Source organism: Burkholderia sp. BCC1644 (assembly GCF_902833225.1).
Taxonomy (GTDB): Bacteria; Pseudomonadota; Gammaproteobacteria; order Burkholderiales; family Burkholderiaceae; genus Burkholderia.
This window is the reverse complement of record NZ_CADFEI010000021.1, coordinates 56,127-111,704: the sequence shown is the minus strand read 5'-3', so window position 1 is coordinate 111,704 and position 55,578 is coordinate 56,127. Positions and strand designations below refer to the sequence as shown.

Below are 55,578 nucleotides of genomic sequence, written 5' to 3'. Positions count from 1 at the left end.
TGGGCGACGCGCTGCCCGACGCGCAGTTGTTCGAGTTCATCGACGACGCGCGCGACGGGTGCACGCTGGGGCCGAACGCCTGCAGCGTGCGCGACCAGGTTGCGGGAAAGCGGGTGGTGATCTTCGGATTGCCGGGCGCTTTCACACCGACCTGCTCGGCGCAGCATGTGCCGGGCTACGTCGAACACGCCGAGCAATTGCGCGCGGCGGGTATCGACGAGATCTGGTGCGTGTCCGTCAACGACGCATTCGTGATGGGCGCATGGGGACGTGATCTGCACACCGCGGGCAAGGTGCGCATGATGGCGGACGGCAGCGCGGCTTTCACTCATGCGCTGGGGCTGACGCAGGATTTGTCCGCGCGTGGCATGGGGATTCGTTCCCTGCGCTACGCGATGGTGATTGACGGCGGTGTGGTCAAGACGCTGGCCGTCGAGGCGCCGGGCAAATTCGAAGTGAGCGATGCGGCGAGTGTTCTCGCGACGTTGACGTCCTGATCGTGCGGTGCGCCGTTGCCTGCCGGCAACGCTGCTCACCGGCCTCAGGGCAGTTGTAACACGGGCTGATGACCGGAAACGCCTCCGTTCCGGGCATCGGCCCGTCCCGTATCGGCGCGGGTAAACTGTCGAAACAGATTGATACGCAGTTTCAAACAGCGTTGAATAGGGAATTACGCTATAATCCCGTCTATCAAATTTAACTCCTGATTGATGTTTTCAATCACGACGAAGAACACCATGTTGAAGCAGCGCACCATCAAATCCATCGTCAAGACCGTGGGTATCGGTGTCCACTCGGGCCACAAGATCGAGTTGACGCTCCGACCCGCCGCACCGGGCACGGGCATCGTCTTTTCACGTGTCGACCTGCCCACGCCGGTCGACATTCCCGCGTCGGCGATGTCGATCGGCGACACGCGGCTCGCGTCGGTGCTGCAGAAGGATGGCGTGCGCGTGTCGACCGTCGAGCACTTGATGTCCGCGTGTGCTGGCCTCGGCATCGACAACCTGTACGTCGACGTGACGGCCGAGGAAATCCCGATCATGGACGGCAGCGCGGCTACGTTCGTGTTCCTGATCCAGTCCGCCGGCATCGAGGAGCAGAACGCGCCGAAGCGCTTCATCAAGGTGAAGAAGCCGGTCGAAATCCGTGACGGCGACAAGTTCGCGCGTCTCGATCCGTATTTCGGCTTCAAGCTGAAGTTCTCGATCGATTTCCGTCACCCGGCCGTCGACAAGACGGGCCAGGAGCTCGAAGTCGATTTCGCGACCACGTCGTACGTGCGCGAGATCGCGCGTGCGCGCACGTTCGGTTTCGCGCACGAAGCCGAGATGCTGCGTGAGATCGGCCTGGCGCGCGGCGGCAGCATGGACAACGCGATCGTGCTCGACGAGTACCGCATCCTGAACAACGACGGGCTGCGCTACGACGACGAATTCGTGAAGCACAAGATGCTCGACGCGATCGGCGACCTGTACGTGATCGGTCATCCGCTGCTGGCGTCGTACACCGCGTACAAGTCGGGTCACGGCCTGAACAACGCGTTGCTGCGCGAGCTGCTCGCGCACGAAGACGCGTACGAGATCGTGACGTTCGAGGATCCGCAGGCTGCGCCGAAGGGCTTCGCGTTCGACGCGCAGACGGCCTTCGCGTAACCGGTGTTCAGCGCAAGCGATAAAAAAAGCGACCTTCGGGTCGCTTTTTTGTTGGCTGGCCGCTGCCGGAGAGCGGTGCCTTCAACGCGGCTTCGCGCCGTGCCGGGCGGCCATGCGCGCAAGCGCGTCCTGCAGTGGCGACGGTTCGAGGTGAGCGGCGAGATCGCGCAACGCGGCGGCGCCGACCGAGGTCATCCGCGCCTGCTTCACGTGAGGCGGTTCCGGCGCGTCCTTCGGCCGCACGCGTACGCGCAGTGTCGCGACGGCCCAGCCGCGCTTCTGGAGATCGCCGAGGAGCCGCGGCTCGACTTGCCGCAACCGGGCAGCCAGCGCATTGTGCGCGGCAAAGAGGGTCAGGGTGCCGTCCTTGATGAAGCCCGGTTCGACATGATTCGCGAGGTATTCGGGCAGGAGCGCGGCGAGGTCGCGCTGCAGCGATGCGATCTGCTCGACGCCGGCGCGCAGCGCCGTGAACGCGTCGGTGCGGCCGAGCACTTCCGACACGGGTTGCGGACGATAGGCGGCGAGCGGGCCGAAACGCTTGGAAAATCGGTTCATCGAGGCATTCTTCGGGCGCGCACGCGCGCGGAGGTTGCCGTCGATTGTACCCGCGCCGGCCCGTACCCGGGCGGCTTTTGTCCCGCCAGCCCGGCCGTCGGCGTGCAGTACCCGTCCCGCCGAGACACGGGCGCACGCCTCCCCGCGTGCTAAAATTCGACGTTTGAGTCCACTAATTCGCTAAGCCGCCGAGGCTCGGGCGTCGGGGCGCGCAACACGCGCCGGGCGCCGGTGCTGCGACGCAGGATCCGATCCGATGACAACCGGTTTTCTCCAGAAAATTTTTGGCAGCCGCAACCAGCGGCTCGTCAAGCAATACCAAAAGACCGTCACGACGATCAATGCGCTCGAAACGCAGATCGAGAAGCTGACGGACGACCAGTTGCGCGGCAAGACGGACGAATTCCGTCAGCGGGTCGCGGCCGGCGAGTCGCTCGACAAGCTGTTGCCCGAAGCGTTCGCGGTCTGTCGCGAGGCCAGCCGTCGCGTGCTGAAGATGCGGCACTTCGACGTGCAGATGATCGGCGGCATGGTGCTCCACTACGGCAAGATCGCGGAAATGCGCACCGGCGAAGGCAAGACGCTCGTCGCGACGCTGCCCGTGTACCTGAATGCGCTGGCCGGCCGCGGCGTGCACGTCGTGACCGTCAACGACTACCTCGCGCAGCGCGACGCCGAATGGATGGCGCGCCTCTACAACTTCCTCGGTCTGTCGGTCGGCATCAACCTGTCCGGCATGGAGCACGACCAGAAGCAGCAGGCGTATGCCGCGGACATCACGTACGGCACGAACAACGAGTTCGGCTTCGACTACCTGCGCGACAACATGGTCTACGAGACCGACGCGCGCGTGCAGCGGGCCCTGAACTATGCAGTCGTCGACGAAGTGGACTCGATCCTGATCGACGAGGCGCGTACGCCGCTGATCATTTCGGGTCAGGCCGAGGATCACACCGAGCTGTACGTGCGGATGAACGCACTGCCGCCGCTGCTCGAGCGCCAGATCGGCGAAGAGAAGGCCGACGGCACGGGCGTCGAGAAGCCGGGCGACTACACGCTCGACGAAAAGGCGCGCCAGGTGTTCCTGACGGAATCGGGCCACGAGAAGGCCGAGCGCCTGCTCTCCGAATGGGGCCTGATCGGTGAGGGCGAGAGCCTGTACGCGCCGCAGAACATCACGCTGATGCACCACGTGTATGCGGCGCTGCGCGCACACACGCTGTTCCACAAGGATCAGCACTACGTCGTGCAGAACGGCGAAGTGGTCATCGTCGACGAATTCACGGGCCGCCTGATGGCCGGCCGCCGCTGGTCCGACGGCCTGCACCAGGCCGTCGAGGCGAAGGAGCACGTGAAGATCCAGAGCGAGAACCAGACGCTCGCCTCGATCACGTTCCAGAACTACTTCCGGATGTACGCGAAGCTGGCCGGCATGACCGGCACCGCGGACACCGAAGCATACGAATTCAACGAGATCTACGGTCTCGAGACGGTCGTGATCCCGACCAACCGTCCGCCGAAGCGGATCGACAAGCAGGACCAGATCTACAAGACGGCCAAGGAGCGCTACGACGCGGTGATCCGCGACATCCGCGACTGCTACGAGCGCGGCCAGCCGGTGCTGGTCGGCACGACGTCGATCGAGAACTCCGAACTGCTGTCGCACCTGCTGAAGCAGGCCGGGCTGCCGCACGAAGTGCTGAACGCGAAGCAGCACGAGCGTGAAGCGGCGATCGTCGCGGAAGCCGGCCGTCCGAACCGCGTGACGATCGCGACCAACATGGCCGGTCGCGGTACCGACATCGTGCTCGGCGGCAATGCCGAGAAGCAGGCTGCATTCATCGAGGCCGACGACGCGATCCCGGCCGACGAAAAGGCGCGCCGCATCCAGCAGCTGCACGACGAGTGGGAAACGCTGCACGAGCAGGTGAAGGCCGCGGGCGGCCTGCACATCATCGGCACCGAGCGCCACGAATCACGCCGGATCGACAACCAGCTGCGCGGCCGTGCGGGCCGTCAGGGCGATCCGGGCTCGTCGCGCTTCTACCTGTCGCTCGACGATCCGCTGCTGCGCATCTTCGCGGGCGACCGCGTGCGCTCGATCATGGATCGCCTGAAGATGCCGGAAGGCGAGGCGATCGAGGCCGGCATCGTCACGCGGTCGATCGAATCCGCGCAGCGCAAGGTCGAAGCGCGCAACTTCGACATCCGCAAGCAGCTGCTCGAATACGACGACGTGTCGAACGACCAGCGCAAGGTGATCTACCAGCAGCGCAACGAACTGCTCGAAGCGCACGACATCACCGAGACGATCACCGCGATGCGTCACGGCGTGGTCACCGAAGTCGTTCGCCAGTTCGTGCCGGAAGGCAGCATCGAGGAGCAGTGGGACGTGCCCGAGCTCGAGGAAGCGCTGCGCAACGACTGGCAGCTCGACCTCGCGATTCAGGAAATGGTGAACGAGTCGTCGTCGATCACGGCCGAGGAAATTCTCGACGCCGTGATGACGGCCGCCGACGAGCAGTACGAGAGCAAGGTCGCGATGGTCGGCCGCGAATCGTTCAGCGCGTTTGAACGCTCGGTGATGCTGCAAACGGTCGACCGCCTGTGGCGCGAACACCTCGCGGCGCTCGACCACCTGCGCCAGGGCATCCACCTGCGCGGCTATGCGCAGAAGAATCCGAAGCAGGAATACAAGCGCGAAGCGTTCGAACTGTTCGCCGCGATGCTCGAGGCGATCAAGCAGGAAGTCACGCGCGTCGTGATGAACGTGCAGATCCAGTCGCCGGAACAGCTCGAGGAAGCCGCCGAGCAGATCGAGGAGCGCGCCGGTCATCTCGAGAATGTCGAGTACCAGCACGCCGACTACGCGGAAGCCGGTGCGCCGGTGGCGAACGTCGCGGCTGCCGCTGCGGCCACGGCAACGGCCGACATGGTCGGCAGCGCGATGACGCACAGCGGCCCCGGCGGCGAAATGCCGAAGGTCGGCCGCAACGACCCGTGCCCGTGCGGCAGCGGCAAGAAGTACAAGCAATGTCACGGGAAGCTGTCATGATCGACGGCGGCGCGCGTCACGCGTGCCGCTTCGTTCCAGCTTCGAGTCACTGATGCGAGTTGCGGCGGCCCGCGCGTGCGGCCGCCGGTTCTTCCAATCGATGCCGGCGCATGCCGGCATTTTCCATCCGGCAGGTGTGCCCCATGGCTGTCAATTTTCCGTCGATCGATCCCGCCCAACTGCATCCCGTCGCCGGCGTCACGCTCGGCTGGGCGGAAGCGAATATCCGCAAGCCGAATCGCAAGGACGTGCTGGTCATCTCCGTCGACGAAAGCGCGACGGTCGCGGGCGTGTTCACCGAAAACCGTTTCTGCGCCGCGCCGGTCACCGTTTGCCGCGAGCATCTGGCGAAGGTGCGCGCGGGCGGCGCGGGCATTCGCGCGCTCGTCGTGAATACGGGCAATGCGAACGCCGGCACCGGCGAGCCGGGCCTCGTGAACGCCCGTGAAACCTGCACGGAACTCGCTCGCCTCGCGGGCATCGAGCCGGCGCAGGTGCTGCCGTTCTCGACCGGCGTGATCCTCGAGCCGCTGCCGATCGATCGCCTGAAGGCCGGCCTGCCGGCCGCGCTCGCGAACCGCAAGGCCGCGAACTGGTTCGACGCCGCGCAGGCGATCATGACGACCGACACGCTGCCGAAGGCCACGTCGCGCCAGGTGGCGATCGACGGCCATACGGTCACGCTGACGGGCATCAGCAAGGGCGCGGGCATGATCAAGCCGAACATGGCGACGATGCTCGGCTTCCTCGCATTCGACGCGAACGTCGCTCAGCCGGTGCTCGACACGCTCGTGAAGGAAGTCGCCGATCGCTCGTTCAACTGCATCACGATCGACGGCGATACGTCGACGAACGACTCGTTCATCCTGATCGCATCGGGCAAGAGCACGCTGCCGGCCATCACGTCGACCGATTCGCCGGCCTATGCGGCGCTGCGCGATGCGGTGACGGAAGTCGCGCAGGTGCTGTCGCAACTGATCGTGCGCAATGGCGAAGGCGCGACGAAATTCATGACGGTGCAGGTCGAAGGCGGCAAGAACGTCGCCGAATGCCGCCAGATCGCCTATGCGATCGGCCATTCGCCGCTCGTGAAGACGGCCTTCTACGCATCCGACCCCAACCTTGGCCGGATTCTCGCGGCGATCGGCTACGCGGGCGTCACGGATCTCGACGTCGGCAAGATCGACCTCTATCTCGACGACGTGCTCGTCGCGAAGGCAGGCGGCCGCAACCCGGCCTACCAGGAAGAGGACGGCCAGCGCGTGATGAAGCAGAGCGAAATCACGATCCGCGTGCTGCTCGGCCGCGGCGACGCGCAGGCCACCATCTGGACGTGCGACCTGTCGCACGATTACGTGAGCATCAACGCGGATTACCGCTCCTGATCGGGACCGTTCGAACGACATGGACAAGCTTGAACAGTTTCTGACGCGCGCCGAAGCGCTGCTCGCCCGTCTCGAGGGGGTGCTGCCGCCCGCGCCGGCGGCCGTCGACTGGAACGCCGCCCACGCATTCCGCTGGCGCAAGCGCCAGGGGCGCGGTTACCTGCAGCCGGTGCCGGCCGTGTCGTCGATCACGCTCGGCGACCTGCACAACATCGATCGCCAGAAAGGGTTGATCGAGCAGAACACGCGGCAGTTCGTGCAGCAGAAGCCAGCCAACAACGTGCTGCTGACCGGCGCACGCGGTACCGGCAAGTCGTCGCTGATCAAGGCGTGCCTGAACGCGTATGCGCAGGACGGGCTGCGCCTGATCGAAGTCGACAAGGACGACCTGCACGATCTCGGCGACATTGTCGACCTGATCTCGCAGCGTCCCGAGCGGTTCATCGTGTTCTGCGACGACCTGTCGTTCGAGGAAGGCGAGTCGGGCTACAAGGCGCTGAAGGTTGCGCTCGACGGCTCGATCGCCGCGCAGTCGGACAACGTGCTGATCTATGCGACGTCGAACCGCCGCCATCTGCTGCCCGAGTACATGAGCGACAACGAGTCGTACAAGCATCTCCCGGATGGCGAGATTCACCCCGGCGAAGTCGTCGAGGAAAAGATCTCGCTGTCGGAGCGCTTCGGCCTGTGGGTCAGCTTCTATCCGTTCAAGCAGGACGATTATCTCGGCATCGTCGCGCACTGGCTGCGCCACTTCGGCTGCCCGGACGCGGAGATCGAGTCCGCGCGTGGTGATGCGCTCGTGTGGGCGCTCGAACGCGGTTCGCGGTCGGGGCGCGTCGCATGGCAGTTCGCGCGTGACTGGTCGGGCCGCAAGGAGCAGGCATGAGCGCGGATCTCGCACAAGGCGCCGTGCGCGCACCGGATGGCCGCAAGGTGACGGAAGTCGCGGTCGGCGTGATGGTCCAGCCGGACGGTAGCTACCTGCTCGCGCAGCGCCTGCAGGGCAAGCCGTATGAAGGTTACTGGGAGTTTCCGGGCGGCAAGCTCGAGGCCGGCGAAAGCGTCGAGGACGCGCTCGCGCGCGAACTCCACGAGGAGCTCGGCATCGAGGTCACGGCCAGCCATCGCTGGCACACGCTCGAGCACGATTATCCGCATGCGTACGTGCGGCTTTATTTCTGCAAGGTGACGGGCTGGACGGGCGAGCCGCACAGCAAGGAAGGGCAGGCGTTCGTGTGGCAGCAACTGCCGGTCGCCGTTGCGCCGCTGTTGCCGGCGGCGCTGCCGGTGCTCGAACTGCTCGAGAAGGAAGCGGCGTCGAACTGACGCCGTGACGGCCTGCAGAAAAGGCGGGCCATATCGCAGGCGGGCTGTGCCGCCCGCCGCTCAGCTGTCGCGACGGCCGTCCGTGCCGTCTTCTTCCGACGAGGGGCCCTCGTCGGAAGCGCCGCCGATCCGGTACTTTTCCGCGGCCCATGCGCCGAGGTCGAGCTGCTTGCAGCGGGCCGAACAGAACGGGCGGAACTGATTTTCAGGTGTCCAGCGCACTTCGGCGCCGCACGATGGGCATTTCACAACGGTAGTCATACGAAAGCGATCCGGCACGCGGCCGTTACAGATTGCACAGTGTCAGATGGAACGGCACGTCGATGTCCACCGCGCGCGGCCGCACATCGCCGTCCTGCATGGTGAACCGTACCCACAGCATGTATTTGTTGGCGCTCGCTTCGGGAATGACGCGCAGCTCCGGCGGCACGCGTACCTGCATCAGCTGGTAGGTGCGGCCCGACAGCATTTGCTGATAGCTGCCCTGCATCGCCATCACCTTCGACGCCTGGCCCGATTCGCGCGCGAGCCGCAGCACGATCGACGCGGCGTCGCGCAGCGGCAGCATCGGCAGGATCCACTTCGCGATGTCCTGGCGCCGCTGTTCGGCGGGCCATTGCTGCCACGCATAGTACGACGGCAGGTCGAACTTGCACGTGCCGCCGGGAATCACCGCACGGCTGCGGATGCTGGCGAGCCATTCGTTGTCGACGAGGTGCTGGCCGGTCTTGCCCTGCATCTGCGCGAGATTGGCCAGCGTCTGCTCGATTTCGCCGAGCACGGCCTCGAGCGCGTTCTGCTCGATGCCCGGATTGCCGCGAAAGGGGGCGAGCGTCTGGCGTTGACGTTCGAGCTCCTTCATCAGATCCGATTTCAGGTCCGCGCGGCCCGTTACCTCGGCGATTTCGAACAGCGTCGTCAGCGCGACGTGGTGTTCACGCGGGTCCTCCTGAGCCAAAAAGAACGCGAAGCGCTCGAAGAGATCTTCGAGGCGCAACAGCGTGCGAATTCGCTCGTTGAACGGATACTCGTAAAGAATCAAGCGCGCTCGCCTCTTGGGTAGGGATTGAAACAATGCAGGACATTCTAATGCTCACTCTCTACCCTAGCAACGCGCCAATTTCGTACACCATCACGATCGCGCGCGATGCTCAGTGCGCGGCGGCCGCGAACGCCACATAGCGTTGGTGCAGTGCATCGACCTGGGCGGCGAGTGCATCGGGCGTAACCGCGTCGTTGACGATCACGTCGTCGGCCGCCGCGAGACGGGCTTCGCGCGTTGCCTGTCGCGCGATGATCGCTTCGACCTGCTCGCGCGTGAAGCCGTTGCGCCGCATCACGCGCGCGATCTGCGTTTCGACCGGGCAATCGACGACGAGCACGCGATCGCTGCGTGTCTTCCAGTTGCCTGACTCGACGAGCAGCGGCACGACGAACATCACGTACGGGCCCTGCGCTTCGCGTGCTTCGCGATCGGTCTCCGCGCGGATCAGCGGATGCGTGATCGCTTCGAGGCGCCGGCGCGCATCGTCGTCGCTGAAGATCAGCGTGCGCATCTTCGCGCGATCGAGCGAGCCGTCGGCGGCAACGAAACCGTGGCCGAACGCCTGTTCGATCGCGGGCATCGCAAGGCCGCCGGGAGCGGTGATGCGGTGGGCGATCAGATCGGTATCGACGAGCGACGCGCCGCGAGCGCCGAACAGGTCGGCGACGGTCGTCTTGCCGCTGCCGATGCCGCCCGTGAGTCCTACTGCGAACATGTCAGCCTCCGAGCGCGAAATAGAAAGGCGTGCCGAAAAACAGCGTCGCGACGCCGCCGGCCGCGAGGAACGGGCCGAACGGAATCGGCTCCTCGAAGCGCATGCGGCCGCGCCAGGTCGCGACGAGCCCGACGATCGCGCCCGTCACCGCGGCGAACAGCACGACTTGCGGCAGCGCGGCCCAGCCCATCCACGCGCCGAGTGCGGCAAGCAGTTTCAGGTCGCCGAAGCCGATGCCCTCGATACCGCGCAACCATTTGAACAGCCAGTAGATCGACCACAGGAACAGGTAGCCGGCCATCGCACCGATCACGGCCGAGCGCAGCGACGTGAACGTGCCGCCGAGATTCAGCACGAGCCCTGCCCAGAGCAGCGGCAGCGTCATCGAATCGGGCAGGTAGCCGGTGCGGATGTCGATCGCGCTCATCGCGAGCAGTGCGGCGCACAGTGCGAACGCAGCGAGCGCGGCGACCGTCGGGCCGAACGCGGCGAGCGAGCCGGCGGCGAGCAGTGCGCACGCGAGCTCGACGAGCGGATAACGGATGCCGATCGCGTGGCCGCAGCGGCGGCAGCGCCCGCGCAGCATCAGATAGCTGACGAGGGGGATGTTCTCCCATGCGCGCAACACGTGGCCGCAATGCGAGCAGGCACTGCGCGGGCGCCACAGGTCGTAGCGCGGCGGATAACCGTCGTCGGGCGCGGCGCTGGCGTTGCCGGTCGCCTCATCGATCTCGGCCTGCCACGCGCGCTGCATCATCACGGGCAGCCGGTGCACGACCACGTTCAGGAAGCTGCCGATGCAAAGGCCGATGACGACCGCGAACGCGTACTGCAGCGCGGGCGGCAGCATCGCCAGCGCGAGCAGCGTGCGCTCGGGCGAATCGGGAACGGCGGACAGGGGCACGGGCGTCATGAGGCTCACGGTTCGGACTTAAAAGGCGACAGAATCGGTTGCGATGCTACACCACGTTGCCGAGCTGAAGGATGGGCAGATACATCGCGATCACGAGGCCGCCGACGAGCGCGCCCAGGACGATCACGATCAGCGGTTCGCCAAGCGCGGCGAGCGCATCGAGACGCGCGTCGAGCTGGCGTTCGCACAGCGCGGCGATGTCGGCGAGCATCGTGTCGAGCGTGCCGGTTTCCTCGGCGACGGCGATCGGCTGGACGACGTCGTCCGGAAAGCAGCCGGCCGACTGCATCGCATCGGCGAGACGTGCACCGCGCAACACGCGTGCCGCGATGTGAGCGGTGGCGTGCGCGAACACGGGATGGCCGGCCGTGCGCTCGAGCGTGGCGAAGGTGTCGGCGAGCGGCACACCGGCGCCGAGCAGCGTCGCGAGCGAACGGCACCAGCGCGCGGCCGCGTACCGCTCGAGCGCGCTGCCTGCGAGCGGAGCGCGCAGCAGGTGCCGCGCGACTGCATGGCGCAACGGCGCCGACCGGCGAAGCACGTGATGCGCGGCGAGCGCCGCTGCCGCAACGCCGGCCACGAGCATGCCGCCCCACGCCGACAACGCGGAGGAGAGCGCGAGCAGTGCTCGGGTCGGCGCGGGCAGGGCCGCGCCGAAACCGTCGAAGATCTGCCGGAACGTCGGCACGACCCATACCATCAACGCGGCCGAGATTGCGAGCGCGAACAGGATGACGGCAGCCGGATACGCGAGGGCGGTCCGCAGCTTGCGCCATTGCGCGTCGGCGCGCTCGCGGTGTTCCGCGACGCGTGTCAGCACGATGCCGAGCGATCCGGACGCTTCGCCGACTTCGATCAATTGGCGATAGAGCGTGCCGAACTGCGACGGATAGCGTGCGAGCGCATCGGCGAAGCGCCGGCCGCCGACGATCTCGCGGGCGAGGCCCGCCGCGATGCGCGGCAGGCCGTCGCGCGATCGTGTACGCGCGAGCATCTCGAGCGACGGTGCGAGCGGCAGCCCGGCCTGCAACAGGCTCGCGAGCTGGCGCGTGAAACGCGTGACCTCGCGGGCACCGGCTGTCGGCGGCCGGGCCGGCCCGCGGACGTCGAGCGACAGCACCGCGATGCCGTCGCGCGCGAGCGTGGCGCGCGCGGCTGCGGCGTCGAAGGCAACGACGGTTCCGTGGCGCAGCGTGCCGTTGCGACGGCGGCCGCGCCAGGCGAAGCGGGTTTCGCGCGGCGGCGTGCGCATGTTCATACCGCGGGGGTGGCGGCGACGGCCTCCGCGATGCTCGTCGTGCCGTCCCGTACGCGGGCGAATGCCGCGTCGCGCAGGTTGCGCACGCCTTCGGCCGCCGCGCATTGCGCGAGCTCGCCGACGCTTGCCCGCGCGACGATGCGTTCGGCCAATTCAGGCGAGACCGGCATCGTCTGATGCAGCCCGATCCGGCCGCGATAGCCGATCCCGTGACAGGCGGCGCAGCCGCGCGCGACGAACGGCCGCCATCCGTCTGCCAGCGCCGCCGGGTCGCAGCCGGCTTCCCGCAGCACGTGCGCCGGTGCATCCGACGGGACACGGCATGCGACGCACAGGCGCCGGACGAGGCGCTGCGCGGTGACGAGCTGCAGCGCGGCGGCGAGGTTGTACGGCGCGACGCCGATATCGAGCATGCGCGCGATCGCGGCCGGCGCGTCGTTCGTATGCAGCGTCGACAGCACGAGATGGCCGGTCTGCGCGGCCTTGATCGCGACGTCGGCCGTTTCCGCGTCGCGGATCTCGCCGACCATGATGATGTCCGGATCCTGCCGCAACAGCGCGCGCAGCGCCGTCGCGAACGTGAGCCCGGCCTTGTCGGCGACGCCGACCTGGTTGATCCCGTCGAGCTGGATTTCGGCGGGATCCTCGACCGTGCAGACGTTGTGCGCGTCGCGATCGAGCATCTGCAGTGCGCAGTACAGCGACAGCGTCTTGCCGCTGCCGGTCGGGCCCGTGACGAGCACGAGGCCGTGCGGTGCGCGTATCGCCGCCTCCATCGCGGCGGCCTGCTGCGTGTCGAAGCCGAGACGCGTGAGCGTGAGATCGGGTGGCAGTGTTTCGAGGCGCCGCAGCACGAGCTTTTCGCCGAACAGCGTCGGCAGCGAACTGACGCGGTAGTCGCCGCGCGTACCGCCGTCGATCGCGATGCGCAGCCTGCCGTCCTGCGGGAGCCGTCGCTCGGCGATGTCCATGCGCGCGAGCACCTTGATCCGCGTGACGAGCGCGTCGCGCAGGTGGACGGGCGGCTGCGCATGGTTGTGCAGCATGCCGTCGATGCGCAGGCGGATGCGCCAGCCGGTTTCGAACGGTTCGACGTGGATGTCGGATGCATCGCGCACGCGTGCCGCGTGCAGCGTGTCCGTCAGCAGCCGCACGGCCGGCGCATCGTCGAGCTGGGCCGCATCGAGTGCGTGAGGCGCGGCGACAGGCGGCGCGTCGGCGCGGGCGGGCGACGGCTGCGCGCGCAGCGGTGCCCCGGGAGGAGGGATGGGCATGTGAGCCGGCACGCTGGCCGCCTGTTGACGTGACCTGCAGATGGTCGCGCGTCGCGGGCGGCGCCGGCAGTCAGCCGTTCGGCTAGCGGCCGGTGGCGCGTGCGGTGCGCGAGCCGCGCGGCTTGAAGAGCTTGACGGTGCGCACGGCCTGATCGTCGCTGCGCATCACCTCGAGCATCACGTCGCCGATTTTCAGGCACACGTCGTCTTCCGGAATTTCCTCGAGGATTTCGAGCACCAGTCCGTTCAGCGTCTTCGGCCCGTCGGTCGGCAGCTTCAGGTGCAGCCAGCGGTTCAGTTCGCGCAGCGGCATGCTGGCCGAGACGATGCATTCTCCGTTCTCGTCCCAGCCGCCCGCGCGTTCGCTGCGCGGCATCGACGTCGTGAATTCGCCGATCAGTTCCTCGATGATGTCCTCGGGCGTGACGAGCCCTTCGAGCTCGCCGTACTCGTTGACGACGAGCGCGGTCCGCTGCCGCGTTTCCTGGAAAAACTGGAGCTGCTGGACCACCGGCGTGCCCGACGGCACGTAGTACGGCTCGGAGAGCAGCGTGCGCAGCGTCTCGCGGTCGAACTCCTGGTTGTGCAGCGCGGTGAGCGTCTTGCGTACGTGCAGCACGCCGAGCACCCTGTCGATGTCGCCTTCGTAGACGACGAGCCGGTTGTGATAGCAGGTCTCGAGCTGGTGCAGGACGTCGTCGAGCGGCGCGTAGAAGTTGAGCGACTCGATCTGGCGGCGCGGCACCATCACGTCGTCGACCGTGATGTTCTCGAGGTCGAACAGGTTGAGCAGGATGCTGCGGTGCTTGGTCGGCATGAAACTGCTCGACTCGAGCACGATGGCCCTGAGCTCGTCGGCCGACATCCGCTGGTCGCGGCCCTTCTTCGTGTTGATGCGCAGCACCCACAGCACGCCGTTCGCGAGCGCGTTGACGAACCAGACGACCGGCTTGAACACGCGCATCAGCGGCGCGATCACGAGGCTCGCGGGCAGTGCGATGCGTTCGGGGAAGGTCGCGCCGACGATCTTCGGCGCGATTTCCGCGAACACGATGATCAGGAACGCGACGATGCCGGTCGCGATCGACAGCGCGAGGTTGTTGCGGCCGAACGTATGCAGCGCGAGCGACGTCGTCAGGACCGGGATGATCGTGTTGAACAGGTTGTTGCCGATCAGGATCACGCTGAGCAGCAGGTCAGTGCGCGTGAGCAGGCCTTGCGTGGTCTTCGCGCCGAGCGCGCCCTGGCCGGCGAGATGCTTCAGCCGATGGCGGTTGAGCGCCATCATCGCGGTCTCGGAAATCGAAAAGAAGCTGGAACAGAGGAGAAGCAGGAAGACGGCGCCGATTTGCGCCCATAAGGGAATTTGGTCCACGCGTCGGAATGGGCAGTGAAGGACAGGGATGGAGGGAATATAGCAGAGGCCGGCGACCGCGATGTGTCGTGCGCGACACGAGGGGCCTGCGGCGGCCGGGCAAAAAAAAACCGTGCACATGGTGCACGGTTTTTTACAAATCTGGTCGGGGTGAGAGGATTCGAACCTCCGGCCTCTACGTCCCGAACGTAGCGCTCTACCAGGCTAAGCTACACCCCGATTTGGACTCTTCCGATTTCACAGTCTTCTTCAAGACCGCTGCGTCGTCGAGCAAGAACATAACTATAACGACGTTTCTTCAGAAAGGGAAGACCTTGGAGAAGAAAATTTTCGAGACAGGTGATTTCCCCGTGTCGAACGTGCGTCGTCGCAACCGTGGCGGCGACGCGCGCGATTGACTTACGACTGTCGCGACGTCGAATACGAGCACAGCGCGAGCAGGCTCTCCTTGTAGATCGAATCGGGGAACGCCGCGATCGCTGCGGCTGCGGCCTGCGCTTCCTGGCGTGCGCACTCGAGCGTGTGATCGAGCGCACCCGAGCGCGTGATCGCTTCGAAGATCGTGTCGAAGCGATCGGTGCCGCCCTGTTCGATCGCCTCGCGCGCCAGCGCCGACTGCTCGGGCGTGCCGCGTTCGATCAGATAGATGAGCGGCAGCGTCGGCTTGCCTTCGCGCAGGTCGTCGCCGGCGTTCTTGCCCATGGCCTCGACGGTGCCCGCGTAGTCGAGCCAGTCGTCCATGATCTGGAATGCGGTACCGATCCGGCGCCCGTACTCGGCGGCGGCGGCTTCGGTCGGCGCATCGGCGCCCGCGAGTACCGCGCCCAGGCGGGCCGACGCCTCGAACAGCTTGGCCGTCTTGTAGCGGATCACCTGCATGTAGCGCGTTTCGTCGACGTCGGCGTCGTGCATGTTGAGCAGCTGCAGCACCTCGCCTTCGGAGATGATCGTCGTTGCTTCGGACAGGATCTCCATCACGCGCATCTTGCCGACGCCGACCATCATCTCGAACGAACGCGAGTAGAGGTAATCGCCTACCAGCACGCTCGCCGCGTTGCCGAACAGCGCATTGGCGGTCTGCCGGCCGCGGCGCAACTCGGATTCGTCGACGACGTCGTCATGCAGCAGCGTGGCCGTGTGGATGAACTCGACGACGGCGGCCAGCACGTGCCGCTGGTGCGACGTTTCGCCGAGCGCGCCGGCGACGAGCAGCAGCAACGCCGGACGCAGCCGCTTGCCGCCCGCGCCGATGATGTACTCGGCGATCTGGTTGATCAGCAGCACGTCGGACGCGAGGCTTTGCCGGATAACGCGATTCACCTGCTCCATGTCGCTGGTGATCGGGGCGAGCAGGTGGGCGGCGCTGAGGGTGGGGGAGGCGGTGGACGACGACATGATGATGGAATTGGGTGATGCGGCGGATTATAAGTCGAATCCGCGAAATCCCGGTCTGTCAGACGTGCTGCAGCCGTGATTTTGGCCGTTCGGCCAGGGCTTGCGCGCGGCAATCGTCGATCGGTTTTGACTTCGGTGCTAAGCCCATGTATAATCACGTGTTTTCCGCGCGTGGTGTGCGGAAAAATTGGATCCAGAGTGAGGTTCTCAATGTACGCGGTCATAAAAACCGGCGGCAAGCAGTACAAGGTTGCCGTTGGCGAAAAACTCAAAGTAGAACAGATACCGGCTGACATTGACGCTGAAATCACGCTCGACCAGGTTCTCGCAGTGGGCGAAGGCGAATCGATTAAGTTCGGTACGCCGCTGGTCAGTGGGGCTTCCGTCAAGGCCACCGTTGTGTCGCACGGTCGTCATGCCAAGGTCACCATCTTCAAGATGCGTCGCCGGAAGCACTACCAAAAGCACGGCGGCCACCGCCAGAACTACACTGAGCTGCGCATCGACGCGATCAACGCGTAAGCGCCTCGGTAAAGGAGCAATCAGATGGCACACAAAAAGGCAGGCGGCTCTTCCCGGAACGGCCGCGACTCCGAGTCGAAGCGTCTCGGCGTGAAAGTGTACGGCGGCCAGGCAATCAATGCCGGCGGCATCATCGTGCGTCAGCGCGGTACGCGCATGCACGCAGGCGAGAACGTCGGCATGGGCAAGGATCACACCCTGTTCGCGCTGGTTGACGGTCACGTCAAGTTCGCGACGAAGGGCGCGGACAAGAAGCATCTGGTCATCGTTGTCCCGGCGGCTGCCTAAGTCAGGCACCTACGGGCTTCGTAGCCGAAAGGCCCCGCAGTCTTCGCGGGGCCTTTTTTTATTTGGTCGCCGGGCGCAGGTGCGTGCCGGCGGCCCTCGCGCAACCGGCGTACGATCGGCCGAATGGCAGATTGTTCAAGCGTGCCGGCGCGCGGCACAATAGCGGAAATACTGGGCGGAGTGACGAATGAAGTTCATTGACGAAGCACGAATCGAAGTCATCGCCGGCGACGGAGGCGATGGCAGCGCGTCGATGCGCCGCGAGAAATTCGTCCCGTTCGGCGGGCCGGACGGCGGCGACGGCGGCCGGGGCGGTAGCGTCTACGCGATCGCCGACCGTAACATCAACACGCTGATCGACTACCGATACGCGAAGAAGCACCTCGCGCGCAACGGCGAAAACGGCCGCGGCTCGGATTGCTACGGCAAGGGCGGCGATGACGTCACGCTGCGCATGCCGGTCGGCACGATCATCAACGACATGGATACCGGCGAGCTGATTGCCGACCTGACCGAGCACGACCAGCAGGTGATGCTTGCCCAGGGCGGCTCCGGCGGCCTCGGCAACCTGCATTTCAAGTCGAGCACGAACCGTGCGCCGCGCCAGAAGACGGACGGAAAGCCGGGCGAGCGGCGCATGCTGAGGCTCGAGCTGAAGGTGCTCGCCGACGTTGGCCTGCTCGGCATGCCGAACGCAGGCAAGTCGACGTTCATCTCGTCGGTGTCGAACGCGCGGCCGAAGATCGCCGACTACCCGTTCACGACGCTTGCGCCGAATCTCGGCGTGGTGCGCGTCGGCCCGAGCAAGAGCTTCGTGATCGCCGACATCCCGGGGCTGATCGAGGGTGCGGCGGAAGGCGCGGGCCTCGGGCATCAGTTCCTGCGCCACCTGCAGCGCACCGGCGTGCTGCTGCATCTAGTCGATCTTGCACCGTTCGACGAAAGCGTCGATCCGGTCGCGGAAGCGACTGCGATCGTCGGCGAGCTGCGCAAGTACGACGAAGCGCTGTACGAAAAGCCGCGCTGGCTCGTGCTCAACAAGCTGGACATGGTGCCGGAAGACGAGCGCGAGGCGCGCGTCGCCGATTTCCTCGACCGTTTCGGCTGGAGCGGCCCCGTGTTCGAGATTTCGGCATTGACGGGCCAGGGCTGCGAAGCGCTGTGCTACGCGATCTACGATTACCTGTCGGAACATTCGGACGCGCACCGTGCGGCAGAGGCGGAAGATCTTGCGGCGGACGTGCGTTTCCGCGATGCGCCGCCGGCAGACGGCGGTGCAGTGCCGGGCGACGACGCCTGAGCGGTTCCGGAACGCGCCGGGCGTGCCGCCCGGCGTCGGCGTTCAATCGCGCCCGACCGGGCAGGCATCAGATACAGGAGACAGTGCAGGATGCGTTCGATCATCGCGGATTCGAAGCGATTGGTGGTGAAGGTGGGTTCGAGCCTCGTGACCAACGACGGCAAGGGGCTCGATCATGCTGCGATCGGCCGCTGGGCAGCCCAGATCGCCGCGTTGCGCGCGCAGGGCAAGGAAGTCGTGCTCGTCAGTTCGGGTGCGATTGCCGAAGGGATGCAGCGGCTCGGCTGGAGCAAGCGGCCGCGGGAAATCGACGAGTTGCAGGCCGCCGCGGCAGTCGGCCAGATGGGGCTCGCGCAGGTCTATGAGAGCCGCTTCACCGAGCACGACATTCGCACCGCGCAGATCCTGCTCACGCATGCCGACCTGGCCGATCGCGAGCGCTACCTGAATGCACGCTCGACGCTGCTCACGCTGCTGCGGCTCGGCGTCGTGCCGATCATCAACGAGAACGACACGGTGGTCACCGACGAAATCAAGTTCGGCGACAACGACACGCTCGGCGCGCTCGTCGCGAACCTGATCGAAGGCGATGCGCTGATCATCCTGACCGACCAGACCGGGCTGTTCACGGCCGATCCGCGCAAGGACCCGAACGCGACGCTCGTCGCCGAGGCCAATGCGGGCGCGCCGGAGCTCGAGGCGATGGCCGGCGGCGCCGGCTCGAGCCTCGGTCGCGGCGGGATGCTGACGAAGATCCTCGCGGCGAAGCGTGCGGCACACAGCGGCGCCAACACCGTGATCGCGAGCGGCCGGGAGGCCGACGTGCTCGTGCGTCTGGCGGCCGGCGAGGCGATCGGCACGCAGCTGATCGCGCGTACCGCGCGGATGGCGGCGCGCAAGCAATGGATGGCCGACCATCTGCAGGTGCGCGGCCATGTCGTGATCGACGCCGGCGCGGTCGAAAAGCTGACGGCCGGCGGCAAGAGCCTGCTGCCGATCGGCGTGATCGACGTGCAGGGCGCGTTCGCGCGCGGCGAGGTGATCGCGTGTGTCGGCCCCGACGGGCGCGAAGTGGCGCGCGGGCTCACGAACTACAGCAGCGCGGAAACGAAGCTGATTCACCGCAAGCCGAGCGGCGAGATCGAGACGGTGCTCGGCTACATGCTGGAGCCCGAACTGATCCATCGCGACAACCTCGTGCTGGTGTGATCGCCGGCCACGGTTTCGGCAGTCCAGGCAGCCCAATGAAAAAGCCCGCGCGATGCGGGCTTTTTTCATGCGGCATGGCGACGCGGATGACCCGCGCCGCGCGCCGTCAGCGCAACTGCGTCATCGCGGTGCGGTGGAACCGGATGTTTTCCAGGATCTGCCGGGTCGAGCCTTGCGGCATCTTGTTCGAGCAGAAGTAGTCCTGATAGAGCGCGGAGTGGTAGGCGTTCAGCTCGCCGTTCTCGATGCGCCGCCAGTCGTTCTCGACGGTGCGATCCCAGCCGTTGTGGTCGGAGTTCAGGCCGGCGTACTGGCGCCATTCGTAGGTGTCGCAGCGGATGCCTTCGTAGTTCACGTTGCGCGCGCCGGCCGGGCTCGTGATGACGACTGCGTAGCGCACGACGCCATCGGTGCCGACGTCGAGCGACTTCGCATCGACGAAGAACTTGAGCGGCGTGTTCTGCGAGACGTTGAACGGCAGCAGGTCGCCCGTTTGCGGCAGCGGCGGCAGCGTGTCGACCGTGTTTTCCTTCCAGTTCCCCTGGCGGTCCAGCAGATAGACGAACTCGCTGTCATCCTTGTTGGACGGCGCTTTCGAATTCGCGCAGCCAGCCAGGGCAGCCATCGCGGCGATCGATGCGAGCGCGAGAGCAATCGCTTTCAATATGCATTCCTCGTAAAAAAAGGGCGCGACACCAAGGTCGCGCCCGGTCATGCAGTCCGACTCGTCATTTGCCGACGATCACGTGGGGCGGCATCTCGTCGAGCGTGCTCGCTTCCACTTCGATCTCCGAACAGACTACCGATGTGTCGACAATCGTCAGCGTCTGCTGGGCCTGTATGCCAATGACGCGCGGATAGCGCGACATTCGCGGCCCACGCGGCTTCTCGGCTCGCTGCGCCGGGCGGCGCAGGAAGCGCGACAGTTCCGTCAGCGCCAACTGATAGACATCCCGCTTGAACTCGATCACCGCATCGAGCGGTACCCAGTACTCGTTCCAGCGCCACGCATCGAACTCCGGGTGGTCGGTCGCGCGCAAGCAAATGTCGCAATCGCGTCCAACCATCCGCAGCAGGAACCAGATCTGCTTCTGGCCGCGGTAATGACCGCGTACTTCGCGTTTGATGAACTTGTCAGGCACCTCGTAACGCAACCAGTCGCGCGTGCGACCGATTATCTTGACGTGTTCCGGATGCAGGCCGGTTTCCTCGTGCAGTTCCCGGTACATCGCCTGCATGGGGGTCTCGCCATACTTGATCCCACCTTGAGGAAACTGCCAGGAATGCTCGCGGAGCCGCTTGCCCCAAAACACCTCGTTGCGCGCGTTCAAGAGGATGATGCCGACGTTCGGGCGAAAGCCTTCACGATCCAGCATACAACCACCTTCGAATCCTTTAAAATTGCTTTGATTATAAACAGATAACGGGCGCTGCGCACCGTGACGGAGCGAATCCGCACGGGGTACACCGGCTGAATTGTCCCTGATTAGTCTGCTACGTCATCTGCGCCATCGTCGTTCGTCGCGCGCAGCTTTTTCACCTTGAAACTTTTTCGGGCGCCCCGCCTGGGGGCGCCGTTTTTGGAACCGTCCGCATGAAAGCTTCCCGTTTCTTTATCGGCACCCTGAAAGAAGCTCCCGCCGACGCAGAGATCGTCAGCCACAAGCTGATGGTCCGCGCCGGCATGATCCGTCGCGTCGCCGGCGGCATCTATAACTACCTGCCGGTCGGCCTGCGTTCGATTCGCAAGGTCGAAGCGATCGTGCGCGAGGAAATGAACCGGGCGGGCGCCATCGAGCTGCTGATGCCGGCCGTGCAGCCGGCCGAGCTGTGGCAGGAATCGGGCCGCTGGGAACAGTACGGCCCCGAGCTGCTGCGCTTCAAGGACCGCAAGGACAACGACTTCGTGATCGGGCCGACGCACGAGGAAGTCATCACCGACATCGCGCGCAACCAGATCAAGAGCTACCGGCAGATGCCGGTGAACTTCTACCAGATCCAGACGAAGTTCCGCGACGAGATCCGTCCGCGCTTCGGCGTGATGCGCGGCCGCGAATTCATCATGAAGGACGCGTACTCGTTCGACAAGGACGCGGCCGGCCTGAACGAGTCGTATCGCAAGATGTACGACGCGTACGTGCGCATCTTCACGCGCCTCGGCCTCGAGTTTCGTGCGGTCGCGGCCGACAGCGGCTCGATCGGCGGCAACTTCTCGCACGAATTCCACGTGATCGCCGATACCGGCGAGGACGCGATCGCCTACTGCCCGACCTCCGAGTTCGCGGCGAACATCGAGGCGGCCGAAGCGCTGCCGCTGATCGCCGAACGCGCGGCGCCGGCCGAGGCGATGGCGAAGGTCGCGACGCCCGGCAAGGCGAAGTGCGAAGCCGTCGCCGAATTGCTGGCGATCCCGCTCGAGCGCACGATCAAGTCGATCGTGCTCGCGACCGACAACGAAGGCGCCGAGCCGACCATCTGGCTGGTGATGCTGCGTGGCGACCACGACCTGAACGAGATCAAGGTGTCGAAGCTGCCGGGCCTGAAGAACCACCGCTTCGCGACCGAGCAGGAAATCGTCGAGTGGTTCGGCACGCCGCCGGGCTATCTCGGCCCGGTCGGCACGAAGAAGCCCGTGAAGGTGATCGCGGACCGCACGGTCGCGAACATGAGCGATTTCGTCGTCGGCGCGAACGAGGTCGACTATCACATCGCCGGCGTGAACTGGGGCCGCGACCTGCCGGAACCGGACGTCGCCGACGTGCGCAACGTGAAGAAGGGCGACGCGTCGCCGGACGGCAAGGGCGTGATCGACATCTGCCGCGGCATCGAAGTCGGCCACGTGTTCCAGCTCGGCACCAAGTACTCGGAAGCGATGGGTGCGACGTTCCTCGACGAGTCGGGCAAGCCGCAGCCGATGCTGATGGGCTGCTACGGCGTCGGCGTGACGCGCATCCTCGGCGCGGCGATCGAACAGAACTTCGACGATCGCGGCATCATCTGGCCCGAGTCGATCGCGCCGTTCGAAGTCGTGCTGTGCCCGATGGGCTATGACCGCAGCGAGATGGTGCGCGAAACGGCCGACAAGCTGTACGCGGAACTCGTCGCGGCCGGCATCGACGTGATCCTCGACGATCGCGGCGAGCGCCCGGGCGTGATGTTTGCCGACTGGGAACTGATCGGCGTGCCGCACCGCCTCGTGATCGGCGAGCGCGGCCTGAAGGAAGGCAAGATCGAGTACCAGGGCCGCCGCGACGCCGAAGCGACGCTGCTGCCGGCCGACGAAGCTGCGGCGACGGTCGCGGAGAAGATCCGCGCCGCGCTCGCACGCTAAGCACGGCGACCGGGGGACACGATGGAATACACGTTCCTGTCGGCCACCGTGCTCCTGGTGCTGATCACCGATCCGCTCGGCAACATCCCGCTGTTCATTTCGGCGATGCGGGATGTGCCGCGCGAGCGGCGCGTGAAGCTGATCCTGCGTGAAGTGGGGATCGCGTTCGTGATCCTGCTGTTCTTCATGGTGGTCGGCGACCGCTTCCTGCGGATGATGAGCCTCACCGACCTGTCGCTGCGGCTCGGCGGCGGGATCGTACTGTTCCTGATCGCGCTGCGGATGATCTTCCCGCATCCGGACGGCGCGCTCGGCAGCGATCCGCGCGCGGGCGGCGAGCCGTTCATCGTGCCGCTGGCGATTCCGGCGCTGGCCGGGCCGTCCGCGCTGGCGACGGTGATGCTGCTGACGTCGCAGGCGCCCGGCAAGATGCTCGAGTGGGTCGGTGCGCTGACGGTCACGATGATCGTCTGCGCGATCACGCTGGTACTGGCCGAACGGATCCAGCAATGGCTCGGCGAGCGGACGGTCGCTGCGTTCGAGCGGCTGATGGGCCTCGTGCTCGTCGCGATCTCGGTCGAGATGCTGCTGGCCGGCATCCGCGCGTTCGTGCACCAGTTATAAGGCGGCGGCACGCGCACGAAAAAAAGCGGCGCTCCGGGAAACCGGAGCGCCGCTTTTCTTATCGGGCGGGCAGGGCGGCGATCAGACGTCGGTGGTCAGCGCGCGGATCGTCGGCAGGTTGCGCCAGTAGCCCTTCGCGTCCATCCCGCAGCCGAACACGTAGCGATCCGGCACCGGGAAGCCGCAGAAGTCGGGATGCAGCGGCTTCGCCTTCGCGAGCGTCTTCTCGCACAGCACGGCCGACATGAAGCGCTGCGCGCCCATGTCGAGGATCCGGTCGCGGATCGCGGCCATTGTCTCGCCTTCGTCGAGGATGTCGTCGAGCACGAGCACGATGCGGTCCTTCACCGATTCGCGCGGCGCGACTCGCCAGTGCATCTCCGGGCTGCCCTGCGTCGTGTTGCGGTAGCGGGTCAGGTGGATGTAGTCGAATTCGAGCGGGAAATCGAGATGCGGCAGCAGCATCCCGGTAAACACCGCGGCGCCGCCCATCACCGAGAGAACGAGCGGGAACGCGTCGCCGATCTCGGCGCGGATCGCGTCGGCCATCTTGGAGATCGACGCGTTGACGGCATCGGCCGACACGATCTCTTCGGAGTGGTTGAAAATGTGGAGGGCTTCTTCGCGGTTCATGTGTTCTGGCGGGCAGTCGGTATACAAATAAGAATGAAGCAGAACGGCGGGCGCGCGCTACAGCAAAAACCCGCGCGCCGGCCGACGGGCGGAATCAGCGCATGCCGGGCATCATGCCCTTCAGGCCGCGCATCATCTTCTGCATGTTGCCGCCCTTCAGCTTCTTCATCATCGTACGCATCTGGTCGTACTGGTTCAGCATCCGGTTGACTTCCTGCACCGGCACGCCCGCGCCGGCTGCAATGCGGCGCTTGCGCGTCGCCTTGATGATTTCGGGCTTCGCGCGCTCGGCGGGCGTCATCGAGCTGATGATGCCTTCCATCCGGCGGATCGACTTCTCGGCCTGGCCCATGTCGGCGCCGGCGGCCGCCTGCTGGAATTGCGCGGGGAGTTTATCCATCAGCGACGACAGGCCGCCCATGTTCTTCATCTGCGAGATCTGCGCGCGGAAATCGTTCAGGTCGAAGTCGCCGCCTTTCTTGACCTTGTCGGCGAGCTTCTGCGCGGCCTGCACGTCGACGCCGCGTTGCGCCTCCTCGACGAGCGCGAGGATGTCGCCCATGCCGAGGATCCGGTTCGCCATCCGGTCGGGGTGGAACACTTCCAGGCCGTCGAGCTTCTCGGCGACGCCGACGAACTTGATCGGCTTGCCCGTGATGTGACGCACCGACAGCGCGGCACCGCCGCGCGAGTCGCCGTCGAGCTTGGTCAGCACGACGCCGGTAAGCGGCAGCGTGTCGTTGAACGCCTTCGCGGTGTTGACCGCGTCCTGGCCGAGCATCGCGTCGACGACGAACAGCGTTTCGGCCGGCTTCAGCGTGCCGTGCAGCGCGGCGATTTCCTGCATCATCGCCTCGTCGATACCGAGGCGGCCGGCCGTATCGACGATCAGCACGTCATGGTAGTGGCGCTTCGCCCAGTCGACGGCCGCGACCGCGATGTCGACGGGCTTCTGGTCCGGCGTGGACGGGAAGAAGTCGGCGCCGACCTGTTCGCTCACCGTTTTCAGCTGCATGATTGCGGCCGGGCGATACACGTCGCACGACACGGTCAGCACCTTCTTCTTGTACTTCTCGCGCAGCAGCTTCGCGAGCTTGCCGACGGTCGTGGTCTTGCCCGCGCCCTGCAGGCCGGCCATCAGGATCACGGCGGGCGGCGTGACAGCCAGGTTCAGCTCGGCGGCCTTGCCTTCGTAGTCGCCGCCGATCACGGCGATCAGTTCCTTCTGGACCACGCCGACGAGCGCCTGGCCCGGCGACAGGCTGCTGATCACTTCTTCGCCGAGCGCCTTTTCCTTGACCTTGGCGATGAATTCGCGGACGACGGGCAGCGAAACGTCAGCCTCCAGCAGCGCGAGACGCACCTCGCGGAGCATCTCCTGCGTGTTCGCCTCGGTAAGCCGGGCTTCGCCGCGCAGCGTCTTGACGACGCGCGCCATCCGTTGAGTGAGATTGTCGAGCATGGGGAGCGATGGACAGTGGGGCCCGAAGGCGCGGCGGAACCGAACAAAGGGAGCCGTCGCGGGAAGGGGGCCTAGTGTAAACTTCGAACATGGATATTGTACTGTATGCCCTCACCGCATTCCTGTACGGCGGCCTCGCCGTCGCAGGCTGGCGCACGCACCGCCAGGGCGCGACGCCGCTCGTCGCGAGCGTGCCGGCCGTGCCGGTTCCCGCGTCCGCCGCGTCCGGGATGAGCGGGGCCGGCCGCGCGCTGCTGTTCGCCGCGCTCGTCGCGCACGGCGTACTGCTCCATATGACGATCTTTCCGAACGACTCGATGGTGTTCGGCTTCGCGTTCGCGCTGTCCGCGATGTTCTGGCTCGGCGCCGGCATCTACTGGATCGAGAGCTTCTTCTTCCCGCTCGACAGCCTGCGCCTGCTGGTCTTGCCGCTCGCGTGCGGCGCGTCGCTGCTGCCGCTCGTGTTCGGCGGCGTGCGGGTGCTTCCTTATGCCGCAGCGCCGCTGTTCAAGCTGCACTTCCTGATCGCGAACATCGCGTACGGCCTGTTCGCGATCGCCGCGCTGCACGCGATCCTGATGCTGATGGTCGAGCGGCGCCTGCAGTCGCTGAGGAGCGGCGGGCGCGACGGCTCGACGGGCTGGATCGCGAGCTGGCTCGAAACGCTGCCGCCGCTGCTCACGCTCGAGAAGCTGCTGTTCCGCCTGATCGGCGCCGGCTTCGTGCTGCTCACGCTGACGCTCGCGTCGGGCATCCTGTTCAGCGAGCAGGTCGACGCGCGTGCGCTGCGGCTCGACCACAAGACCGTGTTCGCGATCCTGTCGTGGCTGATGTTCGGCGGCCTGCTGGTTGCGCGCAAGACGTCGGGCTGGCGCGGCCGTGGCGCCGCGCGCTGGGTGCTCGTGTCGTTCGCCGCGCTGCTGCTCGCGTATGTCGGCAGCCGGTTCGTTTTCGAGGTGCTGCTGCACCGATCCGTGGTTTGAACGCAGGTTTCCGATGCGACAGATTCTTCTCCTGATTCTTCTCTTCTTCGCGGGTTCGTGGCTCACGCGCAAGCTGCGCCAGGCCCAGGAGCAAGCGCAGGCGCGCACTGGCCGCGGCGCGGGTCACGACGGTGCGCCCGGTGCCGGCGGTGCCGGCGCTGCGCGCCCGAACGGCGACGCTCGCTCGCTGCCCGAGCCGATGGTGCGCTGCGCCGAATGCGGCGTGCATGCGCCGAAGGGCGACGCGGTCGCCGCGGGTGGCGAATACTTCTGCAGCGCCGAGCACGCGCAGCGCCACGCCGCGCGTGCAAGCGGTCACGACGCACGATGAGCGACGCGCCGTTGTTGTCGGTCGACGCGAACGGCTGGGTGCGCGAAGCGCGCCATGCGCCGTCGCCGAACTTCGAGGGGCGGCCCGCGGGTGCGGTGCCGACGCTCGTGATCGTCCACAACATCAGCCTGCCGCCCGGTGAGTTCGGCGGCGACGCGATCGAGGCGCTGTTCCTGAACCGCCTCGACTGCGATGCGCACCCCTATTACCAGCGCCACCTGCGCGGCGTGCGCGTGTCCGCGCACTTCCTGATCCGCCGCGACGGCGAACTCGTGCAGTTCGTGTCGTGCGACGAGCGCGCGTGGCATGCGGGCTCGTCCGAGTTCTTCGGCCGGGTGCGCTGCAACGACTTCTCGATCGGCATCGAGCTCGAAGGCGCGGACGACGTGCCGTTCGACGATGCGCAATACGCGGTCCTGGCCGCGCTCTCCCGCGCGCTCGCCGAGCACTATCCGGTCGACGCATTCGCGGGGCACTCGGACGTCGCGCCGGGCCGCAAGACCGACCCGGGCCCGCACTTCGATTGGCAACGCTTCGCGAGCGATGCCGGTTTTTCCGCCGAATACTTTCCTTTCCGTCAGCACTGATCGCGGGGTTTTTGAACCGGCGAAAAAATTTTTTCCGACCAATGCCTTGTCACGTCTGCCCCTCCGGGAGCCGGGGGTGATGTCAATACCTTCAGCGCAAATTATCCGTTTTGACCTCGTCCGAATGTCCACTATACTTGGTGCCAGTTGAGTAGTTCTGCACTAGATATAGTGTGTGTCGCAGGGGAAACCCGAGCGGCACCGGCCGGCGGGCAACGCCGGCGGACAGGGTTCTCAGGGCGGCGCGTCAGGCCGGGTGGTCCGGGCGTCGCGATCAGCGCAGCGAACATCGACGGGGCAGGGGATACATGACGAAGCACACGACCGGATCGGTTGTCGCGCATCGACCGAACCGGCTTCCCCGGCGCATCGCTCGCCTCTTACCGCTCGCGCACCGCGTTGCGCGGCGTTCGTTTTAATCCGCGGTTCTCTCCGCACCATCCAACACCAGGAGCTTTGCACATGCAAACCACCGACAACGCGACGTCCCAGTACGAGAGCGCCTCGAGCCGTCCGCTCGGCGGGACCGAACAGGGCGCGAAGGCGCTCGCGCCGCAGGCCACGTTCGCCGACTACAAGGTGATCCGCCGCAACGGCAGTGTGGTGTCGTTCGAACCTTCGAAGATCGCGATCGCGGTGACCAAGGCTTTCCTGGCCGTCAACGGCGGGCAGGGCGCGGCATCGGCGCGCGTGCGCGAGCAGGTCGAACAGCTGACGCAGAACGTCGTGCGCGCACTCGTGCGCAGCCGCCCGAACGGCGGTACGTTCCATATCGAAGACATCCAGGACCAGGTCGAACTCGCGCTGATGCGCGGCGGCGAGCACAACGTCGCGCGTGCGTACGTGCTGTATCGCGAGAAGCGTCACCTCGAGCGCCAGCATGCGGGCGAGGAAGCAGCGGCAGCGGGCGGCGAGTCGAGCACCGGCATCAACGTCGTCGACAACGGCGTCACGCGTCCGCTCGACCTGAACGCGCTGCGCGCGCTGATCGTGTCGTCGTGCGAAGGCCTCGGCGCTGCGGTTAACCCTGACCCGATCGTCGCCGAAACGGTGAAGAACCTGTACGACGGCGTGCCGATGAGCCAGGTCTACGACTCGGCGATCCTCGCAGCGCGCACGATGATCGAAAAGGATCCGGCATACAGCCAGGTCACGGCCCGCATCCTGCTGCACACGATCCGTCGCGAGATCCTCGGCGAGGAAGTCGTGCAGGCCGAGATGTCGGCCCGCTACGCGGAATACTTCCCGCAGTTCCTGAAGCGCGGCGTCGACGCCGGCCTGCTCGACGACAAGCTGCTGCAGTTCGACCTGAAGCGCCTCGGTGAAGCGCTCGACGCGAACCGCGACCTGCAGTTCGGCTACCTCGGCCTGCAGACGCTGTACGACCGCTACTTCCTGCACGTCGAAGGCAGCCGCATCGAAATGCCGCAGGCATTCTTCATGCGCGTCGCGATGGGCCTGTCGCTGAACGAGATCGACCGCGAAACGCGCGCGATCGAGTTCTACAACGTGCTGTCCAGCTTCGACTTCATGAGCTCGACGCCGACGCTGTTCAACTCGGGCACGCACCGCTCGCAGCTGTCGTCGTGCTACCTGACGACGGTCGCGGACGATCTCGACGGCATCTATGAAGCGCTGAAGGAAAACGCGCTGCTGTCGAAGTTCGCCGGCGGTCTCGGCAACGACTGGACGCGCGTGCGTGCACTCGGCTCGCATATCAAGGGCACGAACGGCAAGTCGCAAGGCGTGGTCCCGTTCCTGAAGGTCGTGAACGATACGGCCGTCGCGGTGAACCAGGGCGGCAAGCGCAAGGGCGCGGTCTGCGCGTACCTCGAATCGTGGCACCTCGACATCGAGGAGTTCCTCGAGCTGCGCAAGAACACCGGTGACGACCGCCGCCGCACGCACGACATGAACACGGCGAACTGGATTCCCGACCTGTTCATGAAGCGCGTGATGGAAGGCGCCGACTGGACGCTGTTCTCGCCGTCGACCTGCCCGGACCTGCACGACAAGTTCGGCGCCGATTTCGAGAAGGCTTACACGGCTTACGAAGAGAAGGTCGCGCGCGGCGAGATCAAGCTGTTCAAGAAGATCCCGGCGGCGCAGCTCTGGCGCAAGATGCTGGGCATGCTGTTCGAGACGGGCCACCCGTGGATCACGTTCAAGGATCCGTGCAACGTGCGCTCGCCGCAGCAGCACGTCGGCGTCGTCCACTCGTCGAACCTGTGCACGGAAATCACGCTGAACACGAGCGACACCGAAATCGCGGTGTGCAACCTCGGCTCGGTGAACCTCGTCGCCCACCTGGTGAAGCAGGCCGACGGCAGCTACGCGCTCGACCACGACAAGCTGAAGCGCACGATCAGCGTCGCGATGCGCATGCTCGACAACGTGATCGACATCAACTACTACGCGGTGCCGAAGGCGCGTAACTCGAACCTGAAGCACCGTCCGGTCGGCATGGGCATCATGGGCTTCCAGGACTGCCTGCACCTGCTGCGCACGCCGTACGCGTCGACCGAAGCGGTCGAGTTCGCCGATCGTTCGATGGAAGCGGTGTGCTACTACGCGTACCACGCGTCGACCGAGCTGGCCGAGGAGCGCGGCCGCTACTCGAGCTACCGCGGCTCGCTGTGGGATCGCGGCATCCTCCCGCAGGACACGCTGAAGCTGCTGGCCGAAGCGCGCGGCGGCTACGTCGAGGTCGACTCGTCGGAGTCGCTCGACTGGACGACGCTGCGTTCGCGGATCGCCACGCACGGCATGCGCAACTCGAACTGCGTCGCGATCGCGCCGACGGCGACGATCTCGAACATCATCGGCGTGTCGGCCTGTATCGAACCGACCTTCCAGAACCTGTACGTGAAGTCGAACCTGTCGGGCGAATTCACGGTGGTGAACGAGTACCTGGTGCGCGACCTGAAGGAACGCGGCCTGTGGGACGAAGTGATGGTCGCCGACCTGAAGTACTTCGACGGCATGCTGTCGCGCATCGACCGCATCCCGGCCGACCTGCGCGCGATCTACGCGACCGCGTTCGAAGTCGACCCGACGTGGCTGGTCGAAGCGGCATCGCGTCGCCAGAAGTGGATCGACCAGGCGCAGTCGCTGAACATCTATATGGGCGGCGCGTCGGGCAAGAAGCTCGACGAGGTCTACAAGCTCGCATGGCTGCGCGGCCTGAAGACGACCTACTACCTCCGCACGATGGCGGCGACGCACGTCGAGAAGTCGACGGTCGCTCACGGCGCGCTGAACGCGGTGCCGACGAGCGGCGGTTCGAGCAGCGGCGGCGCGCAAGGCGCAGCTGGCGGCTTCGGCGCGGCAGGCGGCGCAGCATCGTCGTCGGGCGCAGTCGACGCGGCACCGGCACTCGCGCCGGTCGAGGCCGACGGTCCGGTGTGCACGATGCGTCCGGGTGATCCCGGCTTCGACGAGTGCGAAGCGTGCCAGTAACGCAACGCGCCTGACCTGAAGAAGGTTCGGGCGGCGCACACGGCGACCGATCGAGGTTGAAGTGTGCGCCGCTCTCAACTAAAAAAATGATAAGGAATCTGTAACGCGGCACCTGCGTTGCAGGCAGTGACAAGCGATCGAAACATCCCCGACGACGTCGCGTTTCGATCAGCGTTCGATGCGTCGAGCGCACCTCGCGATACACGCGCGACTCACGTCGCGCGCTGCATGAACGACGAAGCGTTGCTCAAAGTGTTGTATCGAGGTCGCAAGGCGAATCGAAAAAAGGATTTTTCGTGAGCGAACCCTTTTATCGCTCAGGAAAAGATGGTACAAACCGTTCTAAATTGATGGTGAGAATTTATGCTCAACTGGGATGACGAGAAGACTGCCGTAACCCCCGCGAGCGGAGCGCAGCAAAACGCGATGCGCACCTCCGCCGGGATGGCTGTCGGAATGCAGGCTGCAACGCCTGCCGCCCATCAGGTCCGTGACATTTTCGAAGGCGATCTTGCGGTGCCGCCGCAAGCATCGGCTGTTCCCGCCGGCGGTTCGGAAGCGCGGGTCAATGTCGCCGACAAGCGCATCATCAACGGCCAGACTGACGTGAATCAGCTGGTGCCGTTCAAGTACAAGTGGGCGTGGGAAAAGTATCTGGCCGGTTGCGCGAACCACTGGATGCCGCAGGAAATCAACATGTCCCGCGACATCGCACTGTGGAAGGACCCGAACGGTCTGACCGAGGACGAGCGCCGCATCGTGAAGCGCAACCTCGGCTTCTTCGTGACGGCCGATTCGCTCGCGGCGAACAACATCGTGCTCGGCACGTACCGCCACATCACGGCGCCCGAGTGCCGGCAGTTCCTGCTGCGCCAGGCGTTCGAGGAAGCGATCCACACGCACGCGTACCAATACATTGTCGAATCGCTCGGTCTCGATGAAGGCGAGATCTTCAACGCGTACCACGAGGTCACGTCGATCCGCGCGAAGGACGAATTCCTGATTCCGTTCATCCATACGCTGACGGATCCGGCTTTCAAGACCGGCACGCTCGAAGCGGATCAGAAGCTGCTGAAGTCGCTGATCGTGTTCGCCTGCATCATGGAAGGCCTGTTCTTCTATGTCGGGTTCACGCAGATCCTCGCACTCGGCCGCCAGAACAAGATGACGGGTGCTGCAGAGCAATATCAGTACATCCTGCGCGACGAGTCGATGCACTGCAACTTCGGCATCGACCTGATCAACCAGATCAAGCTCGAGAATCCGCACCTCTGGACCGCGGAGTTCCGCGCCGAGATCCGCGAGCTGTTCAAGCAGGCTGTCGAACTCGAATACCGCTACGCCGAAGACACGATGCCGCGCGGCGTGCTGGGTTTGAACGCGTCGATGTTCAAGAGCTACCTGCGCTTCATCAGCAACCGCCGTTGCCAGCAGATCGGCCTCGATCCGCTGTACCCGAACGAGGAAAACCCGTTCCCGTGGATGAGCGAGATGATCGACCTGAAGAAGGAACGCAACTTCTTCGAGACGCGTGTGATCGAGTATCAGACGGGGGGCGCGCTGTCCTGGGAATAACCCGCAGCAGCGAACCCGTCACATGATGTGAGCAGCCGGTGGCCTCTCGGCCCCGGCCCTAGGTTTAGGAGCAAGAACGCCTGATGCAAAGCATGCCCGGTGCCTTAACGGCCCAACGATACGACCGGCACTTTGCGAACCCTTCAGTGGGATGGGCAAACTTCCCTCCGGATAAAGCGGACGGCCGTGTGGCGGTCCGCTTGATCAAGCGATTAGGGGTAGCGGCGCGAGGTGCGCCGGCTACCGACTTGATTTGGCGCGCGAGGCCGAGTGGTCACGCGCGCCATACCGTATTCATTAGCGTAAGCGCGTGGTATCCGCGTACGCCGATGAATAGCCCGCTTCGAAGCGCACGTCCTGAACAGCGTCCGCGGGAAGCGGGTTTTGACGAAGGGTGTAGTTTGAACTGACTCTCATCTGAACCTGAAGGAGAACAACATGGCTACTGCCAAGAAGAAACCGGCTGCTAAGAAGGTTGCTGCCAAGAAGACCGTTGCGAAGAAGGCTGCTGCTCCGGCGAAGAAGGCCGCTGCAGTGAAGAAGGTCGCAGCGAAGAAAGTCGCAGTGAAGAAGGTTGCTGCGAAGAAGGCAGCACCGGCGAAGAAGGCCGCTGCGAAGAAGGTTGCAGTCAAGAAGGTCGCAACGAAGAAGGTTGCAGCCAAGAAGGTCGCAGCGAAGAAAGTCGCAGTGAAGAAGGTTGCTGCAAAGAAGGCAGCACCGGCGAAGAAGGCCGCTGCGAAGAAGGTTGCAGCCAAGAAAGTCGCAGTGAAGAAGGTTGCTGCGAAGAAGGCAGCACCGGCGAAGAAGGCCGCTGCGAAGAAGGCTGCGCCTGCCAAGAAGGCTGCTGCGAAGAAGGCCGCGCCTGCGAAGAAGGCTGCCGCTAAGAAGGCTGCGCCTGCCAAGAAGGCTGCCCCTGCGAAGGCGGCTGCTGCTCCGGCGAAGAAGGCTGCTGCCCCGAAGAAGGCTGCTGCTCCGAAGAAGGCCGTCGTGAAGAAGGCTGCGCCGGCAACGACCGCGTCGACCGCATCGGTTGCGCCGGCATCGGGCGCGAAGACCGCGCTCAACCCGGCAGCTGCATGGCCGTTCCCGACCGGCAGCCGTCCGTAATCGCGGCTGACCAGCACCACCCGGACACTCACGTGGTGTCCGTGGGTTGAGTAGCGCTACTCAATCAGTCCCGCCATCTGGCTCAGGTGGCGGGATTTTTTTCGTCCGTACTCGCCGAGGTGTCGGGGGCCCGTATGCCGGCTGCCCGTACGCGGGCTGCGGCGAGTACGGACGAAAAAAAACGCATGTGCAGCTTCGCACATGCGTTCGACCGCGGCTTGCGCCGCGCGCTGAGGATACCGGTTAGTGCGTGACGCGCGTGACGCCGCCGCTCGACAGCAGTCGCACACGCTCGCCGGCGCGGAACGCTTCGCCGTTTGCCGCCTGCGTGATCGAGCGCAGATCGCCGTTGTCGAGGCGCACGGTGATTTCGACACCGTTCGCCGTGCTGAGGTTTTCGCCGACCGCGTTACCCGCGACCGCGCCAACGAGGCCGCCGGCGATGGCCGTCAGGATCGAGCCTTTGCCGCCGCCGATCGCGCTGCCTGCGACCGCGCCGAGTGCGCCGCCGCCGAGCGTACCGATCGCGCTGCCGCCGCCGTCGGACTGGATGCGTACCGCGCGGACGCTTTCGACCGTGCCCATGCGGACCGTCTGTTCGCGCTGTGCCTGGCCGACGCTATAGACATCGGCCGAACCGGGTGCCGTGAAGCAGCCGGCGAGCGTCAGCGTGGCCGTCAGCATGGCCGCGAGCGTGAGGGTTTTTTTCATCAACATCTTTGCTCTCCCACAATATTCATTTGAGACTGTAACCGAATGCAGTCTCGAAGCGCGCGTCGATTTCGGCGCGCGTCAGTACGTAAGTCTGGGGCCCCTGGTGGGCAATCTTGAGCGAGCCCATCAGGCTCGCGAGGCGCCCCGTGGTTGCCCAGTCGAGGCCATGCTCGATGCCGTACAGCAGACCGCCCCGGAAGGCATCGCCACAGCCGGTCGGATCGGCGATGCGCTCGGCCGGCACGACAGGAATCTGCTCCGTGCCCTGCTTGTGGCGGATGGTCGCGCCATGCTCGCCACGCGTAATGACGAGGGCGTCGACCCGGCTGGCGATTTCATCTTCGGACCATCCCGTCTTGTCGCTCACCAGCTTGGCCTCGTAGTCGTTGACCGCCACATAGGTCGCAAGTTCAATGCTGCGGCGCAGCGTCGCACCGTCGAACAGCGGCAGACCCTGGCCCGGGTCGAACACGAACGGCACACCGGCCTTGGCGAGCTCTTCCACGTGCTGCACCATCCCGTCGAAGCCGTCCGGACCGACGATCGCGAGCTTGATGTCCGGTGCGTCGCCCGCATGGTTCAGGTGCGACTGCATCATCGCGCCCGGGTGGAACGCAGCGATCTGGTTGTTGTCGAGATCGGTCGTGATCATCGCTTGCGCCGTATACGTATCGGGCAACACGCGAACGTGGTCGCGGCGCAGGCCGAGCTGGTCGAGCCGGTCGAGATATGGCTGCGCGTCGAGCGCGCCCATCGTCCCCATCATGCGCGCATCGCCGCCCAGCAGGTGCAGCGCGTACGCGATGTTGCCCGCGCAGCCGCCGAATTCGCGGCGCATCGTCGGCACGAGGAAGCTCAGGTTGATGAGGTGCACCTGGTCGGGCAGGATGTGCTCGCGGAACCGCCCTTCGAAGGTCATGATGGAGTCGTAGGCGATCGAGCCGCAAATCAGCGTAGCCAAGGTGTGCGTTCCTGTAGAAATGAGGGACCCTGCGCGACAACGCCGCGCGAAGGGCGCGGCGCGGCAGGGGAAAGCGGTAGAAAGCTTACTTCAGTGCGGCGAGCGCTGCATCGTAGTTCGGCTCGTCCTTGATTTCGCCGACGAGTTCCGCGTGGATCACCTTGTCCTGCGCGTCGAGCACGACGACCGCGCGTGCGGTCAGGCCGTTCAGCGGGCCGCTCGTCACGTCGACGCCGTACGCGTTCGCGAACGCGCGGCCGGTGCGGAACGTCGAGGCCGTCACGACGTTCTCGAGGCCTTCGGTCGTGCAGAAGCGCGTGGCGGCGAACGGCAGGTCGGCGGACACGACCACCACGACCGTGTTGTCGAGCGACGACGCAGCTTCGTTGAACTTGCGGGTCGACGTCGCGCAGGTCGGCGTGTCGAGGCTCGGCACGATGTTCAGCACCTTGCGCTTGCCGGCGAAGCTGGCGAGCGACAGGTCGGCGAGGTCCTTGCCGACCAGCTTGAAATCGGCGGCTTGGGCGCCGGCGGCCGGGAACGTGCCGGCGAGATCGATCGGGTTGCCACCCAGCGTAACTTTGCTCATGTTCGTGCTCCGAAATAGCGCGCCGTTCGAGGCGCGCGGGTTGAGACGGGCGCGCATGCGCGCGCCGCGGCGCGTCACGGATAGAAGATCTGGACGCGGAAATTCGACGCAGGCGTGCCGTTCGTTTCGAGGCGGACGACCATCGTCTGCGTGGTGCCGGGCGGCAGCCCGGCGTCGATCGGCGTGCCCGGGCGCACGTAGTCGCGCGGCGCGAGCACGCGGCGCACGGTCACGTGATTGGTGTCGTCGAGCAGCGTGAGTTCGAGCGACGGATACGCGAGCGCGACGCGGAGGCGGTTCGTCAGCGGTACCTTCAATTCGAGTTCGCGCGGCCCGTCGAGCTGGCGCAGGTCGGTCGCATCGAGCCGCAGGCCGTCGATCGCGCGCGGCGGCGCGACCGTGCAGCCGAGCGGCGCGCAGGCCTGCCGGAACCAGCCCTGCGTGACGGGCCAGTAGATCATCAGCGTTTCACGTTGCCACCACGCAAGCTGCGCGACGAGCAGCACGGCCAGCACCGCGGCGACGAGGCCGCCGAAGAAACCGCCGAGCATCCCGCGCTGCTGCGGCGCGCGCGTCTCGCGCGTGACGGCGAAGTGCGGGCGGTCATCGTCGGTCAGTGCGGCCGGGAACGGTGCGGCCGGCTCGCCGATTGCGGGCGCGGCCTTGTCATGCGGGGTGAACGCGCCGGGTCCGGATCCGGTTTCGGGTTCAGGTTCGGTGACGGCCGGTGCCGGGGTGAACGCAAAACGCGGCTCGCGCGGCGCGCGATCGTCGTCCGGCACGGTGAAGTGCGCTTGGCCGACGGGTTCGGCGGCATCGGGTGTTGCTTCCGGTTCCGACGGAACATGGGCGACGAAGCGAGGCTCGCGCGGATCGCGCTCGACCGGCGCGGGCGAGGCTGCGGTGTCGGGTTCCGTCTGCTGCGAATGCGGTTCGGCCGGTTGCGCGACGTCGGTTGAAGCTGCGTCGAGTTCGGTCGGGGACGGGAACGGCGCGGGCGTACCCGACAGGTGAACGACGCCGGCTTCCGTGGACGGGAGCGCGAGCGGCACCAGCGGCTCGGTGCGTACGGTCTCGACGCTGTGCTGCAGCGACGGATCGACGCCGGCGTCGAGCCACGGCGCCCACATGTCCCAGCCTTCCGGCTTGTAATCGGAGTCGGACGGCGACCCGGCCGGTGCGTCGGCGGTGAACAGCCGGGCGGGCGGGGCCGGATGGTGTGCGATGTCGTCCGGCGCCGCAGCCGTTTCGGTCAGTGCCGGTTCGGGCTGCTGCGCGTGCTCGGGGACGAGCGATTCGGACGCGTTGAAGACTTCGTGGCAATGGCCGCAGCGCACGAGCCCTTCATGCAGCGAGAGCTGTTCCTGCTGCAGCCGGAAGACGGTTTCGCAATGAGGGCAGCGCGTCGCAAGAAGCATGTCGAGCCGGGCGGCCTGCTGGCCAGAGTGAAGGACAGCGCTATTCTAATGGCTTTCGCGCCGGGTTCCGGCGAGGCATACCCAACCTTCGTGTTCACGCCAGACCGAGATGTCGACGTAGCGCGCGTAGACGGCCGCGACTTCGTCCGCCTGGCGCGCGAGCACGCCCGACAGCGCGATGCGCCCGCCCGGTTTGACCTTCGATGCGAGCATCGACGCCATCAGCTTCAGCGGGTTCGACAGGATGTTCGCGACCACGATGTCGAATTCGCCGTCCGGGCATGCGTCGGGCAGCCCGTACGTGACTTCCGCGCGGTTGCGCTCGCTGTTCTGGCGCGCCGATTCGACGGCTTGCGGATCGATGTCGATGCCGATCACGGGGTTCGCCCCGCATTTCTTCGCGAGGATCGCGAGAATGCCCGAGCCGCAGCCGTAGTCGAGCACCGACTGGCCGGGCTTCACCGACTGTTCGAGCCACTCCATGCACAGGCGGGTAGTGGGGTGGCTGCCGGTGCCGAATGCGAGGCCCGGATCGAGTTCGAGGACGAGCGCGTCGGGATCGGGCGCATCGTGCCACGACGGCACGACCCAGATCCGCTCGCCGATCGGGATCGGCTCGAACTGCGATTGCGTGAGCCGCACCCAGTCCTGTTCCTCGACTTCGCGGACGACGAACGTCGGCGTTTCGGCGATGCCGATCTCGTTTGCAGCCGCGGCGAGCAGCACGGCCGGCTCATGGTCGGCCGACAGCAGCGCGACCACGCGCGAGTGCTGCCACGCGGTGCGATCGGGCACGAGGCCCGGCTCGCCGAAGAGCGGCTGTTCGTCGGGCGTGTCGGCGTCGGCGTCTTCCACGGACACCGACAGCGCGCCGAGGTCGAGCAGCGCGTCGGACAGCGCCTCCGCATGCTCACGGGCCAGTTCGACGACGAGTTCGCGATAGCTCATGCTTACGCTTCTTCCGGTGCGACCTGCTGCTTCTGCGCGAGCCGGTTTTCGAGGTAGTGGATGCTGGTGCCGCCTTCGACGAACTTCGAGTCGATCATCAGCTCGCGGTGCAGCGGGATGTTGGTCTGGATGCCTTCGACGACCATTTCCGACAGCGCGATGCGCATCCGGCGGATCGCCTGCTCGCGCGTCGCGCCGTAGGTGATCAGCTTGCCGATCATCGAATCATAGTTCGGCGGCACGAAATAGCCATTGTAGGCATGCGAGTCGACGCGCACGCCGGGGCCGCCCGGCGTATGCCACGACGTGATCCGGCCCGGCGACGGCGTGAACTTGAACGGATCTTCGGCGTTGATCCGGCATTCGATCGCATGTCCGCGGAACTGGACGTCGCGCTGGCGCAGCGTGAGCTTCTCGCCGGCCGCGATGCGGATCTGTTCCTGCACGATGTCGACGCCCGTGATCAGCTCCGATACCGGGTGCTCGACCTGCACGCGCGTGTTCATCTCGATGAAGTAGAACTCGCCGTTTTCGTACAGGAATTCGAACGTGCCCGCGCCGAGGTAGCCCATCTTCTTGCACGCGTCCGCGCAGCGGTCGCCGATGCGGTCGATCAGGCGGCGCGGAATGCCGGGCGCCGGCGCTTCCTCGATCACCTTCTGGTGGCGGCGCTGCATCGAGCAGTCGCGTTCACCCAGCCAGATCGCGTTCTTGTACGCGTCCGACAGCACCTGGATCTCGATGTGGCGCGGGTTCTCGAGGAACTTCTCCATGTACACCTGCGGGTTGCCGAACGCACGGCCGGCTTCCTCGCGGGTCATGTTGACCGCGTTGACGAGCGCGGCCTCGGTGTGTACGACGCGCATCCCGCGCCCGCCACCGCCGCCTGCCGCCTTGATGATGACCGGATAGCCGATCGCGCGTGCAATCTTGACGATCTCCTTCGGATCGTCCGGCAACGCGCCTTCCGAGCCCGGCACGCACGGCACGCCGGTCTTGATCATCGTCTGCTTCGCGGTGACCTTGTCGCCCATCATGCGGATCGTTTCCGGGCGCGGGCCGATGAACGTGAAGCCCGACTGCTCGACGCGTTCCGCGAAATCGGCGTTTTCCGACAGGAAGCCGTAGCCGGGGTGGATCGCTTCGGCGTCGGTGACTTCCGCGGCGCTGATCAGCGCCGGCATGTTCAGGTAGCTCAGGTTCGACGGGGCCGGGCCGATACAGACGGCTTCGTCCGCGAGGCGCACGTACTTGGCTTCCTTGTCGGCTTCCGAGTAGACGACCACCGTCTTGACGCCGAGCTCGCGGCACGCGCGCTGAATGCGCAGCGCGATTTCACCGCGGTTGGCAATGAGGATTTTTTCAAACATAGCGAGTATTCGTCTCTTCGAGGGGCGCGCGAACGGCGCCTGGCGAGCATCGGCGGCGCGCGGCCGACAGGGCCGCGCGGCGGGCTTAGCCGATCACGAAAAGCGGCTGGCCGTATTCGACGGCCTGGCCGTTCTCGACGAGGATTTCCTTGATCACGCCGGCCTTGTCCGACTCGATCTCGTTGAGCAGCTTCATCGCTTCGATGATGCAGATCGTCTGGCCTTCCTTGACCGTATCGCCGACCTGGACGAACGGGTCCGCGCCCGGCGACGGTGCGCGATAGAACGTGCCGACCATCGGCGACGTCACGATGTGGCCCTGCGGGACGGCCGGTGCGGCAGCGCCACCTGCGGCCGGCGCGGCAGCGCCTTCGGTCGGCAGCGCGACCGACGGAGCGGGCGCGCTGACTTGCGGGGCATACCCAGCCGTCGGCTGCACGTAGATCGGCGGCGCGTTCTTGACGATGCGCACCTTGCCTTCGCCTTCCGTCACTTCCAGCTCGGAGATGCCGGATTCGGAAACGAGGTCGATCAGAGTTTTCAGCTTACGAAGATCCATCGGGAATTCCCCTTTCAATACGTGAAAGCGCCGGTTAGGGGCCGGCGCTGAATCTAGATCGCGAAATCAGCCGCGCGACGTGCCTTGCAGCTTGTCCAGCGCGTACTCGAGCGCGTACAGATAACCTTTCCAGCCGAGCCCGCAGATGACGCCTTCGGCCTGGTCGGAAAAGTAGGAGTGGTGCCTGAACGCTTCGCGGCGATGCACGTTCGACAAGTGAACCTCGACGAACGGGATGCCAACGCCGGCGATCGCGTCCCGGATCGCGACGCTCGTGTGCGTATACGCGGCCGGATTGATCAGGATGAAATCGGTCTGTTCCTCCCGCGCGGCCTGGATGCGGTCGACCAGCGCACCTTCATGGTTGCTCTGGAACGACGACAGCTCCGCGCCGGCTTCCCGGGCGCGCGCGGCAAGCGCCTGATCGATCTGCGCGAGCGTGACGCGGCCGTACACCTCCGGTTCCCGGGTGCCGAGAAGGTTCAGGTTGGGGCCGTGCAGCACCAGCAATCGTGTCATGGTCGCTTCTATTTCTGCGGAATTGCGCGAACTTTAGCGCTATTTAGAGAAATTTGTCTAGTTTTGCCGAACGGCCGGGCGCGCCGGACCTGCAAGAATTACCGGCATGGATGCAAAGTATCGGCGAATTCACGCGAAATTGCGGCGATCGACGGGCAAATCGCCGCCAACTTGCGGCCCGCCGTTCGAGCCGGTTATAGCGCGTCGAGCGTCTTTTTCAGTTCGGCCGGTTGGATTTGTCCCAATTTTGTCTCGCGAATCTTGCCGGTTTCGTCGATCACGACCGTAAACGGCAGCGCGCCGGCCGTGTTTCCAAAATTACGGGCCAGATCTGCGCCTGCATAACCGCTGACGAAGACCGGATAGTCGACCTTCACCTTTTGCAGGAAGGTCTTCACGTTCTGCTCGGAATCGACGCCGATCCCGATGAAACGGATGCCTTTCTGCTTGTACTGATGTGACAGCGCGACGAGCTCGGGCATCTCCTCGACGCATGGGCCGCACCACGACGCCCAGAAATTGACGACGACCTTCTGGCCCTTGAAGGCGGCCAGCGTGGCCGGCTTGCCGTCGGTGCCCGTCAGCGACGACGCCCACAACTGCTCGACGGGGTTGCCCTGCGCGGCGGGCGCGGCGACGGCGACGCCGTCGTCGGCGCTGCCGCGGAACCAATGGCCGGCGGTGAGCCCGCCGGCAACGGCGGCGGCCGCGACGACCGCGAGCGCCAACATGCGTTTCATCATCATCGTTGAATCATTCCGGTTCGGAAGGGGTCTTGCCTGCTTCGACGAGGGCACGCAGCGCGGTGGCATCCGCGCGGGCGACGCGGCCGCGCGCGTCGGCCTTGACCGCGCCGCGCAGGTCGTCGCTCGCATAGAGCGCGAGGTGGATGCCGATCGCATCCACGTCGCGCCGCGGGCGCCACAGGAAGCTGAGCGTCTCGACGTCGGCGCGGCCCGCGAAGTGCCGCGTCTCGGATACGTCGTACTGGACGTTCTGGTTCAGCAGGTAGATGGCGACGTCCTTCGGGTTGTCGGTGAATGCCTGCAAATGGATATCCGAATGGGCGTTCGCGGTGCCGTTCAGCACGGCGCCCGTCACATAAGGATGGAACTCGGCGAGCCGGCGCATCCAGTCGAGCGCGATCTCGCGCAGGCGGCGCAGTTCGTCCGGCTGCGTGTCGCTCTGGAACAGCGCGAGGTACTCGCGCAGTTCTTCCTCGATCTGGTCGTTATCCGGCAGCCATTCGCCGGCAACGCGCGAATCGCCGAGCAACTGGCGCGCGGCCTTGCGTTTCGCGCCGGCGTAGTCGAGGCCGTCCTCCGCGATCAGGCGGGCGGCGGATTGGGCGATTTCCTCGCGGACGCGCCACGGGTCGAGAAGGGATTTGCGAGACATGATCCGGCAATCATACTCGATCGCCGAAGCGCCCGAGCGCGGGTGCGGCGGGCTGCCGCCCGGCACGCGGCCGGCGTTCGCTCGCATCGTTCGGGCCGCCGGGCAGCGCAGGCCGTCAGTTACAATAGCCATCTTTGTGTCGCGGCAAAAGTCGTTGGCCAGGCGCCGGTCGCGCGGCTCGTCCGGCGCACCGCACACACATCTTTTCCGAATCGACGGCGCCCGGCGGCGCGAAAGCATTCATCTCTATGCACATCCACATTCTTGGCATCTGCGGCACCTTCATGGGCGGTCTCGCCGTACTCGCGCGCGAGGCAGGCCACACGGTGACGGGTTGCGACGCGGGCGTCTATCCGCCGATGAGCACGCAGCTCGAGGCGCAAGGCATCACGCTGATCGAGGGCTACGGCGCAGAACAGATCGACCTGAAACCGGACTTGTTCGTGATCGGCAACGTCGTCACACGCGGCAATCCGCTGATGGAGGCGATCCTCGATCGCGGCCTGCCGTACGTGTCGGGCCCGCAGTGGCTCGGCGAGCACGTGCTGGCCGGCAAATGGGTGCTCGCGGTCGCGGGCACGCACGGCAAGACGACCACGTCGTCGATGCTCGCGTGGCTGCTGGAAGACGCGGGCCTGAACCCGGGCTTCCTGATCGGCGGCGTGCCGCTGAACTTCGGCGTGTCGGCGCGGCTCACCGATTCGAGCTTCTTCGTGATCGAGGCCGACGAGTACGACACCGCGTTCTTCGACAAGCGCTCGAAGTTCGTCCACTACCGGCCGCGCACCGCGGTGCTGAACAACCTTGAATTCGATCACGCCGACATCTTCCCGGATCTCGCCGCGATCGAGACGCAATTCCACCATCTCGTGCGTACCGTGCCCGGCGTCGGCCGGATCGTCACGAACGGCCGCTCGGACGCGCTCGAGCGCGTGCTGGCGCGCGGCTGCTGGAGCGAGGTCGAGCGGTTCGGCGTCGACGGCGGCTGGCAGGCGCTGCCGGCCGAGGACGGCGTGCCGGTCGACGAGCGCTTCGCGGTGTACTCGAAGGCCGAGCGCGTCGGCGAAGTCGCATGGCAGGTGCAGGGCGATCACAACCGGATGAACGCGCTCGCGGCGATTGCCGCCGCGCGCCACGTCGGCGTGCCGCCCGCGCAGGCGGCCGAATCGCTCGCGTCGTTCCGCAACGTGAAGCGCCGCATGGAAGTGCGCGGCAGCGTCGACGGCGTGACCGTCTACGACGATTTCGCGCACCATCCGACTGCGATCGAAACCACGATCGCCGGCCTTCGTGCGCGCATCGGCCGCCAGAATGCCCGCATCCTCGCCGTGCTCGAGCCGCGCTCGAACACGATGAAGCTCGGCGTGATGAAGTCGCAGTTGCCGGCAAGCCTCGCCGATGCCGATCTCGTGTTCGGCTACGGCGCCCCGACGGGGCGCGACGCGCTCGGCTGGAATCTGGCCGAAGCGCTGGCGCCGCTCGGCGATCACGCGCGCGCGTTCGACGATCTTCACCTGCTGGTGAAGGCGGTGGTCGAGGCCGCGCGCCCGGGTGACCACGTGCTCGTGATGAGCAACGGCGGCTTCGGCGGCGTGCACCAGAAGCTGCTCGATGCGCTCGGGAGCCGCACGTGATCCTGTATCTGCACGGTTTCCGGTCGTCCCCGGAATCGCAGAAGTCGCGGCAGCTCGCCGCGCGCATGGCCGAACTCGGCCGCACCGACGAGTGGCGGTGCCCGTCGCTGTCGGTGTCGCCGCTCGAGGCGATCGCGGTCGCGGAAGCCGAGGTGGCCGGTGCGCGCGATGTCACCGTCATCGGCAGCTCGCTCGGCGGCTATTACGCCACCTGGCTGGCCGAAAAGCACGGCTGGAAGGCCGTGCTGCTGAATCCGGCCATCGTGCCGCAGCGCGATCTCGAGCAGCATCTGGGCGAACAGCCGCTGTACCACGGCGGCGGCACGATCGTCGTCGAACGCCGTCACCTGCATGAGCTCGATGCGCTGCGCGTGCCGGCGATCACGCGTGCCGAACGCTACTATCTGTTCGCGGCGACCGGTGACGAAGTGCTCGATTACCGCGAGATGCTCGCGCATTACCCGGGCGCGAAGACGCGCGTGATCGAAGGCAGCGATCACGGGATCAGCGAATTTGCCGACTATGTCGACGACGTTCTCGCCTTTTGCGACGAAAAAACGTCTTGAACCGGCCACGTGCCGATCGAATTCCCATCATCATGCGGCGCCGCCGATGCGGCGCCGGGCAGTCTGAACGAGAGTACTGAGTGAACGTTTTCTTCGAGGAATCGGGCAGTTTCAAGGCGGGCAGCGTGCTGTCGCGCCAGGGCGATGCATTTCAGGTCGAGTTGCCCGGCGGGCGGCGGGCAAAGGTACGCGCGAAAGACGTGCTGATCGAATTCGAGAAGCCGGCCGCGGGCGAGCTGATGCAGGAGGCCGACACGGCCGCGCAGCAGATCGACCTGGATTTTCTGTGGGAATGCGCGCCGGCCGACGAGTTTGCCTATACGGCGCTGGCCGCCGAGTACTTCGGCGCGACTTATGGCCCGGTCGAGCGCGCCGCGCTCGTGCTGCGGCTGCACGGATCGCCCGTCTACTTCCGCCGCAAGGGGCGCGGCCAGTACCAGCGCGCGCCGGAAGAGCAACTCAAGATGGCGCTCGCGTCGCTCGAGCGCAAGCGCCAGCAGGCGCTGGTGCAAGCGCAGTATGAAGAGGAGCTGAAGGCCGGCAAGCTGCCGGAAGCATTCGCGGGCAAGGTGCTCGGGCTGCTGACGCGGCCGGACAAGAACGCGATCGAATACAAGGCGATGGAAGCGGCGGCCGGCGCGCGTGGCGTGTCGCCGGCGCGTCTGATGCTCGACTGCGGCGGCATCGCGTCGCCGCGTGCGCTGCACGAGGCGCGCTTCCTCGCGGAATTCTTCCCGCACGGCACGGGCTTTCCGCCCGTCACGGTCGGCGCGCTGCCGGACGACCTGCCGCGCGCGAACGTCGAGGCGTTCTCGATCGACGACGTCACGACGACGGAAATCGACGATGCGTTCTCGGTCGAGCATCTGTCGGACGGCCGGGTGCGGATCGGCGTGCACATCGCGGCGCCGGCGCTCGGCATCGTGCGCGGCGACGCGGTCGATGCGATCGCGCGCACGCGCCTGTCGACCGTCTATATGCCGGGCGACAAGATCACGATGCTGCCGGACGACGTCGTCGACGTGTTCACGCTGAAGGAAGGCGATTACCGTCCGGCGCTGTCGCTGTACATCATCGTCAACCGCGAAACGCAGGACATCGTCGCGAACGAGACGCGCGCCGAGCTGGTGTTCGTGAAGAACAACCTGCGCCACAACACGCTCGACGAGCTCGTCAACGAAGAGACGCTCGCGGCCGGCACGGGCGACTATCCGCACAAGGACGACATCGCCGTGCTGTGGCCGCTCGCGCAGGCGCTGTTCGAGAAGCGCCAGGTCGCGCGCGCAGGCTACGGCCTGAAGCGCGAGGTGCAGCGCAACACCGACTACAACTTCTACGTCGAAGGCGAGCAGGTGTCCATCACGCCGCGCCGCCGCGGGTCGCCGCTCGACCTGATCGTGTCGGAGCTCGCGATCCTCGCGAACTCGACCTGGGGCGCGTTCCTGCACGACCACACGGTGCCGGGCATCTACCGCTCGCAGCGCGGCTTCGGCGCACCGGGCCCGAAGCGCACGCGGATGCAGACGACGGCCGCGCCGCACGAAGGCCTCGGCGTGCCGCAGTACGCGTGGAGCACGTCGCCGCTGCGCCGTTACGTCGACCTCGTGAACCAGTGGCAGCTGCTCGCGTGCGTGCAGCATGGCGTCACCGCGAAGCTCGCGGCGCCGTTCAAGCCGAAGGACGCCGACCTGTACGCGGTCGTTCAGGGCTTCGACGACACCTACACGGCCTACGCCGACTACCAGCGCCGGATGGAGTACTTCTGGTGCCTGCGCTGGCTCGCGCAGGAGCAGAAGAAGCACGTCGTCGCGAGCGTCGTGAAGGGCGATCTCGTGCGCCTCGAGGAAATTCCGCTGCTGCTGCACGTGCCGGGCCTCGGCGTGCACGCGCGCGGCACGCGCGTGCTGCTCGACGTGATGTCGCTCGACGAGCTGACGATCGAGGCGTCGGTGCGGCTGCTGAACGTGCTCGACGCGCCGGCCGTGACGAGCGGCGACGCGGCCGAGGAAGAGGAAGACGCCGAAGGCGGCGACGACACGCTGGTCGACGCGGAAGACGCGTCGGCGGAAACCGAGGCGGAAGCGCTGGCGGAAGCGGACGGCGCAGCGGCGGGTGAGGGCAGCGAAGCCGCAAGCGGTAACGTCGAAGAAGAGGGGCGCGCATCATGAACGCGATTGCGTCGACGAGCGGCGCCGACCGCTATGTCGTGTTCGGCAACCCGGTGGCGCACAGCAAGTCGCCGTTCATCCACGCGCAGTTCGCCGCGCAGACCGGCGAGCCGATCGACTACGCGCACCGGCTCGCGCCGGTCGACGGCTTTGAAGCCGCCGTGCGCGCCTTCGTCGCCGAAGGCGGCCGCGGCGCGAACGTGACGGTGCCGTTCAAGCTCGAAGCGCATGCGCTGGCCGACTCGCTGTCGCCGCGCGCGGCGGCGGCAGGCGCGGTGAATACGCTGCGCATCGATGCCGACGGCCGTATCCACGGCGACAACACCGACGGCGTCGGCCTCGTGCGCGACATCGAAGCGAATCTCGGCGTGTCGCTCGCGGGCGCGCGCATCCTGCTGCTCGGTGCGGGCGGGGCGGCGCGCGGCGTCGTGCTGCCGCTGCTCGACCGTGCGCCGCTGTCGATCACGATCGTGAATCGCACCGCGAGCAAGGCCGAGGCGCTCGTCGGCCAGTTCATGCAGGCCGCGCACGATGCGGGCTGCACGCTCGCGGGCGGCGGTCCCGGCGTGGTGCGCGCGGAGCCGTATGACGTGGTGATCAACGCGACGGCCGGCAGCCTCGATGCCGCATTGCCGGAATGCGACGCGGCCGCGTTCGGCGCGGGCACGCTCGCGTACGACATGATGTACGGCGCGCAGCCCACCGTGTTCATGCAGAATGCGGCGTCGCTCGGCGCGCGCACGGCCGACGGGCTGGGGATGCTCGTCGAACAGGCGGCCGAATCGTTCTTCATCTGGCGCGGCGTGCGGCCGGACGGCGCACCGGTGCTGGCCGCGCTGCGCCAGGCGCTCGCGGCGAGCTGACCGGAGCGCGGCACGTGGTGGCGGTGAGCAGCACGCAGCGCACGCGACCGGTGAGCCTCGCTCGCTGGATCGTCTATGCGGGATCGGTGTTCGCGGGCGCGTGGCTCGCGACGCAGCTGTTCTATCTCGCGCAGATCGCGTTGTGGTCGTTCGTGAATCCGGGCTCGACCGCGTTCATGCGCACCGACGCGTGGTGGCTGTCGCGTGCCACGCCGCCCGCGCAGATCCAGCACCAGTGGGTGCCGTACGACCAGATCTCGCGCAACCTGAAGCGCGCGCTGATCGCCTCCGAAGACTCGACCTTCGCAACCAACAACGGCTACGACGTCGACGCGATCCTGCAGGCGTGGGAGAAGAACAAGGCGCGCGGCAAGATCGTCGCGGGCGGTTCGACGATCACGCAGCAGCTCGCGCGCAACCTGTTCCTGTCGCGCGAGAAGAGCTACATCCGCAAGGGCCAGGAGCTCATCATCACGTGGATGCTCGAAGCGGTGCTCGACAAGGAGCGCATCTTCGAGATCTACCTGAATTCGGTCGAATGGGGCCGCGGCGTATACGGCGCCGAGGCGGCCGCACGCTATTACTACAAGGTCCCCGCGAGCCGGCTCGGCGCGTGGCAGTCGGCGCGTCTCGCGGTGATGCTGCCGAAGCCGCGCTGGTTCGACGCGCATCGCGGCTCGGCCTACCAGGCGCAGCGCGCGGCCGTCATCGCGCGCCGCATGGGCGCGGCCGAGCTGCCGCAATCGGAGTGAACGGCGCGAGCGCGCCGTCGCATCGTCCGTTCCGTCGCCCGGGCGCCATTGGTGCAGCGCAGCGCATTCGTGTCGCGCGCATTTCGGGCCACATCCTTTAGACGAATTCGTCTATTTCGCTTTGCTGAGCAATGCCCGCGACCGTGTGGTTTTGTTTGCCGATATGGCACGAAATCCGCCTTTTTTTAGTCGCCGCGGGTAAACGCGAAAGTCACTGAAAGCGACGTGAAATGCAACGTTTCACGATTCGAAGCATTCCTGAAAGGTGTGCGCCGCACCCTCCGCCAGCCAAATATTTCAAAATTTTTCAAAGCTGACGGGCTCGCGTATATTGGCCAGCGCCTCGGCTTATCGGCCGCAATCGAGGCGGGGGGCGGCTTATCCGGCTGCTCGACACAAAAAACATCCGAGAGAAGGAAAGCAACGATGCCAGCGAGCAAAGCGAAGCTGTTGTTGGGGGTGGTGTTTTCTTCGCTGATTCTGACGGCCTGCAACGACGACGTGTCATCGTCCGCTGCTGCAAGCGCCGACAATTCAGCCGATCCCGCCAGTCAGGTGGACAGGGCGTACAACGATCCCAATAGTTATTCGTCGAGCGCGACTGCGTCGCTCGACGCTTCCGCCGCGGTCGAAAAGGCGGCCGTCACGCATCACCAGATCACGCTGAACGGCAAGACGATCCGGTACACGGCCACGGCCGGCCACCTCGTCGCGCGCAATCCGCAGACCGGCGCGCCGGAAGCGTCGTTCTTCTATGTCGCCTACACGGCCGACAACCAGCCTGCGGCGAAGCGGCCCGTCACGTTCCTGTACAACGGCGGCCCGGGCTCGGCATCGGTGTGGCTGCACCTCGGCTCGTTCGGCCCGCGCCGGGTCCAGACGGGCGACCCGAACGCGAACACGTCGACGTTCCCGTTCGTCGACAACCAGGAAAGCCTGCTCGACACGACCGACCTCGTGTTCGTCGATGCGATCGGCACCGGCTTCTCCGAAGCGATCGCACCGAACACGAACCAGACGTTCTGGGGTGTCGACCAGGACGGCGGCGCGTTCCGCGATTTCGTCACGCGCTACCTGACCGTGAACCAGCGCAGTGCTTCGCCGAAATACCTGTTCGGCGAATCGTACGGCACGCCGCGCACCGACGTGCTCGCGAACCTGCTGGAGACGGCCGGCGTGAAGCTCGACGGCGTCGTGCTGCAGTCGTCGATCCTGAACTACAACACGAACTGCGACATGGCGAGCGACTACATCGGTAACTCGAACAACGGATCGAGCCCGGTGAGCTGCGCGGGTTTCGTGCCGTCGTACGGGACCGTCGGCGCGTACTACCAGCTCGACAATCCGAACCCGTCGAGCCTGCCGCAGTACGCGGACCAGATGCGCCTGCTGACGGCCGGCAGCTACGCGCCCGCCGTGAACGCGTACCTCGCGAGCCATACGCCGCCGCCGCCGAACCTCGTCACGACGATGGCGAATGCGACCGGCGTGAAGCAGTCGCTGTGGAATGCGAACTTCAACGTGATCCCGACCTTCTTCGACAACAGCTTCCAGCTGTCGCTGGTGCCGGGCACGCTGATCGGCCGCTACGACGCGCGCGTGAACGTGCCCGTGTCGAGCCCGCTCGCGGCGGACGGCGATCCGTCGAGCTCGTTCATCACGAAGCCGTTCACCGATACGATCGGCAGCTACCTGCCGAACGAGCTGAAGTACACCGCGCAGTCGGCCTATTCGGTGAGCAGCAATGCGATCAACACGTGGGACTGGACGCACGACGGGCTCGCGATGCCCGACACGATCCCCGACCTGGCAGCGGCGCTGACGCTGAATCCGCAACTGAAGGTGCTGTCGCTGAACGGGTATCACGACATCGCGACGCCGTTCTACCAGACCGAGCTGGACCTCGCGCGGCTCGGAACCCAACCGAACCTGACGATCAAGGACTATCAGGGCGGACACATGGTCTATCTCGACGATACGTCGCGTCCGCAGGAGAAAGCCGACCTCGTGACCTTCTACAACGCGGCCGCGCACTGATGCTGCGCCGGGCCGGCGACGGGCGCCCGCGGTGGCGCCGTTCGCCGGCCGTCGACGACCTCATTCCAGACTGGAGCCTGATATGAAGAAACGTTTCATCGTCGTTGCCGCGGCGCTCGCATGTGCCGGTGCCGCAGCATCCGTATCCGCGTTCGCGCAGGCGAGCGACGCCGCCGCACCGGCACGTGCGCGCCAGGCGCAGCTCGGCGATCCGTACGTGCCGCCGGCCGCGCGCCGCGCGACCGCCGGCACACAGACGACGGGCGCCGCGCTGCATGCGCAGGTGGTGCGCAAGCTCGCGAGCCAGTTCAGCGCGGCCGATACGCAGAACACGGGTGCGATCACCGAGTCGCAGGCGCGTGCGGCTGGCCTCGGCTATGTCGCGAACCACTTCCGGCAGATCGACGCGAGCGGCAACGGCCGCGTGTCGTTCGCGGACGTGCAGCGCTACATGCAGGCACGCAGCACGAGCAGCCAGCAGTAGGCGCGGCGTATCGTGGGCAAACGGGGGCGGAACCTGCGACACGGCGGGTTCCGCCCCCGTGTTCATGGCGCGGCCGTTGCGTCGCACATGCCGCTGGTATTCGCCAAATTCTCATTATCTGGACAACGCATTCAAATATTGGAGACGAGTGCGTGCGCTCCTACAATCCGAAGCACATCGACAGCTTCGGACCCACGCATCGCGCGGCGCCCGTCGCACACGGAGACACCTTCCATGAAGTTCGCCGGGCGCTTTACTCGGTGCATCGACCGCCGCCACGCCGCAGCACGGAACCCCGTTCCGGCGCCGCGCGAGCGGCTTCACCGATTCCGTTGAAGAAGCCCGTTCCATGACCAAGATGCCCGATTCCCTTGCCCTCGACGCCCGGCGCGCGACGCCGGACGATGTATCGCTGACCGACAGCATCGGCGCGACCAGCACGCCGCTGGATCTCGCCGCGCAGCAGGCCGGCACGCAGACGCTGCTGCGCGGCCTCGCGATCCTCGAGGCGATCGCGAACGGCGCGCGCGACATGCGTGCGATCGGCGCGGCGCTCGGGACGACGCGCAGCACGACGCACCGTCTCGTCAGCAGCCTCGTGCAGGCGCGCTACCTGCGCCAGGTGCAGGGCGGCTACCTGCTCGGCCCGAAGCTGATCGAGCTCGGCACGATCGCGCTCGAGCAGATGCCGCTCACCGCGGTGGCGCGGCCGCATCTCGAAGCGCTCGCGGAAGCGACGCTCGACACGATCCACCTCGGCGTGCGCGACGGCGACGACGTGCTGTACATCGACAAGATTCCTGGCACGCGCGGCCTCGAGATGCGCTCGCGTGTCGGCCACCGGATGCCGCTCGCGTCGACCGGCATCGGCAAGGCGATGATGCTCGACCTCGATCCGGACCTGTGGCGCTCACTGTTCGAAGCCGCGCGGCGCGCGCTGGCCGGCGTCAATTTCAAGCCCGACAACCGGCCCGAGACGAGTGCGTTCCTGCAGCGCATGGCCCATTACGCGGCCGGCGGCTATACGTTCGATCTCGAGGAAAACGAGGCGTCGATCCGCTGCGTGGCCGCACCGATCCGCGATGCGTCGGGCACGGTCGTCGCGGCCGTGTCGGTCGCAAGCACCATTCCGTACATGCCGCACGACCGGATGGACGAACTGATTCCACTCGTGCAGCGCGAAGCGCGAGCCATTTCCGCGGAACTGGGCTGGAGCCCGCCGCAGGGTACCCGCAGGATCAAACGATGAGCACTTCGACCCGGCCCGTTCCGGATGCCAGCTCCGCCACCCCGTCGCTGATCGCGCTCGACTGGGGCACGACGTCGCTGCGCGCTTACCTGTACGACGCGCACGGTGCGTTGCTCGACACGCGCAGCCGCGCGGCGGGCGTGATGCATGTGCCGGGCGGCGGCGCGCGTGCGTTCGACGCCGTATTCGAGGAGGCGTGCGGCGACTGGCTCGACCGCACGCCGGGCCTGCCGGTGCTCGCCGCCGGAATGGTCGGCAGCGCGCAGGGCTGGCGCGAGGCGCCGTACGTTGCGGTGCCGGCCGGTGCCGACGCGCTCGTCGCGGGCCTCATCACGGTGACGACGTCGCGTGGCGCGACGGTCTCGATCGTGCCGGGCGTGATTGCGACGGGCGAACTGCCCGACGTGATGCGCGGCGAAGAAACGCAGATATTCGGTGCACTCGCGAGCGATCCGATGCTTGGCGCCGATCGTTCAGGGGTACTGATCGGCTTGCCGGGCACGCATGCGAAATGGGCGTGGGTGAAGGACGGGCTGATCGAGCGTTTCCAGACCTTCATGACGGGCGAGCTGTTCGCGGTGCTGCGCGACCACACGATCCTCGGCCGCACGATGCGCGCGGGCGCCTTACCCGACCGCGCTGCGTTCTTGCGCGGCGTGTCGGTTGCACGCGGTGCGCAGCGCACGGGGTTGCTCGCGACGATTTTCAGCACGCGCACGCTCGGGTTGACCGACCGGCTTGCGCCCGATGCGCAGGGCGATTACCTGTCGGGCCTGCTGATCGGCCATGAGCTCAACGCGCTCGATGCGATGCTCGCGGAGCGCGGCGTCGCGCTCGCGGACCAGCCGTTGCTGCTGATCGGCGACGCCGCTTTGTGTGCGCGCTACGTCGATGCGCTGCAGGTATTCGGCCACGCGCATGCGCAGGTCGCCGCGCATGCAACCGAGCGCGGCCTGTGGCGGATCGCGTCGCGCGCCGGGCTCGTGAGCGCGGACGGCGAGCCCGTCTGCGCCAACCCATGAAACGATTGCAGAGGAACCCCTGATGTCGTCCGACCTTACGTTACCCGCGCCGTACGCGCCCCACGCCGCACTGATGCGCGCGTTCGACGCATGCCCGCTGATCGCGATCATGCGCGGGATCACGCCCGCCGAAGCGGCCGACCACGGCCATGCGCTGTACGAAGCCGGCTTCCGGATCGTCGAGGTGCCGCTCAACTCGCCGGATCCGTTCGACAGCATCGCGGCGCTGCGGCGCGCGCTGCCCGATGATGCGATCGTCGGCGCGGGCACCGTGCTGCGTGCCGAGTACGTCGACCGCGTGCAGGACGCGGGCGGCGCGCTGATCGTGATGCCGCACAGCGACGCAGCCGTGATCCGCCGTGCCCGCGAGCGCGGCCTGGCGAGCGCACCGGGCGTCGCGACGCAGACCGAAGCGTTCGCGGCACTCACGAACGGCGCCGACGTGCTGAAGATGTTCCCGGCCGAACAGCTCGGCGTAGCGGTCGTGAAGGCATGGCGCGCGGTGATCGACCGTGCGGTGCCGCTGATCCCGGTCGGCGGAATTTCGCCCGACAACATGGCGCCGTTCCTCGACGCGGGCGCGAACGGCTTCGGGCTCGGCTCGGCGCTGTTCCGGCCCGGCCAGTCGGCCGACACGACGGCGGCGAACGCACGCGCGTTCCAGGCCGGCTTGCGCGTCGCGCGCGGCGGAGCCGCATGATGCCCCGCCTCGCGGACAAGGTCGCGATGGTGACGGGCGCGGGCCGGGGCATCGGCGCCGCGATTGCCCGCGCATTCGTTCGCGAGGGCGCGGCCGTCGCGCTCGTCGATCTCGACTTCCCGCAGGCGCAGCACACGGCCGCCGCGATTGCGCGCGAATTCGACGGCGCGCTCGTGCTGCCGCTGGAGGCCGACGTCGCGCGGCAGGACGCGGTGCGGGATGCGCTCGCGCAGACCGAGGCGGCGTTCGGCCCGCTCGACGTGCTCGTGAACAACGCAGGCATCAACGTGTTCGCCGATCCGTTGACGATGACCGATGACGACTGGCGCCGCTGCTTCGCGGTCGATCTCGATGGCGTGTGGCACGGTTGCCGCGCGGCGCTCGAAGGAATGGTCGAGCGCGGTCGCGGCAGCATCGTGAACATCGCGTCGACGCACGCGTTCCGGATCATCCCGGGCTGCTTTCCGTACCCGGTCGCGAAACACGGCGTGCTCGGTCTCACGCGCGCGCTCGGCATCGAATACGCGGCGCGCAACGTGCGCGTGAACGCGATCGCGCCGGGCTACATCGAGACGCAGCTCACGCGCGACTGGTGGGACGCGCAGCCCGATCCGGCTGCAGCGCGCGCCGAGACGCTCGCGCTGCAGCCGATGAAGCGCATCGGCCGGCCGGAGGAGGTCGCGATGACGGCCGTGTTCCTGGCGTCCGACGAGGCGCCGTTCATCAATGCCGCATGCATCACCGTCGACGGCGGGCGTGCGGCGCTGTACCACGACTGACGCAACGATTCGAAAGACCGCACGTGCGACGGCCGCGCGCACGCTGCGTCGAAACCAACAAGCGGCTGCATCCTGTTCGATGAAGACAAGGAGACACTGGAGATGAAACGCAGAACGTTCGTAACGCTGGCCGCTGCGGCCGCGGTGGTGATGGGGAGCCCGGTCGTGCACGCGGCCGACCCGGTCAAGATCGGCTTCCTGGTGAAGCAGCCGGAAGAGCCGTGGTTCCAGGACGAGTGGAAGTTCGCCGAGATGGCCGCGAAGCAGAAGGGCTTCACGCTCGTGAAGATCGGCGCGCCGTCCGGCGAGAAGGTGATGAGCGCGATCGACAACCTGTCCGCGCAGAAGGCGCAGGGCTTCATCATCTGCACGCCCGACGTGAAGCTCGGGCCGGGCATCGTCGCGAAGGCGAAGTCGCACAACCTGAAGATGATGACGGTCGACGACCGCCTCGTCGACGGTGCGGGCAAGCCGATCGAGGCGGTGCCGCACATGGGGATCTCCGCGTACAACATCGGCAAGCAGGTCGGCGACGGCATCGCGGCCGAGATCAAGAAGCGCGGCTGGGACATGAAGGACGTCGGCGCGATCGACATCACCTACGAGCAGCTGCCGACCGCGCATGACCGCACCAGCGGCGCGACCGACGCGCTGGTGGCCGCCGGCTTCCCGAAGGCGAACGTGATCGCGGCGCCGCAGGCGAAGACCGACACGGAAAACGCATTCAACGCGGCGAACATCGCGCTCACGAAGAACCCGCAGTTCAAGCACTGGGTCGCCTACGGTCTGAACGACGAGGCCGTGCTCGGCGCGGTGCGCGCGGCCGAAGGCCGCGGCTTCAAGGCCGACAACATGATCGGCATCGGCATCGGCGGTTCCGATTCGGCGCTGAACGAGTTCAAGAAGCCGCAGCCGACGGGCTTCTACGGCACCGTGATCATCAGCCCGAAGCGCCACGGCGAGGAAACCTCGGACCTGATGTACACGTGGATCACGCAGGGCAAGGCACCGCCGGCGCTGACGCTGACGACGGGCATGCTCGCGACGCGCGACAACGTGTCGAAGGTACGCGACGAGATGGGGCTCGCGTCGAAGTAAGCGGCCCGCCGGCTGCCGCGGCGAAGCGGCGGCCGGCGGTCGATCGATTCCGGAAGTGGAGAGACGACGTGTCAGCGGCACTGCGTTTTGACAATATCGGCAAGGTATTTCCCGGCGTGCGCGCACTCGACGGCATTTCGTTCGACGTGCATGCGGGCGAGGTGCATGGCCTGATGGGCGAGAACGGCGCGGGCAAGTCGACGCTGCTGAAGATTCTCGGCGGCGAATACCAGCCCGATGCGGGCAGCGTGCTGGTCGACGGCCAGCCGGTGCAGTTCGCGAGTGCGGCCGCGTCGATCGCGGCCGGCATCGCGGTGATTCACCAGGAGCTGCAGTACGTGCCCGACCTGACGGTCGCGGAAAACCTGCTGCTCGGCCGCCT

At 66.3% G+C, this 55,578-nt stretch carries 55 protein-coding genes and 1 tRNA gene (2 of these 56 running past the window's edge); 32 read left to right on the top strand and 24 right to left on the bottom strand.

Annotation, left to right across the window (positions count from 1 at the left end):
- Together HWX87_RS31910 and lpxC are read left to right on the top strand one after the other, a co-directional pair.
- A protein-coding gene (locus tag HWX87_RS31910; protein WP_176050936.1) for a peroxiredoxin crosses the window boundary here: on the top strand, window positions 1–497 show its 3' portion. 10 nt of this gene lie to the left of the window's left edge; 497 of the gene's 507 nt are visible here — the last part of the coding sequence; the start codon falls outside the window, past its left edge; its stop codon occupies window positions 495–497.
- Between the two features lie 240 nt (window positions 498–737).
- Complete coding sequence (gene lpxC, locus HWX87_RS31905) at window positions 738–1,655, top strand: UDP-3-O-acyl-N-acetylglucosamine deacetylase (RefSeq protein WP_176050935.1); 918 nt, start codon at window positions 738–740, stop codon at window positions 1,653–1,655.
- Between the two features lie 81 nt (window positions 1,656–1,736).
- Here lpxC and HWX87_RS31900 read toward each other — a convergent pair whose 3' ends face one another.
- Complete coding sequence (locus HWX87_RS31900) at window positions 1,737–2,213, bottom strand: DUF721 domain-containing protein (RefSeq protein WP_176050934.1); 477 nt, start codon at window positions 2,211–2,213, stop codon at window positions 1,737–1,739.
- Window positions 2,214–2,469: 256 nt separating this feature from the next.
- Here HWX87_RS31900 and secA point away from each other — a divergent pair, with 256 nt between their 5' ends.
- The 4 genes from secA (at window position 2,470) to HWX87_RS31880 (ending at window position 7,982) form a co-directional block, all read left to right on the top strand.
- Entirely contained in the window at window positions 2,470–5,268 is a 2,799-nt protein-coding gene (gene secA / locus HWX87_RS31895) for a preprotein translocase subunit SecA (RefSeq protein WP_176050933.1), read from the top strand.
- Between the two features lie 143 nt (window positions 5,269–5,411).
- A complete protein-coding gene (argJ, locus tag HWX87_RS31890) occupies window positions 5,412–6,653 on the top strand; it encodes a bifunctional glutamate N-acetyltransferase/amino-acid acetyltransferase ArgJ (protein WP_176050932.1) in 1,242 nt (413 codons plus the stop codon).
- Between the two features lie 19 nt (window positions 6,654–6,672).
- A complete protein-coding gene (locus tag HWX87_RS31885; RefSeq protein WP_176050931.1) occupies window positions 6,673–7,542 on the top strand; it encodes an ATP-binding protein in 870 nt (289 codons plus the stop codon).
- Complete coding sequence (locus tag HWX87_RS31880) at window positions 7,539–7,982, top strand: NUDIX domain-containing protein (protein ID WP_039353126.1); 444 nt, start codon at window positions 7,539–7,541, stop codon at window positions 7,980–7,982. Before HWX87_RS31885 ends, HWX87_RS31880 begins: the two co-directional genes overlap by 4 nt.
- 60 nt (window positions 7,983–8,042) lie before the next feature.
- On the opposite strand, the gene HWX87_RS31875 is transcribed toward HWX87_RS31880, so the two are convergent.
- The 9 genes from HWX87_RS31875 to HWX87_RS31835 all read right to left on the bottom strand — a co-directional run bounded on the left by HWX87_RS31875 (window position 8,043) and on the right by HWX87_RS31835 (window position 15,957).
- Window positions 8,043–8,243 (bottom strand): DNA gyrase inhibitor YacG, encoded by a 201-nt coding sequence (locus HWX87_RS31875; protein WP_174386149.1) that lies wholly within the window; start codon window positions 8,241–8,243, stop codon window positions 8,043–8,045.
- Window positions 8,244–8,268: 25 nt separating this feature from the next.
- On the bottom strand, window positions 8,269–9,024 hold the full coding sequence (gene zapD / locus HWX87_RS31870) for a cell division protein ZapD (RefSeq protein WP_034186363.1): 756 nt from the start codon (window positions 9,022–9,024) through the stop codon (window positions 8,269–8,271).
- A gap of 109 nt (window positions 9,025–9,133) precedes the next feature.
- Complete coding sequence (coaE, locus tag HWX87_RS31865; protein WP_176050930.1) at window positions 9,134–9,742, bottom strand: dephospho-CoA kinase; 609 nt, start codon at window positions 9,740–9,742, stop codon at window positions 9,134–9,136.
- A gap of 1 nt (window position 9,743) precedes the next feature.
- On the bottom strand, window positions 9,744–10,655 hold the full coding sequence (locus HWX87_RS31860) for an A24 family peptidase (protein ID WP_176050929.1): 912 nt from the start codon (window positions 10,653–10,655) through the stop codon (window positions 9,744–9,746).
- 46 nt (window positions 10,656–10,701) lie between these two features.
- Window positions 10,702–11,913, bottom strand: coding sequence for a type II secretion system F family protein (locus tag HWX87_RS31855; protein ID WP_176050928.1), 1,212 nt, complete (start codon window positions 11,911–11,913; stop codon window positions 10,702–10,704).
- Window positions 11,910–13,187, bottom strand: a complete 1,278-nt coding sequence (locus tag HWX87_RS31850) for an ATPase, T2SS/T4P/T4SS family (RefSeq protein ID WP_176050927.1) — start codon at window positions 13,185–13,187, stop codon at window positions 11,910–11,912. The genes HWX87_RS31855 and HWX87_RS31850 overlap by 4 nt, the downstream gene beginning before the upstream one ends.
- A gap of 82 nt (window positions 13,188–13,269) precedes the next feature.
- Entirely contained in the window at window positions 13,270–14,562 is a 1,293-nt protein-coding gene (locus tag HWX87_RS31845) for an HlyC/CorC family transporter (RefSeq protein WP_176050926.1), read from the bottom strand.
- Window positions 14,563–14,704: 142 nt separating this feature from the next.
- Window positions 14,705–14,781 (bottom strand) — tRNA-Pro (locus HWX87_RS31840).
- A gap of 180 nt (window positions 14,782–14,961) precedes the next feature.
- Complete coding sequence (locus HWX87_RS31835) at window positions 14,962–15,957, bottom strand: polyprenyl synthetase family protein (protein ID WP_034182656.1); 996 nt, start codon at window positions 15,955–15,957, stop codon at window positions 14,962–14,964.
- Between the two features lie 210 nt (window positions 15,958–16,167).
- On the opposite strand from HWX87_RS31835, the gene rplU reads away from it, so the two are divergent.
- From rplU to proB, 4 genes are all read left to right on the top strand, one after another.
- A complete protein-coding gene (gene rplU, locus HWX87_RS31830) occupies window positions 16,168–16,479 on the top strand; it encodes a 50S ribosomal protein L21 (protein ID WP_006025184.1) in 312 nt (103 codons plus the stop codon).
- 24 nt (window positions 16,480–16,503) lie between these two features.
- On the top strand, window positions 16,504–16,767 hold the full coding sequence (gene rpmA, locus HWX87_RS31825) for a 50S ribosomal protein L27 (RefSeq protein WP_006476999.1): 264 nt from the start codon (window positions 16,504–16,506) through the stop codon (window positions 16,765–16,767).
- A gap of 187 nt (window positions 16,768–16,954) precedes the next feature.
- Window positions 16,955–18,067 carry a GTPase ObgE gene (gene obgE, locus HWX87_RS31820; RefSeq protein WP_176050925.1) on the top strand — a complete coding sequence of 371 codons (1,113 nt, stop codon included), beginning with the start codon at window positions 16,955–16,957 and terminating at the stop codon, window positions 18,065–18,067.
- A 90-nt stretch (window positions 18,068–18,157) separates the two neighbouring features.
- A complete protein-coding gene (proB, locus tag HWX87_RS31815; protein ID WP_176050924.1) occupies window positions 18,158–19,276 on the top strand; it encodes a glutamate 5-kinase in 1,119 nt (372 codons plus the stop codon).
- A gap of 106 nt (window positions 19,277–19,382) precedes the next feature.
- Here the strand turns inward: proB and HWX87_RS31810 are convergent, their stop codons facing one another.
- Window positions 19,383–19,991 (bottom strand): CNP1-like family protein, encoded by a 609-nt coding sequence (locus tag HWX87_RS31810; RefSeq protein WP_176050923.1) that lies wholly within the window; start codon window positions 19,989–19,991, stop codon window positions 19,383–19,385.
- Window positions 19,992–20,004: 13 nt separating this feature from the next.
- On the bottom strand, window positions 20,005–20,652 hold the full coding sequence (locus HWX87_RS31805) for an RNA pyrophosphohydrolase (RefSeq protein ID WP_176050922.1): 648 nt from the start codon (window positions 20,650–20,652) through the stop codon (window positions 20,005–20,007).
- Between the two features lie 218 nt (window positions 20,653–20,870).
- On the opposite strand from HWX87_RS31805, the gene HWX87_RS31800 reads away from it, so the two are divergent.
- Together HWX87_RS31800 and HWX87_RS31795 are read left to right on the top strand one after the other, a co-directional pair.
- Window positions 20,871–22,607 (top strand): proline--tRNA ligase, encoded by a 1,737-nt coding sequence (locus HWX87_RS31800; protein ID WP_176050921.1) that lies wholly within the window; start codon window positions 20,871–20,873, stop codon window positions 22,605–22,607.
- A gap of 21 nt (window positions 22,608–22,628) precedes the next feature.
- Window positions 22,629–23,231, top strand: a complete 603-nt coding sequence (locus tag HWX87_RS31795) for a MarC family protein (RefSeq protein ID WP_048251148.1) — start codon at window positions 22,629–22,631, stop codon at window positions 23,229–23,231.
- Between the two features lie 81 nt (window positions 23,232–23,312).
- On the opposite strand, the gene HWX87_RS31790 is transcribed toward HWX87_RS31795, so the two are convergent.
- Complete coding sequence (locus HWX87_RS31790) at window positions 23,313–23,864, bottom strand: hypoxanthine-guanine phosphoribosyltransferase (RefSeq protein ID WP_176050920.1); 552 nt, start codon at window positions 23,862–23,864, stop codon at window positions 23,313–23,315.
- A 94-nt stretch (window positions 23,865–23,958) separates the two neighbouring features.
- Window positions 23,959–25,326, bottom strand: coding sequence for a signal recognition particle protein (gene ffh, locus HWX87_RS31785; protein WP_176050919.1), 1,368 nt, complete (start codon window positions 25,324–25,326; stop codon window positions 23,959–23,961).
- An 89-nt stretch (window positions 25,327–25,415) separates the two neighbouring features.
- On the opposite strand from ffh, the gene ccsA reads away from it, so the two are divergent.
- The 7 genes from ccsA to HWX87_RS31750 all read left to right on the top strand — a co-directional run bounded on the left by ccsA (window position 25,416) and on the right by HWX87_RS31750 (window position 33,368).
- Window positions 25,416–26,309 (top strand): cytochrome c biogenesis protein CcsA, encoded by an 894-nt coding sequence (gene ccsA / locus HWX87_RS31780; protein WP_046544887.1) that lies wholly within the window; start codon window positions 25,416–25,418, stop codon window positions 26,307–26,309.
- 13 nt (window positions 26,310–26,322) lie between these two features.
- A complete protein-coding gene (locus HWX87_RS31775) occupies window positions 26,323–26,640 on the top strand; it encodes a PP0621 family protein (RefSeq protein ID WP_176050918.1) in 318 nt (105 codons plus the stop codon).
- Window positions 26,637–27,227, top strand: a complete 591-nt coding sequence (gene ampD / locus HWX87_RS31770) for a 1,6-anhydro-N-acetylmuramyl-L-alanine amidase AmpD (protein ID WP_176050917.1) — start codon at window positions 26,637–26,639, stop codon at window positions 27,225–27,227. The genes HWX87_RS31775 and ampD overlap by 4 nt, the downstream gene beginning before the upstream one ends.
- A gap of 462 nt (window positions 27,228–27,689) precedes the next feature.
- Window positions 27,690–30,686: a ribonucleoside-diphosphate reductase subunit alpha gene (locus tag HWX87_RS31765; RefSeq protein WP_176050916.1), complete on the top strand. Its 2,997-nt coding sequence runs from the start codon at window positions 27,690–27,692 to the stop codon at window positions 30,684–30,686.
- 363 nt (window positions 30,687–31,049) lie between these two features.
- Window positions 31,050–32,261: a ribonucleotide-diphosphate reductase subunit beta gene (locus tag HWX87_RS31760; protein WP_014898151.1), complete on the top strand. Its 1,212-nt coding sequence runs from the start codon at window positions 31,050–31,052 to the stop codon at window positions 32,259–32,261.
- A gap of 83 nt (window positions 32,262–32,344) precedes the next feature.
- Window positions 32,345–32,671, top strand: coding sequence for a hypothetical protein (locus HWX87_RS31755; protein WP_124455333.1), 327 nt, complete (start codon window positions 32,345–32,347; stop codon window positions 32,669–32,671).
- A gap of 28 nt (window positions 32,672–32,699) precedes the next feature.
- Window positions 32,700–33,368: a histone H1-like DNA-binding protein gene (locus HWX87_RS31750; protein WP_176050915.1), complete on the top strand. Its 669-nt coding sequence runs from the start codon at window positions 32,700–32,702 to the stop codon at window positions 33,366–33,368.
- 243 nt (window positions 33,369–33,611) lie between these two features.
- Here HWX87_RS31750 and HWX87_RS31745 read toward each other — a convergent pair whose 3' ends face one another.
- From HWX87_RS31745 to HWX87_RS31700, 10 genes are all read right to left on the bottom strand, one after another.
- Window positions 33,612–34,085, bottom strand: coding sequence for a glycine zipper 2TM domain-containing protein (locus HWX87_RS31745; RefSeq protein ID WP_176050914.1), 474 nt, complete (start codon window positions 34,083–34,085; stop codon window positions 33,612–33,614).
- Between the two features lie 19 nt (window positions 34,086–34,104).
- Window positions 34,105–35,043: a carbohydrate kinase family protein gene (locus HWX87_RS31740; RefSeq protein ID WP_176050913.1), complete on the bottom strand. Its 939-nt coding sequence runs from the start codon at window positions 35,041–35,043 to the stop codon at window positions 34,105–34,107.
- A gap of 85 nt (window positions 35,044–35,128) precedes the next feature.
- Window positions 35,129–35,632: a thiol peroxidase gene (tpx, locus tag HWX87_RS31735; RefSeq protein ID WP_175846465.1), complete on the bottom strand. Its 504-nt coding sequence runs from the start codon at window positions 35,630–35,632 to the stop codon at window positions 35,129–35,131.
- A 74-nt stretch (window positions 35,633–35,706) separates the two neighbouring features.
- Window positions 35,707–37,050 carry a zinc-ribbon and DUF3426 domain-containing protein gene (locus HWX87_RS31730; RefSeq protein WP_176050912.1) on the bottom strand — a complete coding sequence of 448 codons (1,344 nt, stop codon included), beginning with the start codon at window positions 37,048–37,050 and terminating at the stop codon, window positions 35,707–35,709.
- Between the two features lie 45 nt (window positions 37,051–37,095).
- Window positions 37,096–37,998, bottom strand: coding sequence for a 50S ribosomal protein L11 methyltransferase (gene prmA, locus HWX87_RS31725; RefSeq protein ID WP_027783490.1), 903 nt, complete (start codon window positions 37,996–37,998; stop codon window positions 37,096–37,098).
- A gap of 2 nt (window positions 37,999–38,000) precedes the next feature.
- Window positions 38,001–39,368, bottom strand: a complete 1,368-nt coding sequence (accC, locus tag HWX87_RS31720; RefSeq protein WP_176050911.1) for an acetyl-CoA carboxylase biotin carboxylase subunit — start codon at window positions 39,366–39,368, stop codon at window positions 38,001–38,003.
- 85 nt (window positions 39,369–39,453) lie between these two features.
- The gene (accB, locus tag HWX87_RS31715; protein WP_176050910.1) at window positions 39,454–39,927 is read right to left on the bottom strand and encodes an acetyl-CoA carboxylase biotin carboxyl carrier protein; all 474 of its coding nucleotides are present in this window, start codon (window positions 39,925–39,927) and stop codon (window positions 39,454–39,456) included.
- A 66-nt stretch (window positions 39,928–39,993) separates the two neighbouring features.
- The gene (aroQ, locus tag HWX87_RS31710; RefSeq protein ID WP_011350880.1) at window positions 39,994–40,446 is read right to left on the bottom strand and encodes a type II 3-dehydroquinate dehydratase; all 453 of its coding nucleotides are present in this window, start codon (window positions 40,444–40,446) and stop codon (window positions 39,994–39,996) included.
- A 194-nt stretch (window positions 40,447–40,640) separates the two neighbouring features.
- Entirely contained in the window at window positions 40,641–41,192 is a 552-nt protein-coding gene (locus tag HWX87_RS31705) for a TlpA disulfide reductase family protein (protein WP_176050909.1), read from the bottom strand.
- Between the two features lie 7 nt (window positions 41,193–41,199).
- Entirely contained in the window at window positions 41,200–41,844 is a 645-nt protein-coding gene (locus HWX87_RS31700) for a UDP-N-acetylmuramate--alanine ligase (RefSeq protein WP_176050908.1), read from the bottom strand.
- Between the two features lie 248 nt (window positions 41,845–42,092).
- Here HWX87_RS31700 and mpl point away from each other — a divergent pair, with 248 nt between their 5' ends.
- From mpl to araG, 13 genes are all read left to right on the top strand, one after another.
- Window positions 42,093–43,478 (top strand): UDP-N-acetylmuramate:L-alanyl-gamma-D-glutamyl-meso-diaminopimelate ligase, encoded by a 1,386-nt coding sequence (mpl, locus tag HWX87_RS31695; RefSeq protein ID WP_176050907.1) that lies wholly within the window; start codon window positions 42,093–42,095, stop codon window positions 43,476–43,478.
- The gene (locus HWX87_RS31690; RefSeq protein WP_174954201.1) at window positions 43,475–44,044 is read left to right on the top strand and encodes a YqiA/YcfP family alpha/beta fold hydrolase; all 570 of its coding nucleotides are present in this window, start codon (window positions 43,475–43,477) and stop codon (window positions 44,042–44,044) included. The genes mpl and HWX87_RS31690 overlap by 4 nt, the downstream gene beginning before the upstream one ends.
- Window positions 44,045–44,124: 80 nt before the next feature.
- The gene (locus HWX87_RS31685) at window positions 44,125–46,212 is read left to right on the top strand and encodes an RNB domain-containing ribonuclease (protein ID WP_176050906.1); all 2,088 of its coding nucleotides are present in this window, start codon (window positions 44,125–44,127) and stop codon (window positions 46,210–46,212) included.
- Window positions 46,209–47,075 (top strand): shikimate dehydrogenase, encoded by an 867-nt coding sequence (gene aroE / locus HWX87_RS31680; protein WP_176050905.1) that lies wholly within the window; start codon window positions 46,209–46,211, stop codon window positions 47,073–47,075. The genes HWX87_RS31685 and aroE overlap by 4 nt, the downstream gene beginning before the upstream one ends.
- Window positions 47,076–47,089: 14 nt before the next feature.
- Window positions 47,090–47,827: a monofunctional biosynthetic peptidoglycan transglycosylase gene (mtgA, locus tag HWX87_RS31675; RefSeq protein ID WP_176050904.1), complete on the top strand. Its 738-nt coding sequence runs from the start codon at window positions 47,090–47,092 to the stop codon at window positions 47,825–47,827.
- Between the two features lie 426 nt (window positions 47,828–48,253).
- Window positions 48,254–49,864 carry a peptidase S10 gene (locus HWX87_RS31670; RefSeq protein ID WP_176050903.1) on the top strand — a complete coding sequence of 537 codons (1,611 nt, stop codon included), beginning with the start codon at window positions 48,254–48,256 and terminating at the stop codon, window positions 49,862–49,864.
- 82 nt (window positions 49,865–49,946) lie between these two features.
- Window positions 49,947–50,348 carry an EF-hand domain-containing protein gene (locus tag HWX87_RS31665; RefSeq protein ID WP_176050902.1) on the top strand — a complete coding sequence of 134 codons (402 nt, stop codon included), beginning with the start codon at window positions 49,947–49,949 and terminating at the stop codon, window positions 50,346–50,348.
- Window positions 50,349–50,697: 349 nt separating this feature from the next.
- Window positions 50,698–51,597: an IclR family transcriptional regulator gene (locus tag HWX87_RS31660; RefSeq protein WP_176050901.1), complete on the top strand. Its 900-nt coding sequence runs from the start codon at window positions 50,698–50,700 to the stop codon at window positions 51,595–51,597.
- Window positions 51,594–52,619 carry a 2-dehydro-3-deoxygalactonokinase gene (locus tag HWX87_RS31655; RefSeq protein ID WP_176050900.1) on the top strand — a complete coding sequence of 342 codons (1,026 nt, stop codon included), beginning with the start codon at window positions 51,594–51,596 and terminating at the stop codon, window positions 52,617–52,619. The genes HWX87_RS31660 and HWX87_RS31655 overlap by 4 nt, the downstream gene beginning before the upstream one ends.
- Before the next feature lie 22 nt (window positions 52,620–52,641).
- Window positions 52,642–53,319 (top strand): 2-dehydro-3-deoxy-6-phosphogalactonate aldolase, encoded by a 678-nt coding sequence (locus HWX87_RS31650; protein ID WP_176050899.1) that lies wholly within the window; start codon window positions 52,642–52,644, stop codon window positions 53,317–53,319.
- Window positions 53,319–54,098 (top strand): SDR family oxidoreductase, encoded by a 780-nt coding sequence (locus tag HWX87_RS31645; protein ID WP_176050951.1) that lies wholly within the window; start codon window positions 53,319–53,321, stop codon window positions 54,096–54,098. The genes HWX87_RS31650 and HWX87_RS31645 overlap by 1 nt, the downstream gene beginning before the upstream one ends.
- Before the next feature lie 102 nt (window positions 54,099–54,200).
- Window positions 54,201–55,196, top strand: a complete 996-nt coding sequence (locus tag HWX87_RS31640; RefSeq protein ID WP_176050898.1) for an arabinose ABC transporter substrate-binding protein — start codon at window positions 54,201–54,203, stop codon at window positions 55,194–55,196.
- A gap of 68 nt (window positions 55,197–55,264) precedes the next feature.
- Window positions 55,265–55,578 carry the 5' portion of an L-arabinose ABC transporter ATP-binding protein AraG gene (araG, locus tag HWX87_RS31635; RefSeq protein ID WP_176050897.1) on the top strand. The gene runs 1,198 nt beyond the window's last position, so the window shows 314 of its 1,512 coding nt (coding positions 1–314); it begins with the start codon at window positions 55,265–55,267; the stop codon falls past the right edge of the window.

What these genes read in the sequence shown, in the direction of transcription:
- lpxC (WP_176050935.1), top strand. Translation starts at nt 738, where the DNA reads ATGTTGAAGCAGCGCACCATCAAATCCATCGTCAAGACCGTGGGTATC.
- HWX87_RS31900 (WP_176050934.1), bottom strand. Translation starts at nt 2,213, where the DNA reads ATGAACCGATTTTCCAAGCGTTTCGGCCCGCTCGCCGCCTATCGTCCG.
- secA (WP_176050933.1), top strand. Translation starts at nt 2,470, where the DNA reads ATGACAACCGGTTTTCTCCAGAAAATTTTTGGCAGCCGCAACCAGCGG.
- argJ (WP_176050932.1), top strand. Translation starts at nt 5,412, where the DNA reads ATGGCTGTCAATTTTCCGTCGATCGATCCCGCCCAACTGCATCCCGTC.
- HWX87_RS31885 (WP_176050931.1), top strand. Translation starts at nt 6,673, where the DNA reads ATGGACAAGCTTGAACAGTTTCTGACGCGCGCCGAAGCGCTGCTCGCC.
- HWX87_RS31880 (WP_039353126.1), top strand. Translation starts at nt 7,539, where the DNA reads ATGAGCGCGGATCTCGCACAAGGCGCCGTGCGCGCACCGGATGGCCGC.
- HWX87_RS31875 (WP_174386149.1), bottom strand. Translation starts at nt 8,243, where the DNA reads ATGACTACCGTTGTGAAATGCCCATCGTGCGGCGCCGAAGTGCGCTGG.
- coaE (WP_176050930.1), bottom strand. Translation starts at nt 9,742, where the DNA reads ATGTTCGCAGTAGGACTCACGGGCGGCATCGGCAGCGGCAAGACGACC.
- HWX87_RS31860 (WP_176050929.1), bottom strand. Translation starts at nt 10,655, where the DNA reads ATGACGCCCGTGCCCCTGTCCGCCGTTCCCGATTCGCCCGAGCGCACG.
- HWX87_RS31855 (WP_176050928.1), bottom strand. Translation starts at nt 11,913, where the DNA reads ATGAACATGCGCACGCCGCCGCGCGAAACCCGCTTCGCCTGGCGCGGC.
- HWX87_RS31850 (WP_176050927.1), bottom strand. Translation starts at nt 13,187, where the DNA reads ATGCCCATCCCTCCTCCCGGGGCACCGCTGCGCGCGCAGCCGTCGCCC.
- HWX87_RS31835 (WP_034182656.1), bottom strand. Translation starts at nt 15,957, where the DNA reads ATGTCGTCGTCCACCGCCTCCCCCACCCTCAGCGCCGCCCACCTGCTC.
- rplU (WP_006025184.1), top strand. Translation starts at nt 16,168, where the DNA reads ATGTACGCGGTCATAAAAACCGGCGGCAAGCAGTACAAGGTTGCCGTT.
- rpmA (WP_006476999.1), top strand. Translation starts at nt 16,504, where the DNA reads ATGGCACACAAAAAGGCAGGCGGCTCTTCCCGGAACGGCCGCGACTCC.
- obgE (WP_176050925.1), top strand. Translation starts at nt 16,955, where the DNA reads ATGAAGTTCATTGACGAAGCACGAATCGAAGTCATCGCCGGCGACGGA.
- proB (WP_176050924.1), top strand. Translation starts at nt 18,158, where the DNA reads ATGCGTTCGATCATCGCGGATTCGAAGCGATTGGTGGTGAAGGTGGGT.
- HWX87_RS31810 (WP_176050923.1), bottom strand. Translation starts at nt 19,991, where the DNA reads ATGACCGGGCGCGACCTTGGTGTCGCGCCCTTTTTTTACGAGGAATGC.
- HWX87_RS31805 (WP_176050922.1), bottom strand. Translation starts at nt 20,652, where the DNA reads ATGCTGGATCGTGAAGGCTTTCGCCCGAACGTCGGCATCATCCTCTTG.
- HWX87_RS31800 (WP_176050921.1), top strand. Translation starts at nt 20,871, where the DNA reads ATGAAAGCTTCCCGTTTCTTTATCGGCACCCTGAAAGAAGCTCCCGCC.
- HWX87_RS31795 (WP_048251148.1), top strand. Translation starts at nt 22,629, where the DNA reads ATGGAATACACGTTCCTGTCGGCCACCGTGCTCCTGGTGCTGATCACC.
- HWX87_RS31790 (WP_176050920.1), bottom strand. Translation starts at nt 23,864, where the DNA reads ATGAACCGCGAAGAAGCCCTCCACATTTTCAACCACTCCGAAGAGATC.
- ffh (WP_176050919.1), bottom strand. Translation starts at nt 25,326, where the DNA reads ATGCTCGACAATCTCACTCAACGGATGGCGCGCGTCGTCAAGACGCTG.
- ccsA (WP_046544887.1), top strand. Translation starts at nt 25,416, where the DNA reads ATGGATATTGTACTGTATGCCCTCACCGCATTCCTGTACGGCGGCCTC.
- HWX87_RS31775 (WP_176050918.1), top strand. Translation starts at nt 26,323, where the DNA reads ATGCGACAGATTCTTCTCCTGATTCTTCTCTTCTTCGCGGGTTCGTGG.
- ampD (WP_176050917.1), top strand. Translation starts at nt 26,637, where the DNA reads ATGAGCGACGCGCCGTTGTTGTCGGTCGACGCGAACGGCTGGGTGCGC.
- HWX87_RS31765 (WP_176050916.1), top strand. Translation starts at nt 27,690, where the DNA reads ATGCAAACCACCGACAACGCGACGTCCCAGTACGAGAGCGCCTCGAGC.
- HWX87_RS31760 (WP_014898151.1), top strand. Translation starts at nt 31,050, where the DNA reads ATGCTCAACTGGGATGACGAGAAGACTGCCGTAACCCCCGCGAGCGGA.
- HWX87_RS31755 (WP_124455333.1), top strand. Translation starts at nt 32,345, where the DNA reads ATGCAAAGCATGCCCGGTGCCTTAACGGCCCAACGATACGACCGGCAC.
- HWX87_RS31750 (WP_176050915.1), top strand. Translation starts at nt 32,700, where the DNA reads ATGGCTACTGCCAAGAAGAAACCGGCTGCTAAGAAGGTTGCTGCCAAG.
- HWX87_RS31745 (WP_176050914.1), bottom strand. Translation starts at nt 34,085, where the DNA reads ATGTTGATGAAAAAAACCCTCACGCTCGCGGCCATGCTGACGGCCACG.
- tpx (WP_175846465.1), bottom strand. Translation starts at nt 35,632, where the DNA reads ATGAGCAAAGTTACGCTGGGTGGCAACCCGATCGATCTCGCCGGCACG.
- HWX87_RS31730 (WP_176050912.1), bottom strand. Translation starts at nt 37,050, where the DNA reads ATGCTTCTTGCGACGCGCTGCCCTCATTGCGAAACCGTCTTCCGGCTG.
- prmA (WP_027783490.1), bottom strand. Translation starts at nt 37,998, where the DNA reads ATGAGCTATCGCGAACTCGTCGTCGAACTGGCCCGTGAGCATGCGGAG.
- accC (WP_176050911.1), bottom strand. Translation starts at nt 39,368, where the DNA reads ATGTTTGAAAAAATCCTCATTGCCAACCGCGGTGAAATCGCGCTGCGC.
- accB (WP_176050910.1), bottom strand. Translation starts at nt 39,927, where the DNA reads ATGGATCTTCGTAAGCTGAAAACTCTGATCGACCTCGTTTCCGAATCC.
- aroQ (WP_011350880.1), bottom strand. Translation starts at nt 40,446, where the DNA reads ATGACACGATTGCTGGTGCTGCACGGCCCCAACCTGAACCTTCTCGGC.
- HWX87_RS31705 (WP_176050909.1), bottom strand. Translation starts at nt 41,192, where the DNA reads ATGATGATGAAACGCATGTTGGCGCTCGCGGTCGTCGCGGCCGCCGCC.
- HWX87_RS31700 (WP_176050908.1), bottom strand. Translation starts at nt 41,844, where the DNA reads ATGTCTCGCAAATCCCTTCTCGACCCGTGGCGCGTCCGCGAGGAAATC.
- mpl (WP_176050907.1), top strand. Translation starts at nt 42,093, where the DNA reads ATGCACATCCACATTCTTGGCATCTGCGGCACCTTCATGGGCGGTCTC.
- aroE (WP_176050905.1), top strand. Translation starts at nt 46,209, where the DNA reads ATGAACGCGATTGCGTCGACGAGCGGCGCCGACCGCTATGTCGTGTTC.
- HWX87_RS31670 (WP_176050903.1), top strand. Translation starts at nt 48,254, where the DNA reads ATGCCAGCGAGCAAAGCGAAGCTGTTGTTGGGGGTGGTGTTTTCTTCG.
- HWX87_RS31665 (WP_176050902.1), top strand. Translation starts at nt 49,947, where the DNA reads ATGAAGAAACGTTTCATCGTCGTTGCCGCGGCGCTCGCATGTGCCGGT.
- HWX87_RS31660 (WP_176050901.1), top strand. Translation starts at nt 50,698, where the DNA reads ATGACCAAGATGCCCGATTCCCTTGCCCTCGACGCCCGGCGCGCGACG.
- HWX87_RS31655 (WP_176050900.1), top strand. Translation starts at nt 51,594, where the DNA reads ATGAGCACTTCGACCCGGCCCGTTCCGGATGCCAGCTCCGCCACCCCG.
- HWX87_RS31650 (WP_176050899.1), top strand. Translation starts at nt 52,642, where the DNA reads ATGTCGTCCGACCTTACGTTACCCGCGCCGTACGCGCCCCACGCCGCA.
- HWX87_RS31645 (WP_176050951.1), top strand. Translation starts at nt 53,319, where the DNA reads ATGCCCCGCCTCGCGGACAAGGTCGCGATGGTGACGGGCGCGGGCCGG.
- HWX87_RS31640 (WP_176050898.1), top strand. Translation starts at nt 54,201, where the DNA reads ATGAAACGCAGAACGTTCGTAACGCTGGCCGCTGCGGCCGCGGTGGTG.